Raw genomic sequence first — 57,671 nt, 5'->3', positions numbered from 1 at the left:
ACTATCAGCTGCCGCCGCGCGCGCAGGACAAGCTGCTGCGCGTCATCCGGGGCAGTGTGCTCGATGTCGCGGTCGACATCCGCCGCTCTTCGCCCACTTTCGGCCAATGGGAAGCGCTGGAGATATCGGCCGACAAGGGCAACCAGGTCCTGGTGCCGAAAGGCTTCGCCCATGGTTTCGTCACGCTCGTGCCGAATACCGAGGTGCTCTACAAGGTGACCGACACCTACTCGCCCGGGCACGACCGCTCGATCCGCTTCGACGACCCGGCGATCGGCATCAAATGGCCCGAGATCGCGGGCGGCTTCCAACTGTCGGATAAGGATCGCAACGCGCCGCTGCTGACCGCGGCGGAGGTGTTCGCGTGAGGAGGGACGGCGGCATGAATTTCCTGGTTACCGGTGGCGCCGGTTTCATCGGCTCGGCCGTGTGCCGGCATCTGTGCGCCAATCCGGCCTACCGCGTCACCAATCTCGACAAGCTCACCTATGCCGGCAACCTCGCTTCGCTGAGGCCGATCGAGAACGCGCATAATTACCGCTTCGAGCAAGCCGATATCTGCGACGAGCGCGCCGTGCTGGAGATCTTGCGCCGCGACGACATCGACATCGTCATGAACTTAGCCGCCGAGAGCCATGTCGACCGCTCGATCGATGGGCCGGGCGCCTTCATAGAGACCAACATCGTCGGCACCTACCGCATCCTGAATGCCGCGCTGGAATACTGGCGGGGACTGTCCGAGGCTCGCCAACGCGGCTTCCGCTTCCATCATGTCTCGACCGACGAGGTGTTCGGCGACCTGCCTTTCGACGGCGGCCTGTTCGTCGAGGAGACGCCCTACGCGCCGTCCTCGCCCTATTCGGCGTCGAAGGCGGCGTCCGACCATCTGGTGCGGGCCTGGCACGAGACCTACGGCCTGCCGGTGGTGCTGTCCAATTGCTCGAACAATTACGGGCCGTACCATTTTCCGGAAAAGCTGATCCCGCTGGTCATCCTCAACGCGCTCGACGAGAAGCCGCTGCCGGTCTACGGCGCCGGCGCCAATGTGCGCGACTGGCTGTTCGTCGAGGATCACGCGCGCGCCCTCGAGCTGGTGGCGACCAAGGGGCGGCCGGGCGAGAGCTACAATGTCGGCGGCAATTCCGAGCGCACCAATCTCGGCGTCGTCGAGACGATCTGCGGCCTGCTCGATTTGAAGCGGCCGCGTGCCGGCGGCAAAAGCTACCGCGAGCTGATCGCCTTCGTCACCGACCGCCCCGGCCATGACCGGCGCTACGCGATCGACGCCGCCAAGATCGCGCGCGACCTCGGCTGGGCGCCGCGCGAGAATTTCGACAGCGGCCTGGCCAGGACCGTCGACTGGTACCTCGACAACAAATGGTGGTGGGGGCCGATCCGCGAGCAGCGCTACGATGGCGCGCGGCTGGGCCGGGCTGCGGCCGAAAAGCGCCCGATCGAAAACGCCCCGATCGAAAACGTAAAGAGCGATAGCGGCCCGCCCGGGAAGGCGGCCGGGAGCAGGAAGGTGGCCACGTGAGGCTTGCCGTCACCGGACGCGACGGCCAGGTTGCCGCGAGCCTGGTCGAGGCGGCGCGCGGCCGCGACGATGTCGAAGTCGTCGCCGTCGGCCGGCCGGCGATCGACCTGACGCGGCCCGACACGGTGTTCGCCGCACTCGAAGCGGCGAGGCCCGATATCGTCGTTTCCGCCGCCGCCTACACCGCCGTCGACCAGGCCGAGGACGAGAAGGACCTGGCCTTCGCCGTGAACGCAACCGGCGCCGGCAAGGTGGCCGAAGCGGCGGCAAGGCTCGGCGTTCCCGTCATCCATCTGTCGACCGACTATGTCTTCGACGGCACCAAGGACGGCGCCTATGTCGAGACCGACAAGACCGCGCCGCTCGGCGTCTACGGCGCCTCCAAGCTCGCCGGCGAAGAGGCCGTGGCGGCCGCCAATCCGCGCCATATCATCCTGCGCACAGCCTGGGTCTACAGCCCCTTCGGCAGGAACTTCGTCAAGACCATGTTGAGGCTGGCCAGCGACCGCGACGAGATCGCGGTCGTCGCCGACCAATGGGGCAATCCGACATCGGCGCTCGACATTGCCGACGCGATCCTGCACGCGGCGCCGAAGCTGGGCGACGACAGGAATTTCGCCGCCTTCGGCATCTATCATCTGGCGGGCGAGGGCGACACCAACTGGAGCGGCTTTGCCCGTCACATCCTCGACACAAGCCGGGCGTTTGGTGGCCCGCACGCGAAAGTGCGCGAGATCGCGACGGCGGACTATCCGACCAAGGCCAGGCGGCCGGCCAACTCGCGGCTGTCGAGCGAGAAGTTTGAGGATGTGTTCGGGTGGACGGCGCCGGGGTGGCGGGAGGCGACCGGGGAAGTAGTGAGTAGGCTACGGAGCGGCGCGCGGAAGCTACAGCGGCCACTCTGAAGGGATGGATATGATCTCAAACACGTCAACGCTGTGGTTTCGGCTTGCTCAGTTCGACATAAGGCTTCGTTACCGAAACTCGACCTTCGGTCCCCTTTGGATAACTTTGAATACAGCGATATTCGCTGCGTCGGTTGGCTTTCTTTATGCGGTTCTGCTCAATCAGCCAATTAAAGAATATCTCCACCATTTGGCGACGAGCATAGTTCTTTGGCAATTCCTGTCGGCAACTGTGGTCGAGGGCGCCGAGAGCGTAATTAACGCTAATGACCTAATTTTAAATACAAAAATGTCTCCGGCTTCTTGTTTATTTCGATGTGTTACAAAGAACTTTATGATACTTCTTCACAATCTGTTAGTTGTTTTTTTGACGATGTTAATAGCTTATCCGAACGTTGGATTGAATATTCCAATGTTCATTCTTGGTGTCGCGTTGCTGATAGCTCACGCGACGTGGATATCGTCCATAGTATCGGTTATTTCGGTGAGGTTCAGGGACGTTCCGTTAATCACAGGATCGGCGATGCAGTTGCTTTTCATACTGTCGCCGATCCTTTGGACGGCGAAGGTTCTTCCCTCTGAATCGCTATTCCTAATTCTCAATCCCATTTCCTACATGATCGATGCCGCGCGCACGCCGATCCTAAATGGTGGCACAGACTACACAAGCGTACTCGTTTCTGCCGTGATCGCTTTGCTGGGCAGCCTCGCCGCATACGCGCTTTATCGAAGAACTCAGCACCGAATTCCCTATTGGCTCTGAAATCTGAAGCCGGCAGTCAAATTGGAGTCCAATGTCACAGCCATCGATTCAACTAACTGATGTCGCCGTGCGAATCCCGATCTGGTCCGCCCCCGCTAATCGCTCGCTCAAGCAGGCGGCGCTCCGATTTACGACCGGCGGTCGTCTGCTGGCGGGTGATTCGGGTCGTTTCGAGGTGGCCGCGCTCGACGGCGTTTCGCTTGACCTTCAGCCCGGGACGCGATTGGGCCTGTGCGGACATAATGGTGCCGGTAAGACGACGTTGCTGCGGGTTCTGGCGGGTATTTTGAAGCCCACAAGCGGGACTGCCGCCATAGAGGGAGATACGGCCGTTTTGATAAAGCCGTCGATGGGCCTATCTCCCGAACTTACCGGGCGAGAATTTATCCGGCTTCAAAGCCTCATGGCTGGAATATCGCCAAAGGACGTTGAACAGAAAATCGATTCCATAGTCGATTTTTCTGAACTCGGCGACTTCATCGACCTTCCGGTCCGCACATACTCGGCAGGCATGCAGACACGATTGTCATTTTCAGTTGTTACGGCTTACCCAACCGATATCGTGCTCCTGGATGAGGGATTGGGAACCGGCGACGAATCATTCCAGAAGAAGGCGCGCGATCGGATGGACCGTTGGCTAAACAATGCGGCCATTATTGTTCTGGCGTCTCATTCCGATGCATTGATCCGTTCTATGTGTCACTCGGCAGTATATCTCGAAAAGGGTCGAATCGTGAGAGAGGAGATTTTCAATTAATGCGTCGACGGCTTACTACAGCGCTTGCCGGCGCGGGATCGCGGCTGTTTGGGCACCAGGAGTTGAAGCAGTCCTATCACAAGGTCTTCGATCCGAATGTCCAACTCCAGAGCTACAAGAGTCGGCTTGCCTACCTTTGCCTCTCTGCGGCTCACCGCTTTGGACTCCTTGCCGATCTGCAGTCCTCCTATCTCGCGGGTCTCCCACTGGTTCCTGCAATCGCGCCTCCGAACCATATTTATGACCGGGATTTCCTCAATCTACGATTGAACCGCGTCTACGATTTGCCGGACGTCGAAATCGATGAACGCCGGCCGCAGACGATTAACGTTCTCGTTCCGGCTTTCGATTTTAAGTCCATTTCCGCAGGTTTTTTTGGTATCTTCCAGGTGGCGCTTTTTTTGCGCACGACAGGCGTGAACGTCCGACTTGTGCTTTTCGACAATTTCTACTTCAATCTTCCAGAATTTAGAGAGAAGATCCTAAAATACCCTGGAATGGAGAGGATTTTTGACGAACTTGAGGTTGAATATATAGGAGAAAGAAGGGCGCCCCTCAAGGTATCTAAGTACGATTACACAGTTGCAACTGTGTGGTATTCCGCATATTTTGCAAATAAGATTCAATCGTTAACGGAAAACGAGCGGTTCATATATTTAATACAAGATTATGAATCCTTGTTTTATCCGGCGAACAGCTTACATGTCGTTGCTGATCGAACATACGAGATGCGCTATCACGCGATCTTCTCAAGTGAAAGCCTAATGAATTTCTTTGTCAAAAGCGATGTCGGCGGGATAGTATCCCGCAAGATGTCATATACGTTCTTCAACAACGCTTGTTCTGCAAATCTATTATCTAGGGAATTATTTATCCAGCGAAATTGTTCGAAGGCAAAAAAGAGAATCGTCTTCTATTCTCGCCCGGTTGTGGACCGGAATATGTTCGAATTGACGGCGTTGTCTCTGTCGACCGCATTCAGATTGGGAATTTTCGATCCAGACGAGTGGGATTGTGTTGGCATGGGTCTTGGAGAGGGGGTAGTCGAGTTGCTTCCGGGCGTTCGTTCGGTCTCGCTGCCGAGAATGGATCTAAGCACGTACATCGAGGAAGTTGCCAGCTTCGATATCTGCCTGACCTTGATGGCTTCGCCGCATCCAAGCATGATTCCGATGGACTTGGCTGCGTCGGGTTGTGTGGTCGTGACGAATACGTTTAAGACAAAAACCGAGAGCTATCTGCGTAGCCTCAGCGGAAACGTAATTCCGGCGGCGCCGGGGCTGAACGAAATCGTTTCGGCCCTAGAATTGGCAAAATCCAAGAGTGAGAACCTCGAGGAGCGCTACCGGTTCGCGAAGGCGATGAAGTATCCGCGGAACTGGGATCGGTCGTTTACCTCCAGGCACTTGAATTTCGTCAAGCGCCACGTTCACATTGTGGCGAGAGATAAGCTAGCCGGCGAACGTAGGACAGCCTGATGTCAGCGCCTGTTCGTGCGATTGAGGGCGGAGCGGATCAAGCATCGAAACGGTGAACATGGAAACGTCCCATAAGGCGATTAGGATAGGGTCCCCTGGTGTCCAAAGAACTCTGATAGTGGTGGGTTGTGGGCGAGGAGGAACGAGCCTGGTTGCGGGCGCGGCTATTATCTTGGGCGTTCCGATGGGTACCGACGCCGATTCTGTTAATCATGAGGACGTCGAGCTCGTCAATGCTGCTCAAGGTCTCGATGTTGATGGCCGTCCGATGGGGCTTTCTGCTGAGACTGCTATAGAAAACCTCAAAAGGATTATTGGCCGCAGGAACAATGTAAGTGACATCTGGGGATGGAAAGATCCTTCTGCCGATCTATATCTTGAAGCGGTGTCGGGCGCAGTAAGAAATCCCTTCGTGGTATTCGTCAACAGAGATGTAGCCGCGATAGCTCAGTCAGAGTTCAAGAGGATGCAATATTCGATTGAACAAGCTTATGAGCAGGCACTTCATCGGTTCACTAGGTATTGGGAGTTGCTGCAAAGGCTTGAATGGCCGACCTTGCTGGTAAGTTACGAACGAGCGGCGCTACATCCGGAATTGCTGCTTTGCGAGTTAGCCGAGTTCGTAGGACTTCCACCGCCTGCGGTACATCAGCGCGAGATGGCAAAATGGTTTGCAGCGGCCCGAGATTATCGAGCGCTGGAATCCCCAGGCGCCGCGGGGAATCTGGCCATACCGTCAAAGGCGAGATAGGGTTTGATGGGAGTCAATAGATGCGCCACGGACGCCTCGGTTTCGTCGTCGCAGGGGTCCAAAAGGCGGGAACGTCGGCGCTCTTCTCGTATCTAGCGAGACATCCCTCTCTGTTGTCTCCGAGACAGAAGGAAATCCATTTTTTTGATGATGAGGGGCATATAGATTGGACCAAGCCCAACTACGATTTGCTTCACCAATTTTTCCCGTCCGACAAGGAAGATAGAATCGCCTTTGAGGCTACCCCGATTTCCATGTTTTGGCCGAATGCACTTGATCGGATTGCAGCGTACAATCCCGAAATGCGGCTTATCTTAATCTTTCGTGACCCTATTGAACGAGCGTGGTCCCACTGGCGGATGGAAGTTTCCAGGGGTGCAGACAATGTTCCTTTTGCGTACGCCATTAGGGCGGGACGGGCACGGCTTCATGGACTCTGCCGAAGTCATCCGTCTTGGAGGACTTACAGCTATGTCGAACGAGGTTTCTATTGGCGCCAGATCCGGAATCTGTTTCGAATTTTTGGTCGCCAGAACGTTCTGCTACTGCGTTCCAACGATCTGAGGCGAGATCCGGCGGCCGTGCTGGATTCTATAGCGGCTTTCCTACAGGTCGAACCCTTTCCGCATGGGGAGGAGGTCATCGAGCACGTCGGAACACGAGTTTGTCCGCAGCCGAGCAACGGCGACGTCGAATATCTGAGGACGCTTTATGCAGAGAAGTCGAACTCTTCACTGCTGCGAGCGGTCTCGTCGTGGACGATTGGCTGACATGTCACGAAGGTGCGGGAATAGCGGCGGGGGAGCCAAGGACAATTGATTAGGTTACATAACCTGGACGGCCTTCGCGGCTTCGCGGCGTTGCTCGTGGTGCTTAGCCACCTTTGCGGTCAGTTAGGGATCCTTGGATTCATCTTTGAAGGGGGCGGTGGGCAGGTCGGGGTTCAAGTATTCTTTGCGCTCTCGGGCTTCTTAATTGGATCTATTTACCTAAATTACCCGATAAAAAGGGTGGAGGCGGCCGATTTTGTGGCTCGGCGTGTCGCTCGCGTTTTGCCTTTGTATTTAGCTGTGGTTGTTGTGTCTTATTGTTTAGGATACATCGCAGGGGTTCCTGTAATATATGATGTGAATAAGCAAAATTTGTTAGACCATCTACTGCTCGTGAAGGCGGTAAGCGTGATGTGGACAATTCCGGTGGAAATCCACTTTTACATGATATTTTTGGTTATATGGGGTGTATTTTCAATAAGTAAAGGTGCAGGAATCGTATTGTCGATGGCGTCCATTCCGGTACTTCTATTTGTTCCAGATCCTATGGCGCTGCGGCCCTTTCTTATGGCGTTTTTTTTGGTCGGAATTGTTTTCTCTCAGGTCCCAACCATTGGTTCAAGTGGAGCATTCGCGTTGGCCTTATGCGCAACGATAGTGGCTATGCCCGCAGTATCGAAGCTGCTTGGCTTGGATTTTTTTGAATTCTGGCGGTCGCCTCTGAATGCGGTAGCTGTAGGCGCTCTGGTCTACACTGCGGCTCACGCTCCAATTGCGACGAAGTTCTTGGGAAGCGGAATTGCGAGATACATTGGTATGATATCGTTTTCCATTTATCTTCTTCACTGGCCAATAATGGCTATAATTACGACGTACACAAAAATAACAACGGAGCCATTACTATATTTATGTTGCGTCATTGCTGTGACGGTCGTTTTGTCAAGCATCTCCTACTACTTGATTGAGGCGCCAGCCAAGCGCTTAATAGCCAAAGGACGTCCGACCAGGAATCCTGCGAGCGTTCCTTCACCTTTCGGTGCCCCCTTCTGAATATGGAGTTCTAGTTGCAGCGCTTGGACCAACTCAGGAGACACCTCGACAAAGAAACCATGATCGGTATCGAGATCGGTCCGTTCTTCAACCCGGTTGCCCCAAAGTCAGAGGGCTGGAACACGGTAGTCGTCGATACACAGGATGGTCAAGCTCTCCGTGCGGCAGCTCGAAACCATACAGAGGAGGTCATCCGGCAACGGGTGGGGAATATTGAAGACGTGGACATTGTGTGGTCCGGGCAGCCTCTAGATGTCGTCGCCCTCGAGAGAAATCCGGGCGGTTATGATTTCCTTGTCGCGAGCCATGTGATTGAGCACACACCGGATATGCTGTCTTTCCTCCAGCAGTGCTCGCGCTTATTGAAGCCCGAGGGCATCATATCGCTGGGGGTCCCCGATATGCGCAAATGCTTCGATCTTTTGAAGGCTCCGACTGGTATTCGCGAAATTCTAGCCGCCCATCGTGAACGTCGTGTTCGCCATGTACCGGAAACATTGTTTGAAGCTCGATCGCGCGCTGCAATGCGGGGGAACAAAGGAGCCTGGGTTTCGGGCGATCAGTCTGCCATTGGGTTGGCTCATCCTTTCGATCATGCCCTGCAGTCCTATAAAGAGGATCTCGCCAACAGTTCGACGCCTGGGCCCTACGTCGATGCCCACGCTTGGTTCTTCACGCCGTCGTTGTTTCAGCTCGTGGTGATGGAACTTCACGCAATGGGCCTGCTTTCGCTGAAGATCGCTTGGCTGGAGGAGAATCTCGGCTCCGAATTCATCGTTCAGATGAGACGTGCGCATCCCATCGAGGTCATGTCCCCTGCCGAATTGAGCGCTGAACGGATTCGCCTGACCCTCAAACACTATGCTGAGTTTGATCGTGAAGTCGGGCCTAGCTATCGATCCGTAGCTCTGCCCGAAAAGGAGGTGGTTGAAGTGCCCGTGACAGTGATTGTCGAAGTGCCTGTGAAGGCATTGCCGGAGCCTACGCTTGATCTGGCAAAGCGACTGGCGTCGCGTATTCTTCGCAAGGTGCTGTCGCTCCTCGGAGTCGCTTAGAGGCACATCGTCAAGAAGGTCCGCTGCACATTATGAGCTAATGAGTTACTGGATGACAAGTTTCCCGGAAGTAACTTCGCTGGCACGTCAAAAAACCTCTGGCCCTCCCGCTCGCTCCGCGCTAAGGCGATAACCGGGTGACGGGGTTGGGGATTTGCAATCCAGAGTGGCGCCGGACGGTGTTTTGTCCGGCGCGGTTCTGATAGCATGTCCCTGCGCCTGGAGTTCAGTGCCACCCAATGACCGCATACGTAGAAGCCGTATCGGAACTCCGACCGAGGATGCGGCAGGCCATCATCATGATCCAGGACCTCGTCATGGTCCTCGTGGCGGTGGCTCTCAGTCTCATCCTCTCGCAGTCGCGGCTTTCTTTCGAGGCGTTCTCCTTTGCCGGGCTCGCCTGCTGGGCGCTCATCGTGCTTGCCGCCCATCTGTTGTTTCGCTCCTGCGGCCTCTACAACACCGTCTGGCGCTTTGCCTCCACGCCCGACTTCTTCAACATCCTCAAGGGCTGCGGCAGCCTGACGGTGGTCCTCTACGTGACCTCGCTTGCCTTCCGTCTCTTCCATCCGGTCGCCGGCCTCAACGAACGCCAGTTCATCGTCTTCTTCCTGGTCTCCTTCACCATCATATCGGCGCCCAGGCTATACTATCGCTTTCTCCGCGACGGCGCGTCCTGGCGCATCCTGCGCCGCCCTCCGGGGGACGGTCCGGTCAAGCAGGCGCTGTTCATCGGCCGATTGAGTGAGGCGGACGTGATCGTGCGCTTCACCCGCACGGCGGCGCCGGCCGAATACACCATAGCCGGCATCATGGCGACTGAGGCCGATGTGCCGCTCGGCACGCGGATCCAGGGCGTTCCGGTCGTGGCGCTCAGGCCGCGCCTGGTCGAGGTGCTGGAGGACTATGTCAAGGGCACGGAAAACCTCGACCTCCTGATCTTCGGCAAGGGGGTCGAGCGCGAGATCGAGGACTATGCCGAGCTGGTGCGGGTCGCGCGCCACAGCGGCATCGCCGTCGTCCAGTTCTCCGGCCTGTCGGAGCTCGGGCAGGGCGGCAGGCTGGTTCTCGATGATGTCGAGATGGAAACCATCATGCGCCGTTCGGCGGTCGCCATCGACACCACGCGCATCAGCGCCTTCGTCGGCCGCAAACGGGTGATGGTCACAGGCGGCGCCGGCTCCATTGGCCGCGTGCTTGTCAAGCGCGCGCTGGAGCTCGGCGCCGAGGCGGTGCTGGTGGCCGACAATTCCGAATTCGGCATTTTCCAGCTCGATCAGCTGATCGACGATCATTACCGCGACCGGCTGACCAGCCGTATCGTCGACGTCACCGACCGGGCTCACATGATGCGTCTCGTCAGCGAGTTCAAACCCTCGATCCTCTTTCATGCCGCGGCGCTGAAGCACGTGCCGCTGCTGGAAGAGAACTGGGAAGCGGCGATCGAGACGAATGTCTTCGGCACGCTCGCCTGCGCCGAGATCGCCGCCGAATGCGGGGTGCCGCAGTTCCTGCTGATCTCCAGCGACAAGGCCGTCGACCCGACTTCGGTGCTCGGCGTCACCAAGCGCGCGGCCGAGCAGATCGTCTCCTCGCTGCATGAAACCCATGCCGCGCCATCGCCCTCGCAAGCCGCCGCGGCGAACGGTCATCGGGCCGGCGCCTCGAGCGTGCGTCGTTCCGGCACCAAGTTCATTGCCGTGCGCTTCGGCAACGTCTTCGGCTCCACTGGCTCGGTGGCGACCATCTTCCAGGCGCAGATCGAGGCGGGCGGACCGGTCACCATCACCGACCGGCGCATGACCCGCTATTTCATGACCATGGCCGAGGCCGTCGACCTCGTCATCATGTCGGCCGCCGATGCCGAGCAGCGCCGGGGCGCGGATGACTACGCCATCTACATGCTCGACATGGGCAAGCCCGTGCCGATCCTCGAAGTTGCCGAAACCATGATCCGCATGGCCGGCAAGAGTCCTTACACTGATGTTCCGATCCGCTTCACCGGCATCAGGCCCGGCGAGAAGCTGCACGAGACGCTGCACGCCGAGAACGAGGAGGTGGTCAAGCTCGCCACCGCCAAGATTTTCGGCCTCAGGGCAGGGGTCCTCGAATGGCCCAAAATCGAGGCGGCCCTGCCGGCGCTGGTTGCCGCCATGCACGATCGCGACAAGACCGCCGCGCTTGCCATCCTGGCCGGGCTCTACAGGGCGGAAGAAGACATTGGCGGCCTGCGCGAAGAGGCGGCGCCGAAAGCGGCCGGACAGATCGGTTAGAGCATGTCTCTCGAAAGTGGGAACCGGTTTCGGGACAAAGACATGCATAAAATCCAAAACCTACAGCGCGCTATACGCTTTGCACCTGTGCCGCGCGCCCGCAATTGGCTACTGAAACCCGTTCAAACACCCTGCGGGCAAGCGATTCCACAGCCGTGACCAGAAAAGATCAGCGCGTGGCCGTTCTCATGGGCACGAAGGATGGCGCGGCCTATATCGGCGAACAATTGGAATCCTTGCTGGCGCAGTCCTGGCCGCTCGTCGATCTCTGGATCTCCGACGACGGTTCGTCGGACGCCACGATCGCAATCGTCGAGACGTGGCGGTCCCGCTGGAACAAGGGATCCGTCACACTGGTGGATGGTCCGCGAAGGGGCTTCGCCGCCAATTTCCGCTCGATGATCATCGATCCGCGCATCGATGTCGACTACTACGCCTTTTGCGACCAGGACGATGTCTGGGAGGCGGATCGGCTGGAGAGCGCCATCCGCTGGATGAAGGGAGAGGACATGGAAACACCGCTCCTGTTCTGCTCGCGCACGGCGACCATTTCGCAGACCGGCGTTCCGGCCGGCTACTCGCCACTCTTCCGGCGCCCGCCGTCCTTCCGCAATGCGCTGGTGCAAAGCATCGCCGGCGGCAACACGATGCTCTTCAACCGCGCGGCGCGCGACCTTCTGGCGAAAGCATCGACGAGAGCCGAATTCGTCAGCCATGACTGGTGGGCCTATCTCATCGTCACCGCCGCCGGCGGCAAGGTCCGCTACGAGCCGCGGCCGCTGGTCAAGTACCGCCAGCACGAGGCAAACCTCGTCGGCGCCAATGTCTCGTGGAGCGCGAGGCTTTCAAGGCTGGGGCGTCTGTTCAAGGGCCAGTTCGCCACCTGGACGGACAGCAACCTGCGAGGCCTCGCCGTTAACCGCGACCTCATCGCACGCGATGCTGCACTTTGCCTTCGCCTGTTCATCAGGGCGCGCAAGGGTAATGTCTTCAGGCGTTTCAGCCTGCTCGGCAAAAGCGGCGTCTACCGGCAGACATTCATGGGCACGCTCGGGCTCTACGTCGCTTTCCTCTGGCGCAGGATCTGAGCCATGACAGCGAAGCGTGTGCTCGACCTTGCGGTCGCCGTTCCGATGCTGGCGCTGACGTCGCCCGTCCTGGGTGTCGCGATGCTGGCGATCCGGGCCACGTCGGCGGGCCCCGCCATCTTTTCGCAGATCCGCGTCGGCCGGGGAGGAGCCCTCTTTGCCTGCCGCAAGCTGCGCACCATGTATCTCGCAACGCCTTCCTTGCCCACGCACGAGGCGCCGGCCGGTTCGGTCACCGCGGTCGGCAAGGTGCTGCGCGCAACCAAGGTCGACGAACTGCCGCAGCTCTGGAACGTGCTCAAGGGCGAGATGAGCCTTGTCGGCCCTCGTCCATGCCTGCCGACGCAGACGGAACTGATCGAACGGCGCAAAGAACTGGGCGTGCTCACCGCACTTCCGGGCATCACAGGGCTGGCGCAGATCAAGGGCATCGACATGTCCGATCCAAAATTTTGCGCTGAGACCGATGCGGCCTACATCAAGGCCGCCTCGACGAGCCTGGACCTCAAGATATTGCTGGGCACAGTCTTCCGCGCGTAGAGCGTTTGGCCGCTCACGGTACCGGCGAACGGCCCCCTTGTCGCGCCAGTTCCTCAAGCCGGCCGAGCGTATCGTTTTCCCGTTCCCAGCCTTCCGAGGCCAGCAACGACGAATCGCAGATCTGCGTCGCCACCAGAGCCTGCCACGCGGCCTGTCTGCCGGTGAGCGCGGCCAGCATCCGGAAAGGCCAGCCCGACACGGGAAGAAGCCGGGCAGGCCGGCCATATCCGCGCCGGAACGCGGTGACGATTTCGGACATCCCAACCGGCGACACATCGCCGAGCACATAGGTCGGGCGCGGCGGCACGGGACTGGTCAAAAGATGCGTCACGGCGCCGGCCACGGCGTCATGGGAGACGAGCGAGCGAACCGCCGTCAGAGCGGCTGTCGGCAACGGCAGGCCGATGACCGCCAACCGCATCAGCCAGCGCAGGTTTCCCTTCATGCCTTCGCCGTAGACCGGCGGCAGCCGCAGCGCCGTCGCGCCGTCGCGTCCCGCCGTTGCAAAAGCCTCCAGCATCTTGATCTCACCTTCGCGCTTGGAGTGCCCGTAGGCGCATTGCGGGGCGGGGAGCGTCGCCTCGTCGATGGTGCCGCTGAAACCGGCACCCGTCACGGCGCGGATCGAAGAGAGATAGATGAAGCGCCCGTCGGTGCGCGTGGCGGCTGCCTGGGCGAGCCGTCCGGTCAGCATCGCGTTGACGGTTCGGAAGTCGGCCGCGCCGGCGCTGCGATCATTGTTGAGCGCCGCGCAGTGGACGACATGCGTCACGTCGCGCATCAGCGCCAGGAAGGCTTCCTGCGGCGCATCGGCGCCGGGTAGCGCGACGGCATCGTCCGCTCCCGCCAGCCGCTGCGGCAGGCGCGAAGCGATCCGTATGTCGAATCCGGCTTCGCGCAACCGGCTGACGACCCGGCGCCCAATGAGGCCTGTCGCGCCGGTGACCAGGACCTTCATGGTTGCGGGCTGACACTCGGCGCCATGGCAGGCGCGTCTTTGCCGGTTGGCGCCACCGTCCGCCCGGACGCAAGGTAGGTTCCCGCAATCAGGAATACCATCAGCGTCGCGTCGAGGATATCGTGGCCGACGAGGATGCCGGTCATTCCGCCGGTGAGATAGGTGATGACCGCGACAAGGATCATCGTCGCGCCGAACCGCTCCACCGGATCGGCGCTGCGGCGCAGCGTCCTTGCGGCGTTCCAGGCGGCAACGATGAAGATCGACGCTAGGGCCAGTGCCCCCAGCAGGCCGGCCTCGACCATCGCCGTCAGGAAGCCGTTGTGAAAATGGCTGAAACCCGCGCTTAGACCGAACTGCTCTTGAAAACCCTGCTTCATCAACGCGCGGCTGGCCGTGATGCCATGGCCGAAAATCGGCATCTCGCGAACTGCGGCAAAGCCAATTTCCCACATCGCCACGCGCAGGCCGAGCGCCGTCGAATGGTCCCCATTGGCATTCAGCGCATCCCAGTCGCTGACCAGGAAGTCGGTTCGATCCAGCACGACGCGAGAGCCGATGGCGGCGATCACAAGGGCAACCACCACGCCGATCGCCACGAAGCGCGCCACGTTGGCGCCGGTGAACCGGCGGCGGTTGATGGCAAGCAGGATGATGCCGGCAATCGGCACGGCCACCCAGATCATGCGTGATCCCGAATAGACGATCGCCATGGCTCCGGCGATCGCCGCCAGGACCAGCAGCTTCCAGCGTTTCTCGATGCCCGACAGGGCGCCGGCGAGGCATGTCATGGCGGCAAGGCAGGTAACGGTTGCGAAGACGATCGGGTTTCCGGCGCCGCCCTCGGCCCTCACGCCGAGCCAGTGATACTGGAATATGGCGATCGCCAGCGCGCCGAAGCAGGCCGCGGTGCTCGCAAGAATGGCAATGCGTACCAGAGTGGCCTTCTCGGTGATGCTCCAGGTCGAATAGGAGATGGGGAAAAGCAGGAAGGTGATCAGCGGCAGGAAAAACCGCAAATCGGCAGCCAGCGTGCCGTTGACGATCGAAGCGAGAACCATGGCCGCGCAATAGGCATAGATCGCCACCGTTAGCGCGAGCATGGGCCGGTCGATGTTGAAGCGCCGGCGTTTCGTCGCCAGAAGCATCGCGGACCACACGCCACCGGCATTGAAAGCTATGCTGACCAGCGATCCAAGCACCGGCGGCGAAAAAAAACAGACGATCGAGAAATAGAAATTGATCTGTGCGGGCGTGAGGCGGCGCCGGAGCTTTGTAAACGGTTTCAATGCTTTGCTTCGCAATTTACCAGGTTGCGCCCGGATCTCCATGGAGCCGGCCAAAGGCCGCCTCGCCGATCTCCGTTTGCCGCCCCTGCCGTTCCCCAAGCCCCTATAGCGGCTGGCGCCGCCCTGAGATAGAGCAGTCGACAATGTTGCGACAGAAATCCCCCGATCCGGCCAGGATCGAACGGCCTTGGCATTCCCCGGACGGCACGGTCTTTCCTGGCGTCCGCCTTTTCGATGCCCTGGCAGGATTTTCCGCTTTACCTACCATGCTTGGAAAATTCGTTCTCTAATCACCTCGCGCCGCGCCGGTCCTGCATTGTTATTGGCGGCGCCGATCTGTTAGAACGCCCGCACGAAACAGTTTGTCCGAAGTGAGGTTTGCGCCCGGGCGGCATGGGATTGCCCCTGCGGTGCAAGATTTCCGCCCGACGGCACGAGAGAACGCTCGACGCTCCATGAATATCGCGCTCACGCATCTGCAGCGGCTCGAGGCCGAATCCATCCACATCTTCCGCGAGGTCGCGGCGTCTTTCTCCAAGCCGGTGATGCTCTATTCGGTCGGCAAGGATTCTTCCGTGCTGATGCATCTGGCGATGAAGGCCTTTTATCCGGCCAAGCCGCCTTTCCCGTTCCTGCATGTCGACACCACCTGGAAGTTCCGCGAGATGATCGCCTTTCGCGATCAGATGGCGCAGAGGCTCGGCTTCGACCTTTTGGTCCATGTCAACGAGGATGGTGTGCGCGACGGCATCAACCCCTTCGACCATGGCTCCAACACCCACACCCATGTGATGAAGACGGTGGCGCTCCGCCAGGCGCTCGACAAATACGGCTTCGACGCCGCTTTCGGCGGTGCCCGCCGCGACGAGGAGAAGTCGCGCGCCAAGGAGCGCATCTTTTCCTTCCGCAACGCCCAGCATGCTTGGGACCCGAAGAACCAGCGGCCGGAGATGTGGAAGATCTTCAACACCCGCATCGCGCCGGGCGAATCGATCCGCGTCTTTCCGCTGTCCAACTGGACTGAGCTCGATATCTGGCAGTACATATTGCAGGAGAACATCCCGATCGTGCCGCTCTATTTTGCCAAGGAGCGGCCGGTGGTCGAGCGCGACGGCATGCTGATCATGAAGGATGACGACCGCATGCAGTTGCGCCCTGGCGAGACCGTCGAGAACCGTCTCGTGCGCTTCCGTACGCTCGGCTGCTACCCGCTGACCGGCGCGATCGAGTCTGACGCCGACACGCTTGAGGCCATCGTCGGCGAGATGCTGACTGCACGCACCTCCGAGCGCCAGGGCCGCCTCATCGACCGTGACGAGGCCGGCTCGATGGAAAAGAAGAAGCGCGAGGGTTATTTCTGATAATGCGCCACATCATGGCCAAGAGCCTCGCCCCGACCGATTCGATCCGCGACTACATGGCTGCCCAGGAGAAGAAGTCGCTGCTGCGCTTCCTCACCTGCGGCTCGGTCGACGACGGCAAGTCGACGCTGATCGGCCGTCTGCTCTCCGACACCAAACAGATCTTCGAGGATCAGCTTGCGGCGCTCGAAAAGGATTCGCGCAAGCACGGCACCACCGGCGACGACATCGACTTCGCGCTGCTGGTCGACGGACTGGAGGCAGAGCGCGAGCAGGGCATCACCATCGACGTCGCCTACCGCTTCTTCGCCACGCCGAAGCGCAAGTTCATCGTCGCCGACACGCCCGGCCACGAGCAGTACACGCGCAATATGGCGACGGGGGCCTCGACAGCCGATCTCGCCATCGTGCTGATCGACGCGCGCCAGGGCGTGCTGCGCCAGACCAGGCGTCATTCGATCATCGCCTCGCTGCTCGGCATCCGGCACATTGTGCTTGCGGTCAACAAGATCGATCTCGTCGGCTTCGACAAGGCCGTGTTCGACCGGATCGTTGCCGACTATGCCGAGTTCGCGCGGGAACTGGGTTTCATGAGCGTCGCGCCGATCCCGATGTCGGCGCGCTTCGGCGACAACGTCACCAGCCGCTCGGAACGTACGCCCTGGTATTCAGGGCCATCGCTGATCGAGCATCTGGAAACCGTGTCGGTCGACGAGACCGCCGTCGAGCTGCCGTTCCGCTTCCCGGTCCAGTATGTCAACCGGCCGAATCTCGATTTCCGCGGCTTTGCCGGCACCGTCGCCTCGGGCACCGTTTCGCAAGGCGAAGAGGTCGTCGTTGCCAAGTCGGGCAAGGCGTCCCGGGTCAAGCGCATCGTCGCGCAAGGCGGCGACCTCGAGCGGGCGGTCGCCGGCCAGGCGATCACGCTCGTCCTCGAGGACGAGGTGGAGGTGTCGCGCGGCAATCTGCTGGTTTCGCCGGCCGCGCGTCCGCAGGTCGCCGACCAGTTCGCTGCCAACATCGTCTGGTTCGACGAGCAGGCGCTGCTCCCCGGCCGTTCCTATGTTCTGCGAACCGAAACCGACCAGGTGAGCGCGACTGTCACCGACCTGAAATACCGCGTCAACGTCAACGATTTCGCGCATCAGGCGGCGAAGTCTCTCGACACCAACGAGGTCGGCGTCTGCAACCTCTCGACGCGCGCGCCGATCGCTTTCGATCCCTTCGCCGAGAACCGCACCACCGGCGCCTTCATCCTGATCGACCGCATCACCAACGCCACCGTCGGCGCCGGCATGATCCTGCATACGCTGCGCCGTGCCGAAAACATCCATTGGCAGTCGCTCGATGTCGGCAAGCGCGGCCGCTCCGACCTGAAGAATCAGCGCCCGGCCGTGTTCTGGTTCACCGGGCTGTCCGGCTCCGGCAAGTCGACGATCGCCAACCTGTTCGAGAAGAAGCTGTTCGCGTCCGGTCGCCACACCTATATCCTCGACGGCGACAACGTCCGCCACGGCCTCAACCGCGATCTCGGCTTCACCGACGCCGACCGCGTGGAGAACATCCGCCGCGTCGCCGAGGTGGCCAAGCTGATGGCCGATGCCGGCTTGATCGTCATCGTCTCCTTCATATCGCCCTTCAGCGCCGAACGGCGCATGGCGCGCGAGCTGATGGCCGAAGGCGAGTTCGTCGAGGTCTTCGTCGATACGCCGTTCGAGGAATGCGCACGCCGCGATCCGAAGGGCCTTTACGCGCGCGCTCTGAGCGGCGAGATCAAGAACTTCACCGGCGTGGATTCTCCTTATGAAGCGCCGCAGAATCCGGAAATTCACTTGAAGACCCTCGGCAGGAGCCCGCAGGAAATGGCGGAAGCCCTGGAGCACTGGCTGACCGAGCGCGACATCGCCGAGGAACAGTATGGCAATGGCGGCGGTATCTGACGACGAGGCGATGCTGGGCATCTTCGAGCGCCTGGCACTGGAAGCGGGACGCGAGGTGATGCGCGTCTTCCACGAGGGCTGTGCCGTCGACAGCAAGGCGGACTCCTCGCCGGTCACGGAAGCCGACCGCGAAAGCGAGAAGATCATCCTGGCCGGTTTGCGCGCCGCCTATCCGGAGATCCCTTGCGTGGCCGAGGAGGAGGTGGCGGCGGGCATCGCGACGCCCGATCTCGACGGCGCCTTCTTCCTGATCGACCCGCTCGACGGCACCAAGGAATTCGTCAACCGCCGCACGGATTTCACCGTCAATATCGCCCTGGTCCGGCACGGCGTGCCGGAAGTCGGCGTCGTTTTCGCGCCCTGCACCGGGCGCTTCTTCAGTGGACGGCCGGGCAAGGCCGAGGCGCTGGAGGTCGATGCGGATTATCGCGTCACTGAGCGCCGCCCGATCAATGTGCGCGAAGGCGGCACGCCGCTCGCGGTCGTCGCCAGCCGCTCGCATAACACGCCGGAAACCGAGAAATTCATCCGCGATCTCGGTGCCGCCGAGATCGTCTCGATCGGCTCATCGCTGAAATTCTGCCTGCTTGCCGCGGCGGAAGCCGACGTCTATCCGCGCTTCGGCCGCACCATGGAATGGGACACGGCCGCCGGCGACGCAGTGCTGCGCGCCGCCGGCGGCATGACGCGCACGCTGGACGGCCAGCCGCTCGTCTACGGCAAGCGCAACCAGGCCAGCGACGGCGATTTCGCCAATCCGCATTTCATTGCGCGAGGGAAGGGCGCGTAGCCTCGCCGCTTGAGGGGGGAGGGCCGGCAGGTCAGAAGGGGATCGGCGCCGACGTCTGCGTTTCGCTCCGGCGCGATTCGTCGCAAGCTGCGCCTGACGAGGAGGCCTTTCGCACCTTCACAAGAGGTCTGCGTTGCTGATCTTTGGCCCAGTCATCCACGGCGGTGCTGTGGGCACGTCCTCGATGACGCCAACCTTGCGGGCCCAAGTCGTAAAGGCCTTGTGCGCGGCCTCGACTGGTTTCCGACCGTCATAGGCCGAGTAGCACGCCTCGCAGGCCGCCGCGTGAAGCAGGCCGCGTCTCTCCACAGGCCATTCTTCCAAAAACTCAATGGCATCCATCACGCAGTCGATCTTTTGGATGTAGCCATTCTCCCCTACGAAAACTGGCTGCTTGAAAGCATCACTTTCCATAGTGACCTCCCTTCAACAACTGGCCCCGTTGGTCGTTTCCGCAGATGCACCGCTAATATTCAAACACCTGCACGCCCGGGCCGGAGACAAGAGAAAAGATTGGAAGCAGCTCTTTTCAGTTCAAGGGGAGCCTGCAAGACGTCGCCAGCAGCACCTGGATGCTACAGTGAGCATCGATGGCAGGCCCTGCTGTCCCGGTTGCTAAGAGCGAACGACCAGCGGCACTAGGCCCTCGTGCCGTTCGCCAAGATAGCAGACGACCCGGTCGCCGACGCGCTGGAAATTGAGATCGACCTTCGCCTCGCCCACGGCTAAGTGCCGGATGACGATGTTGTCGATGCCTATCGGCAACCGTGGGCGTTCGACATTGATCTCGCGCTTCCAACCATCGATGCGGATCCCCAGGCAGGCCTGCAGCATCATGAACGCGGAACCGGCCGACCATGCCTGCGGCAGACAGGCGACGGGATAGGCAATCGGCGCATCCCCGATTGCCCGCGTAAAGCCGCAGAACAGCTCCGGAAGCCGCATATTGAACCGGACCGCCGCCTCGAACATGCTGCTCATGAGCTTCACGACGCTGGTGCGCTCCTGGTAGCGGGCTAGGCCGGCGGCACAGATCGCCGTGTCATGCGGCCAGATCGAGCCGTTATGATAAGACATCGGATTGAACGGAATCTCATCGTCAGCCAAGGTGCGAACGCCCCAACCGCTGTGCAGATGCCCCGACAGCAACTGCTCGGCAATTGATGTCGCCCGTTCTGCCGAGGGCAGCCCAACATAGAGCAGGTGACCCGCGTTGGAGGCGCGCACCGCGCATTGCCTGCCTTCTCCATCGATTGCCAAAGCGTAGAAATTGCGGTCCGGCATCCAGAACCGGGCCTCCACTGCGCTGCGTATTTTTTCTGCCATGGTGCTCCAGTGCGCCGCCTTGGCGGCGTCTCCGCGCTTGGCCGCCAAGACAGCCATGCCTTGATAGGCTGCGAAGACGTAGCCTTGCACCTCGACGAGTGCGATCGGACCTCGAGGTATTTTGCCGTCGGCATGGAAGATAGCGTCGGCGCTGTCCTTCCAGCCCTGGTTGAAGAGACCCGTGTCCGCCGCCCTGCTATAGGTCACGAAACCGTCTCTGTTGCGGGCACCGACTTCCTCCATCCATCCGATTGCTGCGCACAGCGAATCCCACATGCGATCTACGAACTCGTCATCGCCCGTGCGATCGGCGTAGGACCAAGCCAGGTAGACATAGAGTGGAGTGGTGTCGACGCCGCCATAGTAGCGGCCGAACGGCAGCTCGCGCAGTATAGCCATTTCCCCCTTGCGCGTTTCATGCATGATCTTGCCGGGCTCGGCATCGTCGAACACAGAGGTCTCCGTCGATTGATAGCGGGCAAGGAACGCCAGCACGCCGCGGGCAAGCTCGGGGTTGAGCCACAGCATTTGCAAGGCGGAAATGACGCCGTCGCGGCCGAAGGCAGTCGAAAACCACGGAATACCGGCATACGGATATGGCCCGGTTTCCAGATCGGTGGTCAGCAGGGCGATGTCGGCACGTGTGCGCGTGAGCCAGTCATTGAACACGCGGCCGGAGCTGAAAACAGTAGCGCCCTGTCGACGCTTTGAGCGCATTGCAAATCGCGCTCGCGCCGCGGCGGCGCGGAACCGATCACTGGACGGGATTTCTTCGTTCTGACCAACTTCCAGATACAGCGCCTTTCTATTGTGCCTGCCCACCAGAATGAGAAACTCTGCATGATGGGGATGGATCTGGTCGGGCCTCATCGAAAACGCGATGACGGATTGGCGCGCCACATTATCGAGGCCCTCATAGCAAAATGTCACGCCTGACTCGCCGACCAAGGCGTCATGTGCGCGACCGCGCCGGCTGCGCGTGGTGCCGCGCACCTCGAACATGTCACGGAAATCGGCATCGAAGTCGAACCGGACTGGCAGCGACACCTCACGCGCGGAGTAGTTCGTGAAAGTGACTCGCTCGTACATGCGGTCATGCCAGATGAATCTGGTCCGCTCGATGTGCACGACCCCAGGCAGCGTTTCACTACCGTCGGGCCCGACGGTAGCCAAATTTGTGAGATTGGCGGTGAATAGGATGTTGTCCTGCGACAGCGAGGCTCCGAGCAGCGACGGCATGCGGCCGCCTATGAACAGCCGAAAACGCGACAGCACTCGCGTATCGTCGCGGAAAAGCCCGTCGCCGCTGCCGCGTATGTCGCCATAGCTGTCCGCGACGACGAAGCAGTCCTCATGCTTCAGCGCAAATTGCCTATGCGGCTCGCGCGGGGCCGATTCATCGAGTGTGGGGAGAGCGACCGCTGGATTCAGCTTGCGTTCTTCGACTTCGATGCTCATCTCATCCCTCCTGTTCAGACGGTCGATGCTGGCGCTCATCCCATATGCCTGCGCCCGACCATCCTCAATCGACAGTATTCCGCATCAATGCTGCGATGCCTATGCCCCAGAGAGCGTCATTGAAATCTTGGCGGATATTCGGCGAAGCCGCTGTTCGAGCGGCGGGAACCCGGCGATTCTAACGGCCAACTCGTCTCAAGCGGTGCTGTTAAAAAGTGCTGGCTATCTCAGCCGCGTTTTCGGCGAACCCGTTTCGCGAGCCGAGCGGAAATTGCTCGTCGCGCGCCAGCAAGCGGTAGATCCCCAAATAGTCGCTGCACATGCGCCCGACCGTGAATCGCCTTTCAAAAGTTTTCCGCACACGTGCGCGATCGAGACTGCCTATCCGCCGCACAGCTTCGACGGCTTCGTCAATGCTTTCCACTATCAGTCCGGACACGCCGTGATCGATGACCTCCGGAACGGCTCCGCGGTTGAAGGCAACCACCGGGGTGCCGCAGGCCATCGCCTCGATCGTCACGAGGCCGAACGGCTCCGGCCAATCGATCGGAAACAGCAGCGCCGTCGCATTGCCCAAAAATTCCGCCTTCGCACGCTCATCAATCTCGCCGATGAACTCGACATTCGAATGTCGAAGAACCTGGGGTTCGACCCTGTCGCTCCAAAATGATAGGTCCACTGCGTCGATTTTGGCCGCGATCTTGAGCGGCATCCCGGCGCGCGCGGCGATTTCTATCGCGGCTTCCGGGCCTTTTTCGGGTGAGATGCGACCGAGGAACGCGAGGTATCCAGAGGCTTTCGGCCGGAACGGGAGGATATCGTTCGGCAGGCCGTGATAGACCGTTCCAAGCCAGTTGACCGGCGGCATGGGCCGGCGCTGGTCGTCCGAAATCGAGACCAGTGGAATGTCGTTGAACATCGCGTAAAGCTGCGCCAGGTCAGGAAGGTCGAGCCGGCCATGAAGCGTGGTAACGGTTCGCCGCGCGAACTCTCTAATTATCGGAAAATGGAGAACGTCGACGTGGAAATGCAGCACGTCGAATTCATTCGCCCGTCTGCGAACCTCTTCAAGCATCATGACATGGTAAGGAATGGGATTCTGTGCTTTCGGATTGAGGCGTAGTGCAACGTCGCAACATGCCACGAGTTCGGCCGAAGTACGTGAATCGCCGCTGGCGAACAACGTCACGTCATGGCCCCTTCGAACCAGCTCTTCCGTTAAATAGGATACGATGCGCTCGGTCCCGCCATAAAGCTTGGGTGGCACGGACTCAGTCAGAGGTGCGATCTGGGCAATCTTCATGTGGGGCATCCTGGGAACGAAAGTCGGCCTTCAACGAACCGGCGACTGCAGCGGTGACTCCGTCTCCGATTCGCCGTTCTCGCGAACTTTCGAACTGCTAATTTGTTCCCGGCATCAATCACTTCGCCGTGGCCTTGTATGCAAAAGGGAAAGGGCGGGATGTAAACTGCCGGACGGGCAAGCCCGTTGGCGAACATGGCGGCGATCGAGGCGTCGGTCAGGCCAACAAGGAAACACCGCAGAGCATGTCGCTGCGGCTGATGCAGTGCGGCCACATTCAGGCTTGGCCTTGCTAATCAATGAGAACATCGGCCCGCTTGATCGGCGAGCATCCCCGATTCATCCCGCGATGTGCACCGGTAGCCCATCTGGGCATGAAGAAACCGCGGCTGTGAATCCCATGCGATGGCGACCCCTCTGTCGCCTTGAGCGACACTGAGGAAGATCAGGCCGCCGCGACATGCGCCGAGTTCGAGCCGATGTAATTGCGGATCGTCTCGATGATGCGGTCCTGATCGGCCTCGCTCAAATAGGCATGCATCGGCAGGCAGAGGATCTGCTTCGGCAGCTCTTCCGAAACGGCAAGGCCGGTCGGCGTGCGCGGATAATACTTATACGCGACCTGTTCGTGCAGCGGCTTCACGTAATAGATCACCGACGGAATCCCCTTCTCGCCGAGATGGGCCTTCAGCCCGTCGCGCTTCGGAGTCTCGATCGCATACTGCGCCCAGGCCGAGCGGCCGTGGCCGAGATTGCGCGAGGCCTTGACGATGTCGCCGAGGCCCTTGGCATAGCGGCCCGCCACCACCTGCCTGGCCACCATCTCCTCTTCGAGGATGGCGAGCTTTTCGATCAGGATCGCCGCCTGCAGCGTGTCGAGGCGCGAATTGATACCGACGCGAACATTGTCATATTGCGTTTCGCCCTTGCCGTGGAAGGCGAAGGAACGGAGCTTGTCGGCCAGCGCAGCATCATTGGTGAACATTGCGCCGCCGTCGCCGTAGCAGCCAAGCGGCTTGGCCGGATAAAAGCTGGTCGAGCCGACATGGCCGAAGGCGCCGCACATCTGGGCGTCGGCCGAGCCGCCCATCGACTGCGCGGCGTCCTCGATCACCAGGAGGTTCTCGCGCTTGGCGATCGCCATGATCGCCTCATAGTCGGCGGCAAGGCCGAACAGGTCGACCGGGATGATCGCCTTCGGCTTCAGCCTTCCTTCCTTCTTGATCATCTCGATCGCCGCCTCGAGGCTGGCGACATCGATATTGTAGGTGTTGCGGTCGACGTCGACGAAGACCGGCTCGGCCTTGGCGAGCGCCACCACCTCGGCGGTGGCTGCGAAGGTGAAGCTCGGCACGAATACGGCATCGCCCGAGCCGATGCCGGCGGCAAACAGCGGCAGGAGCAGCGCATCGGTGCCGTTTGCGCAGGCGACCACATGCTTGACGCCGACATAGGCCGCGAGCTTGTTCTCGAATTCCGTGACCTGCGGCCCGAGGATATAACGGCCGTCCTCGACGACGTGGTCGATCGCGGCCTTCAGCCGGTCGCGGATACGTTCGCGCTGCGCGCCAAGATCGATGAACTGCATGTCGCCCTCGAAACTGCCTGTAAAACCGGCCCGCTGGTAACAGACTTGAACCGGCTGAGAAAGCCGGTGGCGGCCAGCGCAAATTGCTCAGGTGTCGCAGCCTGTTACAGATTTTGCCGGCGCAATGCCTGAAAAAGCCGGAAATACGAGCCTTGAGAGGCGTTTCCCGGCCCCTCTTATCGCGTCGATCCACCGATGGGAAACATAAAGTGATCGGCCGCGAAGGGCGGATTCGCGCCCGTCCCACGCCCTCTTAGACGATTTCGTGCCGCCAGGGCGGGTTGGCGCCGGCTCGCGACACCGTCACCGCCGCCGCCTTGGCGCCGAGCTCCAGCGCCTTGCGGATGGCGTCCTCGGAGAGGCTGCCGATCGCTGCCTTGGTGAGCAGGCCTTGTTCATGCAGCGAGGCCAGGATGCCGGCGTTGAAGGTGTCGCCGGCGCCGACCGTATCGACCACCTTCACCTTCTGCGGCAAGACCGTGACCTTATGGTCCTTGCTGTAGCCGACCGCGCCTTCGCTGCCATGGGTGACGACGATAAATTTCGGCCCGCGATCCAGCCAGTTGCGCACCACGTCCTCATGCGAGCCGGCCTCGTCGAACCAGTTGAGGTCCTCGTCCGAGAGTTTGACGATGTCGGCCATCGCCATCATCTCGCGGATACGCCTCAGATGCTTGGCCTTGTCCGGGATGAAATTCGGCCGGATGTTGGGGTCGAGCATCATCACCCGGCTCCCGTGCTCGCGCCGCATGAACTCCTCATAGGCCGAACCAGCCGGCTCGGAGATCAGGCTGATGGCGCCGAACAGCATCGCCTCGATCTCGGCGCCGAGCTTCGGCAGGTCCTCGATGGTCAGCATCCGTCCGGCGGTGTTCTCGTCATAGAAGGTGTAGGTCGCCTGGCCGTTGGTGAGCCGCACGAAGGCGAGCGTCGTCGGGCGAGGGGACGTGTGCGCATAGGTGGAGCTCACCTTGCTGGCGCCGAGCGCCTCGCGGAACTGCCCGCCGAACAGGTCCGAGGAGAGGCCGGAGAAAAAGCCGGCCGGAGCGCCTAGCCGGCCAAGCGCGATCGCCGAGTTGAACACCGCGCCGCCGACATAGGGCGCGAAGGCCGCTTCGCCCTCCGTCGTGGTACGCGGCAGCATGTCGATCAGCGCTTCGCCACAGCAAAGGATCATGTCGTCTTCGTCTCCGGCGGATGGATCACGCCCTTGCGGATGATGATGTTGGCAAAGAGCCTGGGTTCGCTGGTCGCGACAATGGCGTGCGCGGCCTTGACGCGTGCATAGAAGTCGGCCCCGGCCAGCGCAACCAGCTTATGACCCGGCGCACGCCTGGCGCAAACCGCTTCCATCTCGCGATGCACAGGGTCGGCCAGCGCCGGGTCGCCCTTCACCGAAGCGCGGAACAACGCCTCCGGCACCGCCTCGTCCACCGGCAGCACGCTGAGCACGGCGTCGAGGACAGGGATGATTTGATGGCCGTCTGCGCGGATCAGCCGCCGTGCCTGTTCCTCGGCCGGATAATTGCCATCGACGATCGCGATCTCGTCGCCATGACCCATTGCCCTGAGCGTCGCCAGGAATTGGGGCCCGAGCAGCGACGGGATGCCGATCAGCATGTCAGGCGCCCCCGGACGTGTTCGGTCCGGTCAGGAAGCGCTCGGAAAGCGGCAGGCTGGCGCCGCCCATGGCGCGTGCGTGGATGCCGACCGTCCCCTCGCGAACGATAGGCAGTTTCAGCCCTTCGGCATCGATGCTGGCAATCGCTTCCGTCACGGCATCGACCAGCCGGCGCCGCACATCGAGCGGCATCCAGCCATCGATGACCGCCGCTTCGAAATCGATGACCGACGAGGCCGCGACAATGGCATAGGCAAGCGCCTGCGAGGCGCTGGCGATCCAGTCGTCGAGCTCGGCGCCGATATCGCCCCATTCCTGCGGCGAGGTCCACAAATAGGAGCCGTCGATGCCTTTGGCCGAGAGCGCCTTCTCCAGCATGGCGATCGAGGCGACGTCGATGAGCTGCGTCGGCTTGCCGTCCGGCCCTGGCACCGGCATCGAGCCCAGCGCGCCGGCATTGCCGTTGGGCCCGCTATAGAGGCGGCCGTTGAGTACGATGCCGCCGCCGGCGAAGGCGCCGATATAGAAATAGACGAAGTCGCGCGCCGCGCCCGCCTGGCCGAAGACGAGCTCGGCGCCGCAGGCGGAAGTCGCATCGTTCTGCAGGTAGACGGGGAACTCGCACTGCCCCTGGATGTCTGCGCGGATATCGCGATGGCGCCATTCGTCCATGATCTCGCGCGGCGCGCCGGCCGTATCTGCCCAGTTCCACAGCTCGAACGGCATGGCGATGCCGAGCCCGGCAATGCGCTTGTCCTGCGCCGGCGTCAGCTCGCTGCGCATCGTCTTGATCCCGGCGGTGACGAACTCGACGGTCTCGCGCGGCGCGGGATAGCGGTAGGAATGCTGCAGCATGGCGCGCACATTGCCGAGGAAGTCTATCAGCACCAGCTCCGCCGAGCGGCGGCCGATCTTGAGGCCGATGAAGAAGGCGCCTTCCGGGTTGAGCGCCATCGGGATCGAAGGCTGGCCGATCTTGCCGCGCAGCGGCGCCTGGCGGACGAGCAGCTTGTCTTCCTCGAGCTCGCGCATGATCACCGACACCGTCTGGGCCGACAGTCCGGTCATGCGCGCGATGTCGGATTTGGCCAGGCTGCCATGCTGGCGCACCAAGGACAGCACGAGCCGCTCATTGTGGTCGCGCATGCCGCTCTGGTTGGTGCCGCGACGCAGCCGGCTCTCCAAAGCCTCGGGCGAACCGTGCCTCGCAATGCCGGTCTCCACCCTGTTCCTCCCGTCTGTTTCCCCTCGGTGCTTTTCGTTCAGAATGGGTGAACAGCGCAAGAGTGTCAATAATAAATAAGAGTGATTTATTTATTGACAGCCGTTGCGGACTGGTGTCTTTTTGACATTGCGCCCACACTGGGAGAACTTCGGTGGGCGCTCCGCAGGCGCCGGTTGGCCGGCGCCGGAGTGGTTCACTGGGAGGAAATCATGCGTAAATGGACTATCCTGAAGGCGGCCGTTGCCGGCCTCGCCTTTTACGGCGCGATGGCCACGGCCTCGTATGCCGCCGACATCGTCGGCCTGATCACCAAGACCGAGGGCAACCCGTTCTTCGTCAAGATGCGCGAAGGCGCGCAGGCCAAGGCCAAGGAGCTTGGCCTGACCCTGCAGACCTTTGCCGGCAAGTTCGACGGCGACAATGACAGCCAGGTCGCGGCTATCGAGAACCTGATCTCGGCCGGCGCCAAGGGCTTCGCCATCGTGCCGAGCGATTCCAGCGCCATCGTGCCGACCATCAAGAAGGCGCGCGACGCCGGCCTTCTGGTCATCGTGCTCGACACGCCGCTCGATCCGATCGACGCCGCGGATGCCACTTTCGCCACGGACAATTTCAAGGCCGGTGAACTGATTGGACAATGGGCCAAGGGCACGCTGGGCGACAAGGCCGCGAACGCCAAGATCGCTTTCCTCGACCTCGCCACCAACCAGCCGACGGTCGACTATCTGCGCGATCAAGGCTTCATGAAGGGCTTCGGCATCGACATCAAGGATCCGAAGAAATACGGCGACGAGGACGATGCGCGCATCTGCGGCCACGAGATGACCGGCGGCGCCGAGGACGGCGGCCGCACCGCCATGGAAACGCTGCTGCAGAAATGCCCGGACGTCAGCGTGATGTACACGATCAACGAGCCGGCCGCGGCCGGCGGCTACCAGGCGCTCAAGGCGGCCGGCAAGGATGACGGCTCGGTGCTGGTGGTTTCGATCGACGGCGGTTGCCCGGGCGTCAAGAACGTCGCGGCCGGCGTCATCGGCGCGACCTCGCAGCAATATCCGCTGAAGATGGCCGCCATGGCCATGGAAGCGATCGAGAAATTCGCCAAGACCGGCGAGAAGCCGAAGCCGACCCCCGGCAAGGAGTTCTTCGATACCGGCGCCACGCTGATCACCGACAAGCCCGTCACGGGGGTCGAATCGATCGACAGCAAGAAGGGCGCGGAACTTTGCTGGGGCTGATGCCTTCCTAATACCCGCAGTAACGGACTAAACTCAACGAAAGGGCGGCTCCGGCCGCCCTTTCCCGAAACGGGACCCTTGGGAGGGGACAGAAATGAGTGACGACGCAACCGGCTCGGTCTCTGCCGAGCGCGGCCTTCACGGCAGCGACCAGTCCGTGGCGAGCTTCGACGAAGACCGGGGCTCGGTGCTGAAGAGCATCCAGCGCTTCCTGCACGAATACCCTACGGCCATCCCGTTCATCGTACTGGTCATCGGTGTTCTGATCTTTTCGGTCGCGGCGGGCGGACGGTTCTTTGCGCCGTTCAATCTTTCGCTTGTCCTGCAACAGGTCACCATCATCGCCTTTCTGGGCATCGCCCAGACGCTGGTCATCCTGACTGCCGGCATCGATCTTTCGGTCGGCGCGATGATGGTGCTGTCGTCCATCGTCATGGGCAGGCTGACCGTCACCTACGGCGTGCCGGTCGAATTGAGCTTTGTGCTGGGCCTGCTCACGGGTCTTGTCTGCGGCCTGATCAACGGTGTGCTGGTGGCGGTGATCAAGCTGCCGCCCTTCATCGTCACGCTCGGCACCTGGAGCGTCTACGGCGCGATGGTCATCTACGTCTCGCATTCCGAGACCGTGCGCGCCCAGGACATCGAGGCGGCGGGACCGCTGCTGCAATGGCTGGGCCACACGATACGGCTTGGCGGGGGCGCGGTGCTGACCTACGGCGCCATCGCCATGATCCTGACGGCCCTGATTATCTGGTATGTGCTGAACCGCACCGCCTTTGGCCGCCACGTCTACGCGACCGGTGACGACGACGAAGCAGCTCGCCTCGCCGGCATCAACACCCGCGGCGTCTTCATTGCCGTCTACACGCTGGCCGGCTTCATCTGCGCCGTCGCCGCCTGGGCGCTCATCGGCCGCATCGGCGCGGCCAGCCCGCTCGGCAACCAGACCGCCAACCTCGATGCCATCACCGCGGTGGTGATCGGCGGCACCTCGCTGTTCGGCGGGCGCGGCTCGATCGTCGGGACGTTGTTCGGCGCGCTCATCGTCGGCGTCTTCCGCAATGGTCTCGCACTCGCCGGCGTCGACTCGCTCTGGCAGGAGTTCACCGTCGGCATCCTCATCATCCTCGCCGTCACCATCGATCAGTGGATCAGGAAGATTTCGGCATGAGCACCCAGTCCATTCATCAGGTCCCCATTCTTCAGGCCAAAGGCCTCAACAAGCGCTACGGTCGGGTGGTGGCGCTCGACAATGCCGATTTCGACCTGATGCCGGGCGAGATCCTTGCCGTCATCGGCGACAACGGCGCCGGCAAGTCGACGCTGGTGAAGGCGCTCTGCGGCGCGGTCATCCCGGACTCCGGCACGATCGAGCTCAACGGTAGCCCGGTGCATTTCCGCTCGCCGATCGAGGCGCGCATGGCCGGCATCGAGACCGTCTACCAGAACCTGGCCTTGTCGCCGGCGCTGTCGATCGCCGATAACATGTTCCTCGGCCGCGAGCTGCGCAAATCCGGCTTCGCCGGACAATGGCTGCGCCGCCTCGACCGCTCGGCCATGGCGCGCATCGCCCGCGAGAAATTGTCGGAACTCGGGTTGATGACGATCCAGAACATCAACCAGTCGGTCGAAACGCTGTCTGGCGGCCAGCGTCAGGGTGTCGCGGTGGCGCGCGCTGCGGCTTTCGGCAGCCGCGTCGTCATCATGGACGAACCGACCGCGGCGCTCGGCGTCAAGGAAAGCCGCCGCGTGCTGGAACTGATGCTCGACGTCAAAAAGCGCGGCCTGCCGATCGTGCTCATCTCGCACAACATGCCGCATGTCTTCGAGGTGGCCGATCGCATCCATATCCACCGCTTGGGCCGTCGCCTCGCCGTCATCGATCCGAAGCAATATACAATGTCCGACGCTGTCGCTTTCATGACCGGCGCCAAGGCTCCGCCGGAAGTTTTGGAGACGGCCTAATTGGGCCGTCTTGTTACGGCACACGGCCACCGGTCAGCCGGCTAAATCGATTGAGTATATATGGCGCAATGCACTAGGATGGGGCTGGGAGGAACGATACAAGCCGCTATGATCACGCCAGTTGAACGAGAGGCGAAATGACATCCGCCATGACGATCGAAGCCCCTGTTCTCGACAATCCCGATCCCAAGACCCTCGCCGAGGAGGTCTTGATGTCGCTCAAATACCGGGTCGGCAAGGACATAACCGTCGCGACGCCCTATGACTGGCTGACGGCTTCGATCAAGGTCGTCCGCGACCGCATCGTCGACCACTGGATGCAGGCAACCAGGGAAGCCTACGACCAGCAGGAAAAACGGGTCTATTACCTTTCGCTCGAATTCCTGATCGGGCGCCTGATGCGTGACGCCTTCTCCAATCTCGGCCTGATGGAGAACATGCGCGAGGCGCTGTCCTCCCTCGGCGTCGACCTCGACCTGATCGCGGGGCTCGAACCGGACGCCGCGCTCGGCAATGGCGGCCTCGGACGTCTCGCCGCCTGCTTCATGGAAAGCATGGCGACCGTCGACATCCCCGCCCATGGTTACGGCATCCGCTACGCCAACGGCATGTTCCGCCAGGAAATCCACGGCGGCTGGCAGGTCGAGCTGCCGGAGACCTGGCTCGATCACGGCAATCCCTGGGAGTTCGAACGGCGCGAGCGCTCCTTCGAGGTCGGCTTCGGCGGCTCGGTGGAATCGATCACCTCCAAGGACGGCCGGATCGAACGCCACGTCTGGAGGCCGACCGAGCATGTGCTGGCCGTCGCCTACGACATGCCGGTGGCCGGCTGGCGCGCCAGGCGCGTCAACACGCTGAGACTCTGGTCCGGCATGCCGATCGACCCGATCCTGCTCGACAAGTTCAATGCCGGCGACCACATCGGCGCGCTGGCCGAAAGCAACAAGGCCGACGCGCTGTCGCGCGTGCTCTACCCGGCCGATTCCCACGTGGCCGGCCAGGAGCTCAGGCTGCGGCAGGAGTATTTCTTCTCCACCGCCTCGCTGCAGGACATCGTCCAGCGGCATTTGAGCCAGTATGGCGACCTGAAATCGCTGCCCGACAAGGCGGCGATCCACTTGAACGACACCCATCCCGCGGTCGCCGTGGCGGAGCTGATGCGGCTCCTGATGGATGTCCACGGCATGGACTTCGACCAGGCCTGGGACATCACCAAGCGCACCTTCGGCTACACCAACCACACGCTGTTGCCCGAGGCGCTCGAAAGCTGGCCGGTGCCGCTCTTCGAGCGGCTTTTGCCGCGACACATGCAGATCGTCTACGCCATCAACGCGCAGGTGCTGCTCGAGGCCCGCGCCACCAACCAGTTCTCGGGCGATCAGATCGCCCGCATCTCGCTGATCCAGGAAAATGGCGACCGCCGCGTGCGCATGGGCAATCTGGCCTTTGTCGGCTCGCATTCGATCAACGGCGTCTCGGCGCTGCACACCGAGCTGATGAAGGAGACGGTGTTCGCCGATCTCCACAAGCTCTATCCCGACCGCATCAACAACAAGACCAACGGCATTACGCCCAGGCGCTGGCTGATCCAGTGCAATCCGGGCCTGACCTCGCTCGCCCGCGAGGCGATCGGCGACCGCTTCATGGACGATATCGAGGCGATCAAGGATCTCGACCCGCTCGCCGACGATGCCGCTTTCCGCGAGAAGTTCGCCGCCGTGAAGCGGCAGAACAAGGCGCGGCTCGCCAATCTCGTCATCGACCGTCTCGGCATCAGGCTCGACCCGTCGGCGCTGTTCGATATCCAGGTCAAGCGCATCCACGAATACAAGCGTCAGCTGCTCAACATCCTGGAGGCGATCGCGCTGTACGACCAGATCCGCTCGCATCCCGAGCGGGACTGGATGCCGCGCGTGAAATTCTTCGGCGGCAAGGCGGCGCCGAGCTACCACAACGCCAAGCTGATCATCAAACTGGCCAATGATGTCGCGAAAGTCATCAACGGCGATCCATCGGTGCGCGGCCTGCTGAAGGTCGTGTTCGTGCCGAACTACAATGTCAGCCTGGCCGAGGTGATGATGCCGGCCGCCGACCTCTCCGAGCAGATCTCGACCGCCGGCATGGAAGCATCGGGCACCGGCAACATGAAGTTCGCGCTGAATGGCGCTCTCACCATCGGCACGCTCGATGGCGCCAACGTCGAGATCAAGGAACATGTCGGCGACGACAACATCTTCATCTTCGGCCTCACCACGGCCGAAGTCACCGAGCGGCGCAACAATGGCTACAATCCGCGCGGCGTGATCGAGGGCTCGTCCGAGCTGTCGCAGGCGGTATCGGCCATTTCCTCCGGCGTCTTCTCGCCCGACGACCCCGACCGGTATCGCGACCTGATGAACGGCCTCTACCAGAGCGACTGGTTCATGGTGGCGGCCGACTTCGATTCCTACGCCGCCTGCCAGCGCGAGGTCGACGCCGTGTGGCGCAACAGCCCCGACTGGTACGCCCGCGCCATCCGCAACGTCGCCCGCGTCGGCTGGTTCTCGTCCGATCGCACGATCCGTCAATATGCGAAAGACATCTGGAACGTGCCCGTCTGATATGATTGCATGAGCCACAAAGAATGTGGCCGGGGCATGCCGGAGCGAGCATGCGCCAGAACAAGGTGCCCGGGGAGGGCGACCGTTTGATGAGGAAGCCGCGCGCGACCGCTGCGACAAGCGGGCCGGACGGACTGGCGCCAGCCGGCGATGTCGCGGCGATTGTCGCCGGAACGCATGGCGATCCTTTCGCGGTCTTGGGCGTGCAGGAAGCCGGCAAAGGTTTCGTCGCGCGCTGCTTCGTGCCCAATGCCGAATTCGTCACCGCCTACACGCTAACCGGCAAGGAAGCCGGCGAGCTTTCCCGCAGCGACGATGCCGGCTTCTTCGAGGGCAAGGTCTCGATCCGCAAGCGTCAGCCGCTGCGCTATCATGCCAGGAATGCCGGCGGCGACTGGTGGTTGACAGATCCCTATTCCTTCGGTCCGGTGCTCGGCCCGATGGACGATTACTATATGGCCGAGGGCTCGCATCTGAGGCTCTTCGACAAACTCGGCGCCCACATCATCGATCACGAGGGCGCCACCGGCGTCCATTTCGCTGTCTGGGCGCCCAATGCCCGGCGCGTCTCCGTGGTCGGCGCCTTCAACGACTGGGATGGTCGCCGCCACACGATGCGCGACCGCAAGGACACGGGCATCTGGGAATTGTTCATTCCCGATATCGGCGCTGGCAAGCCCTACAAGTTCGAGATTATCGGGCCCGACGGCGTGCGCCTGCCGCTCAAGGCCGACCCGTTCGCCTTCGAGTCGGAATTGCGCCCGGCGACCGCCTCGGTGACGGCGCCGGCCATAGCGCATCAATGGGGCGACGAGGCGCATCGCAGTTATTGGCAGAAAGCCGATCCCCGGCGCGAGGCGATCTCGATCTACGAGGTCCATGCCGGCTCCTGGCAACGCCGCGACGACGGCACGTTCCTGTCCTGGGACGAACTCGCCGCACGGCTGATCCCCTATGTGGCCGACACCGGCTTCACCCATATCGAGTTCCTGCCGATCTCGGAGCACCCCTACGATCCATCCTGGGGCTACCAGACCACCGGGCTTTATGCGCCGACGGCCCGCTTCGGCGATCCGGACGGCTTCGCCCGTTTCGTCGACGGAGCGCACCGCGCCGGCGTCGGCGTCATCCTGGACTGGGTGCCGGCCCATTTCCCGGTCGACGAGCACGGGCTGGTGAAATTCGACGGCACCGCGCTCTACGAGCATGCCGATCCGCGCCAGGGTTTCCACCCGGACTGGAACACCGCCATCTATAATTTCGGCCGTCGCGAGGTGGTGTCGTTCCTCGTCAACAATGCGCTGTTCTGGGCCGAGAAATACCATGTCGACGGCCTGCGCGTCGACGCGGTCGCCTCGATGCTCTACCTCGATTATTCGCGCAAGGCCGGCGAATGGGTCCCCAACGAGAAGGGCGGGCGCGAGAACCTGCAGGCCGTCAGCTTCCTGCAGAAGATGAACAAGGAGGTTTACGGCCATCATCCCGGCGTGATGACGATCGCCGAGGAGTCGACCTCATGGCCGAAAGTGTCGCGCCCCGTGCATGAAGGCGGCCTCGGCTTCGGCTTCAAGTGGAACATGGGCTTCATGCACGACACGCTGGAGTATCTCTCCAAGGAGCCGATCTACCGCAAGCACCATCACAACGAGATTACCTTCGGCCTGGTCTACGCTTTCTCGGAAAATTTCGTCCTGCCGCTGTCGCATGACGAGGTCGTGCACGGCAAAGGCACGCTGCTCCACAAGATGGCCGGCGACGACTGGCAGAAGTTCGCCACGCTGCGCGCCTATTACGCCTTCATGTGGGGCTATCCTGGCAAGAAGCTCTTGTTCATGGGCCAGGAATTCGCCCAGCGCCGCGAGTGGAGCGAGGAACGCGCGCTCGACTGGAACCTGCTGGAATTCGCGCCGCACCGCGGCGTCTGGCAGACGGTGCGCGACCTGAACTATCTCTACCGTTCGCGCCCGGCGCTGCACGCGCGCGACTGCGAGCCGGAGGGTTTTTCCTGGCTGATCGTCGACGACCGCGACAATTCGGTCTTCGCCTGGCTGCGCAGCGCGCCGGACGGCAACCCGATCGCCGTCATCTCGAATTTCACGCCGGTGCCGCGCGAGAACTATCGTGTGCCACTGCCGAAGGCGGGAAAGTGGCGCGAAATCATCAATACGGATGCCGCCGACTATGGCGGCTCCGGCATGGGCAATGGCGGCATGGTCGACGCGAGCGGGGAAGGGGGCGGCACATCGGCGACTATGCTTCTGCCGCCGCTGTCGACGATCATGCTGGAATTCGTCACGGATTGAAGCAGATGATGTCTCATCCTGCTCTTGCAACGGTCCGGGCAGCTTGTTTGGGAGGGTAACAAAATGGCAGAGATCAAAAGAACCCAGCCGCTGGCGCGCGATGCCATGGCCTATGTGCTCGCCGGCGGCCGCGGCAGCCGCCTCAAGGAGCTGACCGACCGGCGTGCCAAGCCCGCCGTCTATTTCGGCGGCAAGACACGCATCATCGACTTTGCCCTCTCCAATGCGTTGAACTCCGGCATCCGCCGCCTCGGCGTCGCCACCCAGTACAAGGCGCATTCGCTGATCCGCCACCTGCAGCGCGGCTGGAACTTCCTGCGGCCGGAGCGAAACGAAAGCTTCGACATCCTGCCGGCATCGCAGCGCGTCTCGGAAACGCAGTGGTATGAAGGCACGGCCGACGCCGTCTACCAGAACATCGACATCATCGAGGCCTATGGGCCCGAATACATGGTCATCCTGGCCGGCGACCACATCTACAAGATGGACTACGAGCTGATGCTGCGCCAGCATGTCGACGCCGGCGCCGACGTCACCGTCGGCTGCTTGGAAGTGCCGCGCATGGAGGCGACCGGCTTCGGCGTCATGCATGTCGATGCCAAGGACAACATCATCGCCTTCGTCGAAAAGCCGGCCGATCCGCCAGGCATTCCGGACAAGCCGGAATTCGCCCTGGCCTCGATGGGCATCTATGTCTTCAAGACCAAGTTCCTGATGGAACAGTTGCGACGCGACGCGGCCGAGCCCGGCTCCAGCCGCGACTTCGGCAAGGACATCATCCCCTATGTCGTGCAGCACGGTAAGGCGATCGCCCACCGCTTCGCCAAGTCCTGCGTGCGTTCCTCGCATGAGGCCGAACCATACTGGCGCGACGTCGGAACCGTGGACGCCTATTGGGAAGCCAATATCGACCTGACCGACATCACGCCCGAGCTCGATCTCTACGACCGCGACTGGCCGATCTGGACCTATGCCGAATTGAAGCCGCCGGCAAAGTTCGTGCATGACGAGGACGGCCGCCGCGGTGAGGCAATCTCCTCGCTGGTCTCCGGCGACTGCATCGTCTCCGGCGCCTCGCTGCGCCGCAGCCTGATTTTCACCGGCGCGCGCATCAATTCCTATTCCAAGCTCGAGGAAGTGGTGATGCTGCCCGACGTCCAGGTCGGTCGCAACGCAAGCCTCAAGCGCGTCGTCATAGATCACGGCGTCCACATCCCGGAAGGACTGGTGGTGGGCGAGGACCCGGCGCTCGACGCTAAGCGTTTTCGCGTATCGGAGAAGGGCATCTGCCTGATCACGCAGGACATGATCAACAAGTTGTCGACCCAATAGGGTCGATCAATAAGTTGTCGACCTCGTAGGGTCGACCAACAAACTGTCAACCCCCCAGGGTTGTCAGCAAGCCGTCGGGTCGATCAGCAGGCTGACGACTAGATCAACAGATTGTCACTTTGACCTGTCACGTTGAGATCGGAATGTGGAGCGCATGCAGGTTCTGTCGGTCACGCCCGAAATCTTCCCGCTGATCAAGACCGGCGGGCTTGCCGACGTGACCGGCGCCTTGCCGATCGCGCTTGCCGGCAAGGACGTTGCAATGCGCACGCTGGTTCCCGGCTATCCAGTGGTGATGGCTGCCTTCACCAAGAAGAAACCCGTCTACCAGTATCCGATGCTGCAGGGCGGCAAGGCTTCGGTCCATGCCGTCAAGATCGGCGACCTCGATCTTTTCGTGCTGGACGCGCCGCACCTCTTCGACCGCCAGGGCGGCCCTTACGGAACCGCCTCCGGCGCCGACTGGCCCGACAACTGGCGCCGCTTCGCGGCTTTGAGCCAAGCGGGTGGCGACATTGCCGGCGGCGCGATCTCCGGTTACCAGCCCGACATCGTGCATGCCCATGACTGGCAGTCGGCGATGACGCTTGCCTATATGCGCTACGGCAAGGCAGTCGGCGTGCCGTCGCTGATCACCGTGCACAACCTTGCTTTCCAGGGCCAGTTCGGCGCCGGCATCTTCGGCGAGCTCAGCCTGCCGAGCGTGGCGATGCAGCTCGACGGCGTCGAATATTACGGCGGCGTCGGCTTTCTGAAGGCCGGTCTCCAGGCCGCCTGGGCGATCACCACGGTGAGCCCGACCTATGCTCAGGAGATCCGCTCGCCGGAATTCGGCATGGGCCTCGACGGCCTGATCAACATGCGCGCCAGCGACCTCTACGGCATCGTCAACGGCATCGATGTCGACATCTGGAATCCTCAAACCGACAAGCATCTGGTCGCCAATTATTCGGCCGAAACGCTTGCAGCGCGCGCCAAGAACCGCAAGGCGGTCGAAGACCGGTTCGGTCTGGAGGCGGACGGCAGCCCGATCGTCTGCGTCGTCAGCCGGCTGACCTGGCAGAAGGGCATGGATATCCTCGCCGCGGTCGTCGACGGCATCGTTGCCGCCGGCGCCCGCCTCGCCATTCTGGGCTCGGGCGACGCCGGCCTCGAAGGCACGCTGCTTGCCGCCGCCGCTCGCCATCGCGGCCGCGTCGGCGTCGTCGTCGGCTATGACGAAGGCCTTTCGCATGTCATGCAAGGCGGCTGCGACGCCATCGTCATTCCGTCCCGCTTCGAGCCCTGCGGGCTGACCCAGCTTTACGGCCTGCGCTATGGCTGCGTGCCGGTCGTCGCCCGCACGGGCGGTTTGGCCGACACCATCATCGACGCCAACGAGGCCGCCTTGTCGGCCGGTGTCGCCACTGGGTTCCAGTTCGCGCCCAACAATGGTGCCGCGATGCTGCATGCCATCCAGCGGCTGGTCGAGCAGCATGCGCGGCCGGCGACCTGGGCCTCGATCCAGCGCCAGGGCATGAAGGCCGATGTCTCCTGGGACAAGAGCGCCGAAAAATACGTCGAACTCTATCGCTTGCTGCTTTCGAAAAGGGCTGCCTGAGGCATGATCAAAACCGTCCCCACCAAACCCTATACCGACCAGAAGCCAGGCACCTCCGGTTTACGCAAAAAGGTGCCGGTGTTCCAGCAGGAGCACTATGCCGAGAACTTCATCCAGTCGATCTTCGATGCGCTGGACGGATTTCAGGGCAAGACGCTGGTGATCGGCGGCGACGGCCGCTTCTACAACCGCGAGGTCATCCAGAAGGCCATCGCCATCGCCGCCGGCAACGGCTTCGGCAAGGTGATGGTCGGGCAGGGCGGGATCCTGTCGACGCCCGCCGCCTCGAACATCATCCGCAAATACAAGACCTTCGGCGGTATCATCCTGTCGGCCAGCCACAATCCGGGCGGCCCGCACGAGGATTTCGGCATCAAATACAATGCCGGCAATGGCGGCCCGGCGCCGGAAAAGATCACCGACGCGATCTTCGCTAAGTCGAAGCAGATCAAGAGCTTCAAGATCGCCGATATCGGCACCGTCGATATCGACACGATCGGCACCGTCAAGGCCGGCGACATGACGGTCGAGATCTTCGACCCGGTCAAGGACTATGCCGAGCTGATGGAAAGCCTGTTCGACTTCGATTCGCTGCGAAAGCTCTTCAAATCGGGCTTCCGCATGCGCTTCGATGCCATGCATGCGGTGACCGGCCCCTATGCCAAGGAAATCCTCGAGCATCGGCTCGGCGCGCCGAACGGCACCTGCCGCAATTTCAAGCCGCTGCCGGATTTCGGCGGCCATCACCCGGATCCGAACCTTGTGCACGCAAAGCATCTCTATGACGAGATGATGGGGCCCGACGCGCCGGACTTCGGCGCGGCCTCCGACGGCGACGGCGACCGCAACCTGATCATCGGCAAAGGCATCTTTGTCACCCCGTCGGACTCGGTCGCGATGCTTGCCGCTAATGCCAAACTGGCGCCGGGCTACAAGGACGGCCTGAAGGGCATCGCCCGCTCCATGCCGACCAGCGGCGCCGCCGACCGCGTCGCCGAAAAGCTCGGCATCGGCATCTACGAGACGCCGACCGGCTGGAAATTTTTCGGCAACCTGCTCGACGCCGGCATGGCGACCATCTGCGGCGAGGAAAGCGCCGGCACCGGCTCCAACCATGTGCGCGAGAAGGACGGCCTGTGGGCGGTGCTTTTGTGGCTCAACATTCTCGCCGCGCGCGGCGAGAGCTGCAAGGACATCGTCACCAAGCATTGGGAGACCTACGGCCGCAACTACTATTCGCGCCACGACTATGAGGAGGTCGAGAGCGACCGCGCCAATGCGCTGGTGGATGAGCTGCGCGCCAAGCTCGGCTCGCTGCCGGGCACGACCGCGCGCGGCCTGAAGATCGCTAAGGCCGACGATTTTGCCTATCGCGATCCGGTCGATGGCTCGGTGAGTGAGCATCAGGGCATCCGGATCTTGTTCGAGGGTGGCTCGCGCGTCGTGCTTCGCCTCTCCGGCACCGGCACCTCGGGTGCGACGCTGCGCGTCTATATCGAGCGCTACGAGCCGGACAAGGCAAGGCACGACCTCGACACGCAGGAAGCGCTCGCCGATCTCATAGCCGCCGCCGACGACATCGCCGGCATCAAGAGCCACACCGGCCGCAACAAGCCGAGCGTGATTACTTGAGGGTGGGGGCACGCGTCTCCACCTTCTCCCCTTGTGGGAAAAGGTGTCGCCGAAGGCGACGGATGAGGGGTGCTCCAGCTTGGCGCAAACCGGCGCTCACATCGCCGGCGCCTCAATTCTTCCAACACCCCTCATCCGTCTCGGCGCTGCGCGCCGATCCACCTTCTCCCGCAAGGGAAGAAGGGGAGGCGCGCGCATGACCCTCGGCGCAACCATCACCCCCGAAGGCATCCGCTTTGCCGTCTGGTCGTCATCCGTGAGACGCCTGTGGGTCTCGCTTTTCGACGACAGCGGCGCGCGCGAGATCGACCGGCTGGAACTCAACCCGGAAGGCGGGGGCGTGCATGCGCTCCTTGTCCGCGGCCTCGGCGACGGCACGCGTTACGGCTTTCGCGCCGATGGTGACTATGCGCCGGAGCGCGGTCAGTGGTTCGACCCAAACAAGCTTCTCACCGATCCCTATGCCGTCGAGCTCGATCGTCCATACCAATATCATTGGCGGCTTGCCGCCAAACGCAACGAAGGCACCGACACGGCCTCGCTGATGCCGAAGGCGATGGCGCGGTTCCTGCCCAAGCCGGTGCCGCCCCAGCCGCCGCTGTTCCGGCCCGGCGGCTTGATCTACGAGCTCAACGTCCGCTCCTTCACCAGGCTGCATCCGGACGTGCCGGAAGCGCAGCGGGGCACCATCGCGGCGCTCGCCAATCCGGCCATCATCGAGCACCTGAAGCGTCTCGGCGTGTCGGCCGTCGAACTGATGCCGGTCACCGCATCGATCGACGAGCGGCATCTGCCGCCATTGGGGCTGAGCAACGCCTGGGGCTACAATCCCGTCACCTTCATGGCGCTCGATCCGCGCCTGGCGCCCGGCGGCATCGGGGAGTTGCGCGATACCGTCGCCGCGTTGCGCAAGGCAGGCATCGGCACCATCCTCGACCTCGTCTTGAACCACACCGGCGAGAGCGACCGGCTCGGGCCGACGCTGTCGCTGCGTGGGCTCGATGCGCTGGCCTACTACCGGCATCAGCCGGACGGCAGGCTGGTCAACGACACCGGCACCGGCAACACCGTCGCCTGCGACCATCCGGCGATGCGCGAGATGGTGCTCGACACGCTGCGCTACTTCGCCCACTTCGCCGGTGTCGACGGCTTCCGCTTCGATCTGGCGCCGGTGCTCGGCCGTATCGACGGCGCCTTCGATCCGGAAGCGTCCCTGCTTCAGGCCATTGCCGGCGATCCCGTGCTCGCCGACCGCGTGCTTATCGCCGAGCCTTGGGACATCGGTCCGAACGGCTACCAGCTCGGCAATTTCCGCCCGCCATACCTCGAATGGAACGACCGTTACCGCGACGATGTCAGGCGATTCTGGCGCGGCGATGCCGGCGCGGTCGGCGCCTTGGCCACACGGCTTGCAGGTTCCTCCGATGTCTTCGGCAGGGAAGGCCAACCGGCGAGCCGCACGGTCAATTTCATCGCTGCGCATGATGGCATGACGCTGGCCGACATCGTCGCCTATGAGCGCAAGCACAATGAGGCCAATGGCGAGCACAATCGCGACGGCCATAACGACAATTTGTCATGGAACAACGGCGCCGAGGGCGAGACGGACGACGAGGCGATTGCCAAGGCGCGCTTCGACGACCAGCGCGCGCTGCTGGCGACACTTTTCGCCTCGCGCGGCACCATCATGCTGACAGCCGGCGACGAGTTCGGCCGCACGCAGAAGGGCAACAACAATGCCTATGCGCAGGACAACGCCATCACCTGGCTGGACTGGGCCGGCCGCGATCAGGCGCTCGAGCAATACGCATCGTCGCTGGCTGCACTGCGTCGGGTCTTGCCTGCGCTGGCCGATCAACGCTTCCTGACCGGCGAGCCCGCCGACGGATCGGAAGTCCCCGACGTAGCCTGGCTGGCTGAGACCGGTGCGCCGCTCGGCGAGGCCGACTGGAACGATCCCGGGCGACATCGCCTCGTCATGCTGCTCGCCAACGACGAGGGCGGCCGCCTTGCCGTGATGATCAATGGCGATCGCCGGCAATGCGTCTTCACCTTGCCTGCACGCGATGGATTTGAGTGGCACCCGGCGCTCGAGGCAGAGCCGGTCGATCTGGCGCGGCCGTTACCCGGTCGAAGCGTCAGTTTCATGGTCGAGCGGCGTGCCGCTAAATCGCGCAACTGGAAGGGCTCGTGATGACTGGCGACAATTCCGGGCAAGGGAGCGAATGGTGGCGCGGCTGCGTCATCTACCAGGTCTATCCGCGCTCCTTCCAGGACACGACCGGCGACGGCAGCGGTGACCTCAAGGGCATCACCGCGCGGCTCGCCCATATCGCTTCCCTCGGCGTCGACGCCGTCTGGCTGTCGCCCTTCTTCAAGTCGCCGATGGCCGACATGGGCTACGATGTGTCGGACTACCGCGACGTCGATCCGATGTTCGGCACGCTGGAGGATTTCGATGCGCTGGTCGCCGAGGCGCACTGGCTCGGCCTGAAGCTCATCATCGACCAGGTGATCTCGCATTCGTCGGACAAGCATGAATGGTTCCTTGAGAGCCGCGCCAGCCGCGACAATGCCAAAGCGGACTGGTACGTCTGGGCTGACGCCAAGCCGGATGGCAGTGCGCCCAACAACTGGCAATCGCTATTCGGCGGGCCGGCCTGGGAATGGGACGCCACCCGCCGGCAATATTACATGCACAATTTTCTCGCCGCGCAGCCGGATTTGAACTTCCACAATCCGGAGGTGCAGGATGCGGTCCTCGACACCGTACGCTTCTGGCTGGAGCGCGGCGTCGACGGCTTTCGGCTGGACACCGTCAACTACTATGTCCACGACCGCTGGCTGCGCGACAATCCGCCTTTGGCATCAAGCGTCGCCGGAACCAACGGTGCGACCAGCACCTATGGCTTCCAGGAGCATCTTTTCGACAAGACGCGGCCCGAGAACCTCGCTTTCCTGAAACGCTTCCGCGCGCTGCTAGACGAATATCCGGACCGCGCCGCGGTCGGCGAGGTGGGAGACGAGGAGCGTTCCTTGCAGACGCTCGCCGCCTATGTCTCCAGCGGCGACAAATTGCAGATGTGCTACACGTTCGACCTGCTTAGTCCGCAATTTTCCGCCGCCCATGTGCGCGGCTGCGTGGAGGCGTTCGAGACGACCGCCCCGGACGGCTGGATCTGCTGGGCCTTTTCGAACCATGACGTCGTGCGCCATGTCAGCCGCTGGACGCGGCCCGGCGAGAGCCCGGACGCGGTGGCCAAGTTCTCGATCGCGCTGCTGTCATGCCTGCGCGGGTCGATCTGCCTTTATCAGGGCGAGGAATTGGGGCTGGAGGAAGCCGAACTGGCCTATGAGGATCTGCGCGATCCCGTTGGCATCCGTTTCTGGCCGGGCGTGAAGGGCAGGGACGGCTGCCGCACGCCGATGGTCTGGGAAGCGGAGGCCGAGAACGCCGGCTTTTCACGGGCCAAGCCCTGGCTGCCGGTGCCGCAGGCGCATCGCGCCCGGGCGGTCGACGCCCAGAATGGCGAGGAGCGGTCGGTGCTTGCCGCCTATCGGTCGATCCTTGCCTTGCGCAAGAGCCATCCGGCACTGATCCAAGGCGCGATCCGCTTTCTTGATGCCGAAGGTGATGTGCTCGCTTTCCTCCGCGAGCGCGACGGCGAAAGGCTGCTTTGCGTTTTCAATTTCTCGCCCGAGGCAACAGGCTGGGCGCTGCCCACGGAGATCGGCGAGGCCGAGATAACGCCATTTGACGTTGACGCCGCCGGCATTCTTACCGGTGTTATCGAGGACATTGTGCTGGCGCTGCCGCCTCTGGGCAGTTTCGTCGGCAGGATTGGCTGACGGCAGCTTACTGAACCAGCACCGAACGCCCGCACGTCGCGCCAGTCACCCGGACGTCGGCCTCGCCGACACGGACGCCGAGCGCCCCAAGAACGTTGTAGACCAGGCTGTCGACCGGCTCGGTCACGCCGTTGAGCAGCGTCGTTACCGCCGGTTTCACCGTGCCGAGCAGGGCGGTCACATTGAGGCCTAGTCCCAGCGCATTGATCGAAAGCGACAGGTTGTTGACCAGCGATGTCGTGAGCGACTGCGTCAGGTTCTTCGTCGACACCGTCTTGATCGCCTTGTTGGCGATATCGGTGGCGCTGAAGGTCAGGTTCGTCGGCGCCATATTGGTGACCGAGAAGGCCGACGAGCCTGTCACCTGCAGCAGCGGAATGAGCAACAGCCTCAGGTCCGCGATATCGGCGTTGGAGAACGACTGCGGCTGGGCGAAGTCGGCAAAGCCGCTGGCATTGCTGTTTGCGAGATGCGCCGAGACGACGCCAGGCTGCGCGGCGATCGAAACCTTAATGCTGGAGGGTCCGGTCGGGCAACTGATGTCGGTCAGCTTGGCTTCGGCATAAGCCACCTCGACATTGAGCGGCAGGTGGACGGCGACAAGGCTGGTGCCGCCGCCGAGATTGGAATTGCCGACGGTGACGTCGGCATTGAGCTTGATGCGCGTCTGCGCGGTGCGCACCACGGTGCCGGCCTCTCCCACCGCCAGCCACGCCGAGTTCTGCATCGGCTCGCCGATGGCGATCGCAAGCGTCGTCGATGCCAGCCCCGGTATGGTGGCGCCGAGATTGACCGCGACCTGGTTCGTGCCGTTGGCCAGAGCGGCCGCCGCGGTGAGCATACTGAGCGCGCTGGCTGTCACGTTGAGGCCGGCCGGCTTTTGCCCGACGCCGAGATCGCCGACGGAGCCGAGGTCGATGAGGGTGCCGAGCGGAATTTTGACGGTGTTGGTGGCGCTGGAAGCCATGGTCTGCAGGGCGATCTTGGACGTGCGGTCGAGCCCCGGCACGTTGGCCATGGCGGTGGCGATCTGGCCGATCGTTGCTTTGGAGGCGAGCACGTCGGAATAGCTCACACCGGTCAGATGCAATTGCGTCGCCAGCGCATCGGTGAACGAAAGAACGTCGATATCGGCCGACACCAGTGAATTGTAATCCATCACGCTGAGCGAGATGTTGCCGCCGAGAAGGCCGCCGAGAAGCGCGTTGAGAATGCCGCCATTGAGACTGGCGAGCCGCGAGCCGACCGAAAAAGCAGCTTGCGGCTGCGCGCTGGCGATTGCCGTCGTGCCGAGGGTGGGCGGCGACATGATCGAGCCGGCGAAATAGAGCGTACCCTGCTTCTTCAGCGTCACCTGGACCGCATTGTAGGGCACCTTGCCCGCCTCGAACCGGCTGCCGGCGGCAATGGTGCTGACGCCCGTGTAGCGCCCCGGCACGACCTGGACGACGGCCTTGCTGGCGGTCGGCGCCACGGTCATGCCCTGTTGCTGCACAGCGACCGAGGTGATGCCGTTGTCGCTGAGCGCGGTCAGCACCGCCTGCTGGGCGTTGGTGATGTTCGAGGCCGCGGTGATGGCGGCAAGGTCGACGATCGACTGCGCGGCGCGGCGCTCGTTGTAAAGCGAGCCCTCGTCGATCGCGAAGGCGGTCAGCGCCAGCGCCACGGGCGTTCATAGCGCCGTCATGACGGCGAAATTCGCGCTCCGGTCGGCGAGCAGCCTTCGCGTCGCCGCAATCAATCCCCCTTGGTCCGCATCATATCCCTCCGACGCGGATCGTCGATTGACTCTGGATCGTCGTGCCCGGCAAGGGCAGCGTCCGGAACAGGTTCCAGATCGGCAGGTTGCGCGCATCGTAGGTGACCGAGACGACAAACTGGCTGCCGTCGGCGGCGCTGTCCTGCGCGTTGACAGTCAGCTTGTTGGGATCGACGAAGGGATAGCCCGAGACGTCGTGAGCGACGAAATCGGTAACCAGCGCCTGCCGCTCGGTCTGGTTTAGGCCGGCAATCGCCGTGCGCGCCGCATCGGCGGCGATCTGCTGCACCGAATGGCTGGCGCCGAAATAAATCCCATATGCAACCATGCCGAGCAGAAGCAGGATGAAGATCGGCGCCAGCATGGCGAATTCGATTGCCGACGTGCCCGTGGCGTCAGCCCGGAAACGACACCACAAAACGGCGAATTTTCGGTTTTTCAGCATGATGCGCAGAATGCCAAAACCCGCCTGCAAAAACAGAAAACGCGTCGAACAACCGGCAGGTGTGCCAAGTTGAAGGCAAGCTCTAAGCTTAGTTTTCGCTGTTTTAGCGTGATGACGCTCACTCTGCGTCAAGCAGGCAACGGTTGAAATAAGATTTCGCTCTGTCTAGTCTCCTGCCACCAGCCGCCGGAAGGGTCCGGCGGCACGCCTGAAACGGGGCCGTTGCAACGGTTCCGGGGTGTCAAAACTTAAGAAGGCGCGGCTGAGGGGCTGCGCCGACAGGGAGAAAGTTCATGCTGAAAGACCTGCTGAAGGCGACGGTGTTCGCCACCACAGTGGCCTTGGCCGCCGGCACATTCTACACGCCGGCCTTCGCCGAGACCGTCTACAACCGCGGCGCCGCCGCCGAGGCGGAGACGGTCGATCCGCACAAGACGTCGACGGTCTACGAGGCCGATATCATACGCGACCTGTTCCAGGGCCTCGTCATGCATGACCAGAAGACGAACCTCATTCCGGGCGCCGCCGAAAGCTGGACGGTGTCGGATGACGGCACCGTCTACACCTTCAAGCTGCGCAAGGACGGCCTCTGGTCGGACGGCACCCCGGTGACGGCGGACGACTTCGTCTATTCGTTCCATCGGCTGGAAGATCCGGCCACCGCTGCAGAATACGCCTCGATGCTCTATCCGGTGAAGGGCGCCGAGGACTTCAACACCAAAAAAGGCGAGGCCGAGGATATGGGCGTGAAGGCGATCGACGCCAACACGCTGCAAGTCACGCTCAAGGCTCCGACACCCTATTTCCTGGAGATGCTGACCCACCAGGCGACCTATCCGGTCAACAAGGCTTCCATGGACAAGCTCGGCGCCGACTGGATCAAGCCGGGCAAGCTGGTCTCCAACGGCGCCTATACGCTGGCCGAGTGGGTTCCCAATGATCACATGAAATTGGTCAAGAACCCGAAGTTCTGGGACGCCGCGAGCGTCAAGCTCGACGTGGTCAACTACATCCCGACCGAGGATCGCTCGTCGGCGATGAAGCGTTTCGAAGCAGGCGAACTCGACAGCTATGGCGATCTGCCGACCGAACAGCTCGCCGATCTAAAAACCAAATTCGGTGACCAGGTCCGCGTCGGGCCATATCTCGGCACTTATTATTATGCGATCAAGACCGACAAGGCGCCTTGGGACAATATCGAGTTGCGCAACGCCATCTCGATGGCGATCGACCGCGACTTCCTCGCCGAGAAGGTCTGGCAAAACTCGATGCTGCCTGGATATTCGATGGTGCCTCCGGGCATCGAGGGCTACACGCCGGCACTGGCCAAATATGCCGACATGCCGCAGATCGACCGCGAGGATGCGGCCAAGAAGATCCTGGAAAAGCTCGGCTACACGCCCGAGCATCCGTTGAAGATGGAGATCCGCTACAACACCTCGGAGAACCACAAGAACACGGCGGTCGCCATCCAGGAACAGCTGAAGCCGCTCGGCGTCGAGGTGACGCTGCTCAACACCGACACCAAGACCCATTATAGCTTCCTCGAGCAGAAGGGTAACTACGACGTCGCCCGCGCCGCCTGGATCGCCGACTACAAGGATCCGGAGACCTTCCTCGGCATCTCGCGCAAGGCGAGCGGCAACAACTATTCGAATTACAACAGCCCTGCCTATGAAGCCGCTATGGACAAGGCAGCCGCCGCCGGCGGCAAGCCTGAGGAGCGCATGAAGGACCTCGCCGCAGCCGAGCGCATCCTCGTCGACGACGTCGGCGAGATCCCGCTTCTCTACTACAGCTACCACGACATCGTTTCCTCGAAGGTGCATGGCTTCGAAGACAATGTGATGGACATTCATCCGTCCCGCTTCATCTCCAAGGACTGACAAGAAACCTTGGCCGTGCCGCCGCTCTCTTTTGGGAGCGGCGGTCGCGGTCTGTCGTCGTGCCGGGCCGAAAGTCGGATTGGATTTTCGGGAATGCCGGTGCGAAGATCAGAGATGCCGGCGCGCCACGGATCTTCGACTGGAGAGCCTGTCGCCCTGGCTGAAGCGGGGCGCCGATGCTGCGTTATGTCTTCCGGCGGCTGTTGACCGCCATCCCCACGCTCTTCGTCATCGTGACGGTGGCGTTTTTCCTGATCCGCGTCGCGCCAGGCGGCCCGTTCAACCAGGAGCGGGGCTTGAGCCCTGAGATCAGGGCCAATCTCGAAGCCCAGTTCGGTCTCAACGATCCGCTCTGGCTGCAATATGTACACTATCTCGGCAATCTTTTGCGCGGCAGTTTCGGCCCGAGCTACAATTTGCCGGATTTCACCGTCACCGAACTCTTCGCCAAGGGTCTGCCGATCTCGGTGCAGATCGGTACCTCGGCACTGGTGCTGGCGCTGGTGCTGGGCTCGATCCTCGGCACGATCGCGGCGCTCAACCAGAACAAAATAGGCGATTATTCTGTGATCGCTTTAGCCACCGCCGGCAGCACCATCCCCACCTTCGTCACCGCGCCGGTGATCCAGCTCGTGTTCGGGCTTTCCTGGAAGCTGCTGCCGATCGGCGGCTGGGGCGACGGCGCCTTGATCAACAAGGTCGGTCCGGTGCTGACGCTGGCCTTGCCGCAGATCGCCATCGTGGCCCGCCTGATGCGCGGCTCCATGATCGAGAGCCTGCGTTCGCATCATATCCGCACCGCCCGCGCGCTGGGCCTCTCCGACTGGTCGGTGGTCGTCAAGCACGCACTGCGCGGCGCCGTGCTGCCGATCGTCTCCTTCACCGGCCCGGCGGCAGCCGCGCTGTTGACCGGCTCGATCATCGTCGAGACGATCTTCTCCATCCCCGGGGTCGGCCGTTACTTCGTCGATGCCGCGCTCAACCGCGACTACACTCTGGTCATGGGAACCGTGGTGGTGATCGCGCTCTTCACCATCGTCTTCAACCTGATCGTCGACCTGCTCTATGCGGTCGTCGACCCAAGGGTGCGCTATGACTGAGCTCGCCGTCGCGGTTCCCGAGCCGATCGTCGGCCGCTCGCTCTGGGGCAATGCCTGGGCGCGGCTCAAACGCAACCGCGCTGCGATGCTCAGCCTCTATTACCTGGCTTTTATCGCCGTCATCAGCATTTGCGGTCCGTGGGTCGTGCCGCATCAATACACCACCATCTATGGCGACTATGTGCGCATGCCGCCGAGCCTTTCGGCCTATCCGAAACCCGACATGATCCAGGGTGCGCTGGGCGATGCCATCAAGCGCATGCGCGCCGACATCAAGGAATGGCACCAGGACGGCAATCGCGTCATCGTGACCATCACCTCGACCAAGCCGATCGACGACCGCAACATCCGCTACCTCGACCGCTCCGACGCCTTCGACGACACTAGGATCGAGAACAAGTCGCCCGACGGTCTCGAAGTGACCATGAGCTCGGCCGTGAAACAGCAATATTTCTTCTTCGGTACCGACAACACCGGCCGCGACCTGCTCTCGCGCACGCTGATGGCCGGGCGCATATCCTTGGCGATCGGCCTGCTGGCCGGCGTTGTCGCCGGCGTCATCGGCGTCATCTATGGGGCGGCGGCTGGCTTTGCCGGCGGCCGGGTCGACGAGGTGATGATGCGCATCGTCGACGTGCTCTATTCGCTGCCATTCATCTTCTTCGTCATCATGCTGGTGGTGTTCTTCGGCCGCAACTTCGTGCTGATGTTCCTGGCCGTCGGCGCTGTGCTGTGGCTCGACATGGCGCGCATCGTGCGCGGCCAGGCGCTGTCGATCCGCAGGCAGGAATATGTCCAGGCGGCGGAGGCCATGGGCGTCGGCCAGCGCGGCATCCTGTTGCGCCATGTCATCCCCAACCTGCTTGGCCCCGTGGTTATCTACATGACGCTCCTGGTGCCGCAGGTCATCATCCTGGAAAGCTTCCTCTCTTTCCTCGGTCTCGGCGTGCAGGAGCCGATGACCAGCTGGGGCGTGCTGATCTCGGTCGGCGCCAAGAACATCGGCTACGCCAATTGGCTGCTCCTGTTTCCCGCCTTCTTCCTCGTCTCGACGCTGTTCGCGCTGAATTTCGTCGGCGACGGCCTGCGCGACGCGCTCGACCCGAAGGATCGATAAAGATGGGGACCGCGGACATGGCTGCCGAAACGATCCTCAGCATCAAGGACCTGCGCGTCCGGTTCCAGACCCTCGACGGCACGGTCGAGGCCGTCAAGGGCATCAATATCAAGGTCAATGCCGGCGAGACGGTCGCCGTCGTCGGCGAATCCGGCTCCGGCAAGAGCCAGACGATGATGGCGGCGATGAGCCTGCTTTCCTCCAACGGCGAGGCGACAGGCCAGGTCGACTATCGCGGCCGCAATCTTCTGGAGATGACCAAAAGCGAGCTGAACCAGGTCCGCGGCCGCAAGATCAGCATGATCTTCCAGGAGCCGATGACCTCGCTCGACCCGCTCTACACCATTGGCAACCAGCTGATGGAGCCGATCCGCCGGCACCGCGGGCTATCCGGGGCTGCGGCGCGGGAAGAAGCGCTGAAGCTGTTGCGGCTGGTGCACATCTCCGATCCCGAGCGGCGGATGAAATCCTATCCGCACGAGATGTCGGGCGGTCAGCGCCAGCGCGTCATGATCGCCATGGCCTTGGCCAACGATCCCGACATCCTGATTGCCGACGAGCCGACGACGGCGCTCGACGTCACCATCCAGGCGCAGATCCTGATGCTGCTTGCCGAACTGCAGCGCAAGTTCGGCATGGCCATCGTCTTCATCACCCACGACCTCGGCATCGTGCGCCGCTTCGCCGATCGCGTCTATGTCATGCGCCAGGGCGAGGTGGTGGAGGAGGGCAACGCCGAGGCGCTTTTTGCCAACCCGCAGCATGCCTACACCAAGATGCTGCTCGCGGCCGAGCCGACCGGCACCAAGGCGGCGCCGCCCGCCAGTTCGCCGGTGCTCCTGGAAGGCCGCAATGTCGAAGTCGTCTTCAGGATCGGCGGCGGCTTCCTTGGCGGCGAGCCGCTCATGCTGCGCGCGGTGGACAGGATCTCGATCCGGCTGAAGCGCAACCAGACGATCGGCATCGTCGGCGAGTCCGGTTCGGGCAAGTCGACGCTCGGCCGCGCGCTGCTCAGGCTCTTGCCGAGCGACGGCGTCATCCGCTTCGGCGATCGCGACATATCGGAAGCCGACCGCCAGGCGATGCGGCCGCTGCGGCGAGAGTTGCAACTTGTCTTCCAGGATCCGTTCGGTTCGCTGTCGCCGCGCATGACCGTCGGCCAGGTGATCACCGAAGGCCTTTTGGTGCACGAGCCCTCGCTCACAGGCAAGCAGCGCGACCAGCGCGCCGTCGAGGCGCTGCGCGAGGTCGGCCTCGATCCCAACGCGCGCAACCGCTACCCGCACGAATTCTCCGGCGGCCAGCGCCAGCGCATCGCCATTGCCCGCGCCATGATCCTGAAGCCGAAAGTGGTGGTGCTGGACGAGCCGACCTCGGCGCTCGACCGCTCCGTGCAGAAGCAGATCGTCGAGCTGCTGCGCAAGCTGCAGGCCGATCACGAACTGTCCTACCTGTTCATCAGCCATGATCTCGCGGTAGTGCGCGCCATGGCCGACTACATCATCGTCATGAAGCAGGGAAAGATCGTCGAGGAAGGTCCGACGCAGGAAATCTTCGACAATCCGCGCGAAGCCTACACGCAGACGCTGATGAACGCCGCGATCGACACCACAAAGTTTCGCATGAGCGCTTGAAGCCGGGCAAGCCTGATCGGTTCGGCTACTGCGAGGCCGGGCACCTCTGCCTCCGCGTCGCGACGATCACCTGCTGCTGTTGCTGCAGCGTGTCGATCCGGGCGGTTTCGCGATTGGCCACCACAGTCTTCACGCGCTCGCCGCCGAGCAGCCAGCTCGGCACGCTGGTGTTGGCGACCTTGCCGCGGCTGATGGCAGTCCGTGAAATATCGGTGGCGGTGTCGCCGAGCGCCCTGTTGAGCTCGGCGCAATTCATCTTGTCGTATTTCGCCGGATCGAGAGATGCGGCGGTCGATGAGCAACCCGCGGCGAAGAGCAGCGCCGCGATTACAGGCAAAATGGCTGTCAGTGTGAACTTCATTCTCTCACCTGGTCTCGCCGTCCCCGATCGTTTCAGCTAGGTCGCCATTAGGCCAAGATAAGGGCTCCCCGTCGAGCACAATGATCGGCAACAGCGCTTCAAGCTTATTATTCAGTACTCGACGTTGACGAAAGGCGGGAGCGACAAGCGCCCAAGTGCTTGTTTTTTCTGGTCGCAGTGATCCATATCGGACGTCAGGTTCTTGATGGCGGCCCGTGGCTATCCTGGATCGTCATTCTGAAGCAACGCCGCGGGAGCCTGGCGCGCGCCAGAACCTAGATTCCGGCCGGGGACGGCATTCCCTTGTCGCCAACTGGATCGATATCCTCCGATATCTCCTGTCGCAGTTTCGGTCCCTTGGCCAAACGCCTGCCCAAGGCAGAGACGAAAGCCTCATAGCGTTCGGCCGCCTTGGCACGAGCCGCCTGGGCCGCAGGTTCCGGCAAGGCGGGAGTGGTCGCGAGCCAAAAGCGGACAAACACCGCAAGCGTCTCGACCGCGATGCCTGTGTCGCGCTCCTGCCGGCCCAGCCGCCGATCGACCTGGTCGAGGCGTTTGACGATCGCCGCCTCGCGACGCTCATCCGCGTCCGGCGACAAGAACGACGCGATCGCGGCCTCCGCGATCATGGACTGGGATTGTCCGCGCCGCGTCGCGCAATCCTGAAGCATCTTCATGACTGCCGGATCGAGATAGACAGAGATCTGCACTTTTTTCTTTCGATTGGTCATGGCACCTACAATCCCATGCCGTCATCGGGGTCGAGCGAGACCTGCCGCGCTGTGCCCTTCATGAGGCGCGCCAGGCGGCGGTTTCTGACAGCTTCGCCATCGTCAGTATCGTCGGCCGCCTCGATACCGAACTCGTTCTCGAGAGGGCCCGCTTTCTCGATCGGGCTCCCGCGGTTCAGTTCGGGTTGTTGGCGCTGCTCGGACTCGGTCGGATCTTCATCTCGCTCCTGGAGCGTGCCGGGAGCTTCGTCGACCTCGGGCTGTTTCAGGATTGTCAGGCTACTCCAATCGTTAGGACGAGCTTTTTCGGATCGCGCCAGCTCGGGCGGCGACAGGACGCGTTCGCGCAAGCGGATATCCTCGTAATAGCGTGCCTTATTCGCCCTGATCGGTGATGTGCCCGCCACCATGACGATCTCGTCGGTCGGCGGAAGCTGCATGATCTCGCCAGGTGTCATCAACTGGCGGGCGGTCTCTTGCCGCGACACCATCAAATGTCCGAGCCAGGGTGAAAGCCGGTGGCCGGCATAGTTCTTCATCGCCCGCATCTCGGTTGCAGTGCCTAGCGCGTCAGACACACGTTTGGCGGTCCTTTCATCATTCGTTGCGAAGCTCACGCGCACATGACAGTTGTCGAGGATGGAGTTGTTCGGGCCGTAGGCCTTCTCGATCTGGTTAAGCGACTGCGCGATTAGGAAGCTCTTCAGCCCATAGCCAGCCATGAAAGCCAATGCAGTTTCGAAGAAGTCGAGGCGGCCGAGCGCAGGAAACTCGTCGAGCATGACCAGAAGCCGATGCCGATTGCTCGTCGCCTGAAGCTCCTCGGTCAGGCGACGCCCAATCTGGTTGAGGACAAGGCGAATGAGCGGCTTGGTCCGATTAATGTCCGAAGGCGGCACCACCAGGTAGAGTGTCGCTGGTTTGATGGCGCCGACCATGTCGCTGATCCGCCAATCGCAGCGGCTCGTCACCTCGGCGACGACGGGGTCGCGATAGAGACCGAGGAAGAACATCGCCGTGGAGAGCACGCCCGAGCGCTCATTGTCAGATTTGTTGAGCAGTTCGCGCGCCGCACTGGCGATGACCGGGTGCGGGCCTGCTTCTCCCAAATGGGCGGTCTTCATCATTGCCGCCAGCGTGGACTCGATCGGACGCTTCGGATCCGAAAGGAAGGCGGCCACGCCGGCGAGCGTCTTGTCCTTCTCGGCGTAGAGGACGTGAAGGATCGCGCCTACCAGCAATGCGTGACTGGTCTTTTCCCAATGGTTTCGTTTTTCCAGGCTGCCTTCCGGATCGACCAGAATGTCGGCGATGTTCTGGACATCGCGCACCTCCCATTCACCACGGCGCACCTCCAACAAAGGATTGTAGGCCGACGATCTCGAATTGGTGGGATCGAACAGCAGGACACGACCGTGCAGAGCACGGAACCCGGCGGTGATTTGCCAATTCTCGCCTTTGATGTCGTGGACTATCGCTGAGCCCGGCCAGGTTAACAGCGAAGGCACCACCAGGCCGACGCCCTTGCCCGAACGGGTTGGGGCGAAGCACAGCACATGCTCGGGCCCATCATGGCGAAGGTAATGACGCTGATAGCGCCCTAGCACCACACCGTCGGCGCCGAGCAGCCCGGCTGCCTTTACCTCTCTCCTGTTGGCCCATCGCGCCGAACCGTAAGTCACCACGTTCTTGGCTTCACGTGCGCGCCACACAGACATGCCGATTGCAACAATGACAGACAAGAAGCCGCCCGACACGGCGATCAGTCCGCCTTCCATGAAAACGGCAGGGGCATAGGCGTCGTAGAAGTACCACCACCAGAACAGGGCGGGTGGATGGTAGACAGGCAGGCCGGCGACTTCGAACCAGCTCGGTCCGAGTTGCGCCTGGAACCCAAGCCGCCATGCGGTCCATTGCGTCGCCGTCCAGGTCGTCAACAGGACGATCAGGAAGACGGCGAGGATCTGACCCCACAGGATCTTCGTTGCGGACATGGCCTCATCCTTTCTTTTAGCTGTCAGAGACCGAGCCCGCGCTTGCGGGCAAAGCTCCAGTCGATGCCGCCGTCACCACGAGCAACCCCGCAGACATGCTGGCCGCGATGTTTTCGAGGGAGGGTGTCCAGGGTACAAGTTGGAAGCCAAATCCGTCGTCGATCATGGCGAAACGGCCGGAGGCGAGAGACAGGCGTTGACCATAGACACCGGCGACATAGTCGCCGCTGGCGGCACGGTTGAAGGGCCGTCCTCTATCGGCCGCGAGCTTGTCGCCAATCACCTCCAGTTCGCGACGGCGCAGCGTATCGAGCAGGTTCGCGCTGAAGATGATCCGGTTGCCTTGCCTCTCGGCGAGCCCTTGGTTGACCAGATGTTCGGCCCGGCGGTCCAAGGCATCGCCGACCTCGGCGCCGAAGCCCCCCTTCGCCAGTGCGGCAGGCCGGCCAGCAATAGCCTGGCGGTCGAGCCAGGTCGCGCCCGGTGCGGTAACCTGTTCATCCACGCTAAGATCGCAGCACACCGCAAGCGCGACGCGACGCTGGCCGCGCCCATCATCGAACTTGCGCAGCTCGACAATCGATCCCGTCGGGCCGTCGCCGGCGGCATCCAGAGTACAAAATCTGATGTGATGGATACGTCCGTCAATGCCGTCGACAACCGCGTAGGCCGCACCGCTCAGTTCATCATCGGGTCCGCGATCGACCAGCCGCCGACGATGGGAGTATCGAGACTTTCGGCGGCCAACACATAACTGGCCGAACCCCGTTCGATCCCTCGCGTGGTCAGTGCGCGATGCATGCGCTTTATGATGTCGCCACGCTCGCCCAACTCGCGCAACCTCGCTTCGGCCTGGTCGTCGAGGACCCATTGGCCCGGGCCGATCTGGTCGGCGAGACCAAGCGCTTCGAGCTTGCGCAGACGGCCGATCTTGAGCGCATGATATTCGTCGGGCTGATAATGAGGGCGTCGGGCCAAATCGATGACCCCGCTGTCGCGGCTGTTGCGAAGTAACTGGCGATCGAGCCCGGTCCAGCGTTCGGACCGGATCTGGCTTTCGAGTGAGCGACGGATATCGAGATCGGTTCGCGGCCCCAGTTCCTGAGTGATCAGGTCGCGAGCCCGGTCCCGCATGCCTTCCTTGATGTAATCGCGCGCAATGACCAGGTCCTGGCCGTCGTCGCGCACGCCGCGCACGATCAGATGAACGTGCGGATGCTCGGTGTTCCAGTGATCGACCGCGACCCAGTCGAGCCCAGTGCCGAGGTCTTTCTCCATCTGCCCCACCAGATCGCGGCTGAAGGATTTGAGGTCCGCCATCTCGAGGGCGTCGTCGGGAGAGACGATGAAACGGAAATGGTGCCGATCATCCTTGGCGCGCGCGGCGAAGGCCGCGCCGTTGGCATCCTCCGTCTGCGGCCCGAACAACCGTGCCTTCTGTCCGTCCCGGGTCACGCCCTCCCGGCGCAGATAATTGAGATGTGTGGCCAGTGAGGCAGGGCTCGCGCTACGACGTACAACGCGAGCCTTTACGACTGCGCCGCGCGATCGCGAGGTGATGAGGCGGTTGGCCTGGATGCTGGCGCGCTGTCCGTGACCAAACCTGGAGCGGTTGCCGTAAACGACTTTTCCCGAGCGAGAGACGCCACCGCCAGCTTTTTTCGCCGCCGCCAGCGCTTGGGCGATGAAGGGCCGTGCAGCTTGAGCGCGGGTCGAGCGGATGCGACCTGGCCGAATGCGAAACGCACGCTCATCGGTCATGGCGCTGTCCTGCAATGTGGAAAGGACGACGCGCATACAAGGCTTCCGGCGATCGGCGCACATTGCCCATAGGGGCTGCAATGTGCGCCGTGGGCCCGAAAACCTGGCAAATCCTACCGTCCGACCGGCGCGCAATGTGCGCCCTTTTATCCTGCCGTCTTAATCGGTTGTGCTTTCCGTGACTTACTTGACATCGTCGTTCCTCATCTAACCTACGATAATACACTATTCTATGCTCTAAACCACGATTCCGTTCCCAGGCTTCGAGAGCCGATGCGCCGTGCAGTCTTCCGCGCTCTGCGACGGGGTCTACCGGCTGCATGAAGGCAGCACTGGAATCGTCGTGGCGCACTTTTCCATCGGAGTGACGGAGCATCGTCACAGGCAATCCGGCGCGGTCCAGCCGTCTCGCGATCGGCGCGGCCGCAGGCAATGTATGGCCCGCCCCGTCTGCAAGCGGAATGTTTTGAGAGGCACACCCGGTCTGCACCAATGTATCCGGCCTCGACGCTTCAGGCGTCCTGCCAAGATGGAGATT

General features: G+C 62.2%; 43 protein-coding genes and 2 pseudogenes (1 of these 45 running past the window's edge). 30 read left to right on the top strand and 15 right to left on the bottom strand.

Translation table 11 applies throughout. The annotated features are described in order from the left end of the window. From rfbC to O7A05_RS18730, 13 genes and pseudogenes are all read left to right on the top strand, one after another. Nucleotides 1-368 carry the 3' portion of a dTDP-4-dehydrorhamnose 3,5-epimerase gene (gene rfbC / locus O7A05_RS18790; protein WP_337094480.1) on the top strand. 187 nt of this gene lie to the left of the window's left edge, so only the last 368 of its 555 coding nucleotides appear in the window; the start codon falls outside the window, past its left edge; the stop codon is at nt 366-368. Nucleotides 369-382: 14 nt separating this feature from the next. Continuing rightward, nucleotides 383-1,537: a dTDP-glucose 4,6-dehydratase gene (gene rfbB, locus O7A05_RS18785; protein WP_337094479.1), complete on the top strand. Its 1,155-nt coding sequence runs from the start codon at nt 383-385 to the stop codon at nt 1,535-1,537. Beyond that, a complete protein-coding gene (gene rfbD / locus O7A05_RS18780; RefSeq protein ID WP_337094478.1) occupies nt 1,534-2,442 on the top strand; it encodes a dTDP-4-dehydrorhamnose reductase in 909 nt (302 codons plus the stop codon). Before rfbB ends, rfbD begins: the two co-directional genes overlap by 4 nt. A 4-nt stretch (nt 2,443-2,446) precedes the next feature. Next, nucleotides 2,447-3,205, top strand: coding sequence for an ABC transporter permease (locus O7A05_RS18775; protein ID WP_337094477.1), 759 nt, complete (start codon nt 2,447-2,449; stop codon nt 3,203-3,205). A 196-nt stretch (nt 3,206-3,401) separates the two neighbouring features. Then, a pseudogene (locus O7A05_RS18770) lies at nt 3,402-3,962 on the top strand (ABC transporter ATP-binding protein); the annotation flags it as partial. Beyond that, nucleotides 3,962-5,440 (top strand): rhamnosyltransferase WsaF family glycosyltransferase, encoded by a 1,479-nt coding sequence (locus O7A05_RS18765; protein WP_337094475.1) that lies wholly within the window; start codon nt 3,962-3,964, stop codon nt 5,438-5,440. The pseudogene O7A05_RS18770 and the gene O7A05_RS18765, both read left to right, overlap by 1 nt. 184 nt (nt 5,441-5,624) lie before the next feature. Next, nucleotides 5,625-6,191, top strand: coding sequence for a hypothetical protein (locus O7A05_RS18760; RefSeq protein WP_337094474.1), 567 nt, complete (start codon nt 5,625-5,627; stop codon nt 6,189-6,191). Between the two features lie 20 nt (nt 6,192-6,211). After that, nucleotides 6,212-6,961, top strand: coding sequence for a sulfotransferase domain-containing protein (locus O7A05_RS18755; protein ID WP_337094473.1), 750 nt, complete (start codon nt 6,212-6,214; stop codon nt 6,959-6,961). Between the two features lie 45 nt (nt 6,962-7,006). After that, nucleotides 7,007-8,011: an acyltransferase family protein gene (locus tag O7A05_RS18750; protein WP_337094472.1), complete on the top strand. Its 1,005-nt coding sequence runs from the start codon at nt 7,007-7,009 to the stop codon at nt 8,009-8,011. A gap of 14 nt (nt 8,012-8,025) precedes the next feature. After that, complete coding sequence (locus tag O7A05_RS18745; protein ID WP_337094471.1) at nt 8,026-9,066, top strand: class I SAM-dependent methyltransferase; 1,041 nt, start codon at nt 8,026-8,028, stop codon at nt 9,064-9,066. 239 nt (nt 9,067-9,305) lie between these two features. Then, nucleotides 9,306-11,339, top strand: a complete 2,034-nt coding sequence (locus O7A05_RS18740; RefSeq protein WP_337094470.1) for a UDP-N-acetylglucosamine 4,6-dehydratase — start codon at nt 9,306-9,308, stop codon at nt 11,337-11,339. Nucleotides 11,340-11,515: 176 nt separating this feature from the next. After that, nucleotides 11,516-12,427, top strand: coding sequence for a glycosyltransferase family 2 protein (locus tag O7A05_RS18735; RefSeq protein WP_337094469.1), 912 nt, complete (start codon nt 11,516-11,518; stop codon nt 12,425-12,427). Between the two features lie 3 nt (nt 12,428-12,430). Beyond that, nucleotides 12,431-12,967, top strand: coding sequence for a sugar transferase (locus tag O7A05_RS18730; RefSeq protein ID WP_337094468.1), 537 nt, complete (start codon nt 12,431-12,433; stop codon nt 12,965-12,967). Nucleotides 12,968-12,980: 13 nt separating this feature from the next. Here O7A05_RS18730 and O7A05_RS18725 read toward each other — a convergent pair whose 3' ends face one another. Continuing rightward, complete coding sequence (locus tag O7A05_RS18725; RefSeq protein WP_337094467.1) at nt 12,981-13,925, bottom strand: NAD-dependent epimerase/dehydratase family protein; 945 nt, start codon at nt 13,923-13,925, stop codon at nt 12,981-12,983. Next, the gene (locus O7A05_RS18720; RefSeq protein ID WP_337094466.1) at nt 13,922-15,214 is read right to left on the bottom strand and encodes an O-antigen ligase family protein; all 1,293 of its coding nucleotides are present in this window, start codon (nt 15,212-15,214) and stop codon (nt 13,922-13,924) included. The genes O7A05_RS18725 and O7A05_RS18720 overlap by 4 nt, the downstream gene beginning before the upstream one ends. 455 nt (nt 15,215-15,669) lie before the next feature. Here O7A05_RS18720 and cysD point away from each other — a divergent pair, with 455 nt between their 5' ends. The 3 genes from cysD to cysQ are packed head-to-tail and all read left to right on the top strand — an operon-like array spanning nt 15,670 to nt 19,305. Further along, nucleotides 15,670-16,575 (top strand): sulfate adenylyltransferase subunit CysD, encoded by a 906-nt coding sequence (cysD, locus tag O7A05_RS18715; protein WP_337094465.1) that lies wholly within the window; start codon nt 15,670-15,672, stop codon nt 16,573-16,575. A 2-nt stretch (nt 16,576-16,577) separates the two neighbouring features. Next, on the top strand, nt 16,578-18,515 hold the full coding sequence (gene cysN, locus O7A05_RS18710; protein WP_337094464.1) for a sulfate adenylyltransferase subunit CysN: 1,938 nt from the start codon (nt 16,578-16,580) through the stop codon (nt 18,513-18,515). 10 nt (nt 18,516-18,525) lie between these two features. Next, nucleotides 18,526-19,305: a 3'(2'),5'-bisphosphate nucleotidase CysQ gene (gene cysQ / locus O7A05_RS18705; protein ID WP_337094600.1), complete on the top strand. Its 780-nt coding sequence runs from the start codon at nt 18,526-18,528 to the stop codon at nt 19,303-19,305. 117 nt (nt 19,306-19,422) lie between these two features. On the opposite strand, the gene O7A05_RS18700 is transcribed toward cysQ, so the two are convergent. From O7A05_RS18700 to O7A05_RS18670, 7 genes are all read right to left on the bottom strand, one after another. Further along, nucleotides 19,423-19,719, bottom strand: coding sequence for a DUF982 domain-containing protein (locus tag O7A05_RS18700; protein ID WP_224604916.1), 297 nt, complete (start codon nt 19,717-19,719; stop codon nt 19,423-19,425). Between the two features lie 201 nt (nt 19,720-19,920). Next, nucleotides 19,921-22,089, bottom strand: coding sequence for an amylo-alpha-1,6-glucosidase (locus O7A05_RS18695; RefSeq protein WP_337094463.1), 2,169 nt, complete (start codon nt 22,087-22,089; stop codon nt 19,921-19,923). Between the two features lie 208 nt (nt 22,090-22,297). After that, nucleotides 22,298-23,392, bottom strand: coding sequence for a glycosyltransferase family 4 protein (locus O7A05_RS18690; protein WP_337094462.1), 1,095 nt, complete (start codon nt 23,390-23,392; stop codon nt 22,298-22,300). A 445-nt stretch (nt 23,393-23,837) separates the two neighbouring features. Beyond that, nucleotides 23,838-24,980, bottom strand: coding sequence for a DegT/DnrJ/EryC1/StrS family aminotransferase (locus tag O7A05_RS18685; RefSeq protein ID WP_337094461.1), 1,143 nt, complete (start codon nt 24,978-24,980; stop codon nt 23,838-23,840). Nucleotides 24,981-25,233: 253 nt separating this feature from the next. Then, nucleotides 25,234-26,157: a carbohydrate kinase family protein gene (locus O7A05_RS18680; RefSeq protein ID WP_337094460.1), complete on the bottom strand. Its 924-nt coding sequence runs from the start codon at nt 26,155-26,157 to the stop codon at nt 25,234-25,236. Further along, entirely contained in the window at nt 26,154-26,600 is a 447-nt protein-coding gene (locus O7A05_RS18675) for an RbsD/FucU family protein (protein WP_337094459.1), read from the bottom strand. The genes O7A05_RS18680 and O7A05_RS18675 overlap by 4 nt, the downstream gene beginning before the upstream one ends. 1 nt (nt 26,601) lies before the next feature. Then, nucleotides 26,602-27,825 (bottom strand): ROK family transcriptional regulator, encoded by a 1,224-nt coding sequence (locus tag O7A05_RS18670; RefSeq protein ID WP_337094458.1) that lies wholly within the window; start codon nt 27,823-27,825, stop codon nt 26,602-26,604. 210 nt (nt 27,826-28,035) lie between these two features. On the opposite strand from O7A05_RS18670, the gene O7A05_RS18665 reads away from it, so the two are divergent. The 10 genes from O7A05_RS18665 (at nt 28,036) to bglA (ending at nt 44,345) form a co-directional block, all read left to right on the top strand. Further along, nucleotides 28,036-29,064, top strand: coding sequence for a sugar ABC transporter substrate-binding protein (locus O7A05_RS18665; RefSeq protein ID WP_337094457.1), 1,029 nt, complete (start codon nt 28,036-28,038; stop codon nt 29,062-29,064). 94 nt (nt 29,065-29,158) lie between these two features. Beyond that, entirely contained in the window at nt 29,159-30,235 is a 1,077-nt protein-coding gene (locus O7A05_RS18660) for an ABC transporter permease (RefSeq protein ID WP_337094456.1), read from the top strand. Next, complete coding sequence (locus tag O7A05_RS18655) at nt 30,232-31,029, top strand: ATP-binding cassette domain-containing protein (RefSeq protein ID WP_337094455.1); 798 nt, start codon at nt 30,232-30,234, stop codon at nt 31,027-31,029. Before O7A05_RS18660 ends, O7A05_RS18655 begins: the two co-directional genes overlap by 4 nt. Nucleotides 31,030-31,166: 137 nt before the next feature. Then, complete coding sequence (locus tag O7A05_RS18650; RefSeq protein WP_337094454.1) at nt 31,167-33,629, top strand: glycogen/starch/alpha-glucan phosphorylase; 2,463 nt, start codon at nt 31,167-31,169, stop codon at nt 33,627-33,629. 89 nt (nt 33,630-33,718) lie between these two features. Further along, nucleotides 33,719-35,932, top strand: a complete 2,214-nt coding sequence (gene glgB, locus O7A05_RS18645; protein WP_337094599.1) for a 1,4-alpha-glucan branching protein GlgB — start codon at nt 33,719-33,721, stop codon at nt 35,930-35,932. 63 nt (nt 35,933-35,995) lie between these two features. Beyond that, on the top strand, nt 35,996-37,264 hold the full coding sequence (glgC, locus tag O7A05_RS18640) for a glucose-1-phosphate adenylyltransferase (protein WP_337094453.1): 1,269 nt from the start codon (nt 35,996-35,998) through the stop codon (nt 37,262-37,264). Between the two features lie 154 nt (nt 37,265-37,418). Next, a complete protein-coding gene (glgA, locus tag O7A05_RS18635) occupies nt 37,419-38,864 on the top strand; it encodes a glycogen synthase GlgA (RefSeq protein ID WP_337094452.1) in 1,446 nt (481 codons plus the stop codon). A 3-nt stretch (nt 38,865-38,867) separates the two neighbouring features. After that, nucleotides 38,868-40,496, top strand: a complete 1,629-nt coding sequence (locus tag O7A05_RS18630) for an alpha-D-glucose phosphate-specific phosphoglucomutase (protein WP_337094451.1) — start codon at nt 38,868-38,870, stop codon at nt 40,494-40,496. Nucleotides 40,497-40,692: 196 nt separating this feature from the next. Continuing rightward, entirely contained in the window at nt 40,693-42,690 is a 1,998-nt protein-coding gene (glgX, locus tag O7A05_RS18625; RefSeq protein WP_337094450.1) for a glycogen debranching protein GlgX, read from the top strand. Further along, nucleotides 42,690-44,345 carry a beta-galactosidase BglA gene (gene bglA, locus O7A05_RS18620; protein ID WP_337094449.1) on the top strand — a complete coding sequence of 552 codons (1,656 nt, stop codon included), beginning with the start codon at nt 42,690-42,692 and terminating at the stop codon, nt 44,343-44,345. Before glgX ends, bglA begins: the two co-directional genes overlap by 1 nt. A gap of 7 nt (nt 44,346-44,352) precedes the next feature. Here the strand turns inward: bglA and O7A05_RS18615 are convergent, their stop codons facing one another. Continuing rightward, nucleotides 44,353-46,011 carry a TadG family pilus assembly protein gene (locus O7A05_RS18615; RefSeq protein ID WP_337094448.1) on the bottom strand — a complete coding sequence of 553 codons (1,659 nt, stop codon included), beginning with the start codon at nt 46,009-46,011 and terminating at the stop codon, nt 44,353-44,355. Between the two features lie 91 nt (nt 46,012-46,102). Beyond that, nucleotides 46,103-46,549 carry a TadE/TadG family type IV pilus assembly protein gene (locus tag O7A05_RS18610; RefSeq protein WP_337094447.1) on the bottom strand — a complete coding sequence of 149 codons (447 nt, stop codon included), beginning with the start codon at nt 46,547-46,549 and terminating at the stop codon, nt 46,103-46,105. Nucleotides 46,550-46,842: 293 nt separating this feature from the next. Here O7A05_RS18610 and O7A05_RS18605 point away from each other — a divergent pair, with 293 nt between their 5' ends. From O7A05_RS18605 to O7A05_RS18590, 4 genes are all read left to right on the top strand, one after another. Continuing rightward, on the top strand, nt 46,843-48,435 hold the full coding sequence (locus tag O7A05_RS18605) for a peptide ABC transporter substrate-binding protein (protein WP_337094446.1): 1,593 nt from the start codon (nt 46,843-46,845) through the stop codon (nt 48,433-48,435). A gap of 176 nt (nt 48,436-48,611) precedes the next feature. Continuing rightward, nucleotides 48,612-49,535 carry an ABC transporter permease subunit gene (locus tag O7A05_RS18600; protein WP_224515579.1) on the top strand — a complete coding sequence of 308 codons (924 nt, stop codon included), beginning with the start codon at nt 48,612-48,614 and terminating at the stop codon, nt 49,533-49,535. Beyond that, entirely contained in the window at nt 49,528-50,652 is a 1,125-nt protein-coding gene (locus O7A05_RS18595; RefSeq protein ID WP_337094445.1) for an ABC transporter permease, read from the top strand. Before O7A05_RS18600 ends, O7A05_RS18595 begins: the two co-directional genes overlap by 8 nt. 17 nt (nt 50,653-50,669) lie before the next feature. Continuing rightward, nucleotides 50,670-52,286, top strand: coding sequence for an ABC transporter ATP-binding protein (locus tag O7A05_RS18590; protein ID WP_337094444.1), 1,617 nt, complete (start codon nt 50,670-50,672; stop codon nt 52,284-52,286). Between the two features lie 25 nt (nt 52,287-52,311). On the opposite strand, the gene O7A05_RS18585 is transcribed toward O7A05_RS18590, so the two are convergent. The 4 genes and pseudogenes from O7A05_RS18585 to O7A05_RS18570 form a co-directional block, all read right to left on the bottom strand. Continuing rightward, on the bottom strand, nt 52,312-52,647 hold the full coding sequence (locus O7A05_RS18585) for a hypothetical protein (RefSeq protein ID WP_337094443.1): 336 nt from the start codon (nt 52,645-52,647) through the stop codon (nt 52,312-52,314). 275 nt (nt 52,648-52,922) lie between these two features. Beyond that, entirely contained in the window at nt 52,923-53,378 is a 456-nt protein-coding gene (locus tag O7A05_RS18580; RefSeq protein ID WP_278160415.1) for a CopG family transcriptional regulator, read from the bottom strand. A 5-nt stretch (nt 53,379-53,383) separates the two neighbouring features. Next, entirely contained in the window at nt 53,384-55,372 is a 1,989-nt protein-coding gene (locus O7A05_RS18575; RefSeq protein WP_337094442.1) for a conjugal transfer protein TraG, read from the bottom strand. A gap of 23 nt (nt 55,373-55,395) precedes the next feature. Beyond that, a pseudogene (locus O7A05_RS18570) lies at nt 55,396-57,133 on the bottom strand (relaxase/mobilization nuclease domain-containing protein). Between the last annotated feature and the right edge of the window lie 538 nt (nt 57,134-57,671).

Source organism: Mesorhizobium argentiipisi (SeqCode), from assembly GCF_037179585.1.
Taxonomy (GTDB): Bacteria; Pseudomonadota; Alphaproteobacteria; order Rhizobiales; family Rhizobiaceae; genus Mesorhizobium; species Mesorhizobium argentiipisi.
Note: the sequence above shows the minus strand (reverse complement) of the source record. Positions and strands in the feature narration are given on the sequence as shown.

Coding starts and splice junctions, on each gene's coding strand:
- O7A05_RS18775 (WP_337094477.1), top strand. CDS start 2,447: ATGGATATGATCTCAAACACGTCAACGCTGTGGTTTCGGCTTGCTCAG.
- O7A05_RS18760 (WP_337094474.1), top strand. CDS start 5,625: ATGGGTACCGACGCCGATTCTGTTAATCATGAGGACGTCGAGCTCGTC.
- rfbB (WP_337094479.1), top strand. CDS start 383: ATGAATTTCCTGGTTACCGGTGGCGCCGGTTTCATCGGCTCGGCCGTG.
- O7A05_RS18655 (WP_337094455.1), top strand. CDS start 30,232: ATGAGCACCCAGTCCATTCATCAGGTCCCCATTCTTCAGGCCAAAGGC.
- O7A05_RS18605 (WP_337094446.1), top strand. CDS start 46,843: ATGCTGAAAGACCTGCTGAAGGCGACGGTGTTCGCCACCACAGTGGCC.
- O7A05_RS18690 (WP_337094462.1), bottom strand. CDS start 23,392: ATGAAGATTGCCCAGATCGCACCTCTGACTGAGTCCGTGCCACCCAAG.
- O7A05_RS18730 (WP_337094468.1), top strand. CDS start 12,431: ATGACAGCGAAGCGTGTGCTCGACCTTGCGGTCGCCGTTCCGATGCTG.
- glgB (WP_337094599.1), top strand. CDS start 33,719: ATGAGGAAGCCGCGCGCGACCGCTGCGACAAGCGGGCCGGACGGACTG.
- O7A05_RS18650 (WP_337094454.1), top strand. CDS start 31,167: ATGACATCCGCCATGACGATCGAAGCCCCTGTTCTCGACAATCCCGAT.
- glgX (WP_337094450.1), top strand. CDS start 40,693: ATGACCCTCGGCGCAACCATCACCCCCGAAGGCATCCGCTTTGCCGTC.
- cysN (WP_337094464.1), top strand. CDS start 16,578: ATGCGCCACATCATGGCCAAGAGCCTCGCCCCGACCGATTCGATCCGC.
- glgC (WP_337094453.1), top strand. CDS start 35,996: ATGGCAGAGATCAAAAGAACCCAGCCGCTGGCGCGCGATGCCATGGCC.
- O7A05_RS18685 (WP_337094461.1), bottom strand. CDS start 24,980: ATGCAGTTCATCGATCTTGGCGCGCAGCGCGAACGTATCCGCGACCGG.
- O7A05_RS18610 (WP_337094447.1), bottom strand. CDS start 46,549: ATGCTGAAAAACCGAAAATTCGCCGTTTTGTGGTGTCGTTTCCGGGCT.
- O7A05_RS18665 (WP_337094457.1), top strand. CDS start 28,036: ATGCGTAAATGGACTATCCTGAAGGCGGCCGTTGCCGGCCTCGCCTTT.
- O7A05_RS18595 (WP_337094445.1), top strand. CDS start 49,528: ATGACTGAGCTCGCCGTCGCGGTTCCCGAGCCGATCGTCGGCCGCTCG.
- O7A05_RS18695 (WP_337094463.1), bottom strand. CDS start 22,089: ATGAGCATCGAAGTCGAAGAACGCAAGCTGAATCCAGCGGTCGCTCTC.
- O7A05_RS18660 (WP_337094456.1), top strand. CDS start 29,159: ATGAGTGACGACGCAACCGGCTCGGTCTCTGCCGAGCGCGGCCTTCAC.
- O7A05_RS18725 (WP_337094467.1), bottom strand. CDS start 13,925: ATGAAGGTCCTGGTCACCGGCGCGACAGGCCTCATTGGGCGCCGGGTC.
- O7A05_RS18680 (WP_337094460.1), bottom strand. CDS start 26,157: ATGATCCTTTGCTGTGGCGAAGCGCTGATCGACATGCTGCCGCGTACC.
- glgA (WP_337094452.1), top strand. CDS start 37,419: ATGCAGGTTCTGTCGGTCACGCCCGAAATCTTCCCGCTGATCAAGACC.
- O7A05_RS18700 (WP_224604916.1), bottom strand. CDS start 19,719: ATGGAAAGTGATGCTTTCAAGCAGCCAGTTTTCGTAGGGGAGAATGGC.
- O7A05_RS18675 (WP_337094459.1), bottom strand. CDS start 26,600: ATGCTGATCGGCATCCCGTCGCTGCTCGGGCCCCAATTCCTGGCGACG.
- O7A05_RS18755 (WP_337094473.1), top strand. CDS start 6,212: ATGCGCCACGGACGCCTCGGTTTCGTCGTCGCAGGGGTCCAAAAGGCG.
- cysD (WP_337094465.1), top strand. CDS start 15,670: ATGAATATCGCGCTCACGCATCTGCAGCGGCTCGAGGCCGAATCCATC.
- bglA (WP_337094449.1), top strand. CDS start 42,690: ATGACTGGCGACAATTCCGGGCAAGGGAGCGAATGGTGGCGCGGCTGC.
- O7A05_RS18740 (WP_337094470.1), top strand. CDS start 9,306: ATGACCGCATACGTAGAAGCCGTATCGGAACTCCGACCGAGGATGCGG.
- O7A05_RS18600 (WP_224515579.1), top strand. CDS start 48,612: ATGCTGCGTTATGTCTTCCGGCGGCTGTTGACCGCCATCCCCACGCTC.
- O7A05_RS18580 (WP_278160415.1), bottom strand. CDS start 53,378: ATGACCAATCGAAAGAAAAAAGTGCAGATCTCTGTCTATCTCGATCCG.
- O7A05_RS18765 (WP_337094475.1), top strand. CDS start 3,962: ATGCGTCGACGGCTTACTACAGCGCTTGCCGGCGCGGGATCGCGGCTG.
- O7A05_RS18575 (WP_337094442.1), bottom strand. CDS start 55,372: ATGTCCGCAACGAAGATCCTGTGGGGTCAGATCCTCGCCGTCTTCCTG.
- O7A05_RS18585 (WP_337094443.1), bottom strand. CDS start 52,647: ATGAAGTTCACACTGACAGCCATTTTGCCTGTAATCGCGGCGCTGCTC.
- O7A05_RS18630 (WP_337094451.1), top strand. CDS start 38,868: ATGATCAAAACCGTCCCCACCAAACCCTATACCGACCAGAAGCCAGGC.
- O7A05_RS18590 (WP_337094444.1), top strand. CDS start 50,670: ATGGCTGCCGAAACGATCCTCAGCATCAAGGACCTGCGCGTCCGGTTC.
- cysQ (WP_337094600.1), top strand. CDS start 18,526: ATGCTGGGCATCTTCGAGCGCCTGGCACTGGAAGCGGGACGCGAGGTG.